The organism is Chloracidobacterium validum (genome assembly GCF_018304825.1).
GTDB classification, from domain to species: domain Bacteria; phylum Acidobacteriota; class Blastocatellia; order Chloracidobacteriales; family Chloracidobacteriaceae; genus Chloracidobacterium; species Chloracidobacterium validum.
The window spans coordinates 1-57,671 of sequence record NZ_CP072649.1; the positions used below are offsets into that span (position 1 = coordinate 1).

The window sequence follows — 57,671 nt, forward strand, 5'->3', positions numbered from 1 at the left end:
ATGACGACACCTGAAAAGATATTGCAGCGTAGTTTGAAACAGTGGGCCGTCCGACTCTTGGCTTGTGCGTCGGTCGCCTTTGCCTTCCTGCTAGCCGTCCGGCCTCCACTTTCGCGGCAGGCCGTCCACGCGGCCAAAACGCCCCTCAATGCTCAGATGATTACCGTGCGCGACAGTGGCGCCCCGATCGGCAACGGCGACTTTGTCGGTTGCTCAACTTCACCCGGACTCAACACCTACTACGCTGTATTTATTGAAGTTCCTGACGGAACTTCACGCCTGACCATTGATCTCTTTGATGCCGACTACGGCTTGGCCACCAATGCTTTCGACAATCGGGTTGGGGGAAGCTCGGACACCCAGTTTTCACTCCGCGACCCCGCCGGCACATCCATACCACTCAATACCGTCCTGTCCGGCACAGGTCTCAACTTTGACCGGGGGACCAATACAGGCACTGGAACCAACGGACCCGACACGCGGGTAGCGAACGATCAGTGGAAAAACTTCTACACGGTTGCCAGCCCGGCGGCCGGACATTGGGAACTGCGGATCGTTCAGCCCGGTGGTGGCGACAGTGGCGTGAATCCATTTGGGGTGGCGGCTCACACCCTCGATCCGGGGGCCAACCGCGACCAGAACCTTGGCGGCCCGACCACCGGGCGCGGACTGAACATGTATTTCGATCCCGGTATTCACCTGGGACCACAAACCCCCGGCCGGACACCACCGATTACCTGGAATTACTATCCCTATATCACCAGTGGCTGTGATTGTCGGGCGAATGAGTTTGACTGGGATGCCACCGGAGGCACCGGCACGATTGCCTTCACCAGTCGCACCGGGGGCTACACCTTCAGCACGTCAACTGTTTCACCGAACAATGAGTGGCGGAGTAACCTCGTTGGTTCCTGGACGACAAGCACAAGCGCCATAGATTACGGCATTTGGCAGAACAACATTACCATCAACACAGGTAGCAACAATCATATTACTTACTACATTGGTGACTACAGCGCAGTTGTCCCCAACACGTCGGGAAGTAATATCCTCCCCGCCGACTGGCGCCGCGGCGATAAGTTCCGGGTGTATTTCCCTGGTGACGCCGGCGCGACAACGGCGCCACTGAAGCCCTACATGACGCAGCGGTTGTTCTACATTGGAGCCACTGGCAACGGTCCCAATCCACCCTGCGCCCCACAGACCTCGTTTTACCGCGTGCGGGTGGACATCGTGAATCCGACCGATTATGACATCGTTTTGGATGGCACAACCATCGGAACACGGGTCAGACGTGTTCAGGCTAACATTCCCAACGTGCCGGGCATTTCTTATGCCAACGAAACCACCTATGGCGGGGCACAAGTGACGCAGGGCACGTTTACCCAGCCGGCGGATGGGGCAACGTCAGGCAGTGTGCTCTGGACGCCGGGCACCATTGCGGCAAACGGTGGCGCGTCATTGTTCTACGTCATTCGGGTGGCACCGACGGTCAGCTCCCCCTGCAATATGGCTGTCACCGGCTCACCTGGCGGAGCTGTGGAAGGGACGACCGCGGTGTGGCTTGATGAAACCGGTAACACTTCCCAGGAACGCGCGACCTACACGTTTGGGCCGCTGTGTGCCCTGAGCGTCAATCGGGCCGGCGCCTGCACCGGCTGCGGTGGCAGCGCACCGCCGACACCAACCAAGGTTGACCTGCGTGACGCTTCAGCCACTCGCTATCCAACGGGGACGAACATCATCACGTGGTCAACCGGGTACGAAACCAACCACCTCGGCTTCCACCTCTGGCGCGACACGGGCGGCAAGCGCGAACGGGTCACCCCAGAACTCATCGCTGGCAGCGCCCTCATCACCACCGACACATTGACGGCCGGACAGCACTACGTCTGGCGCGATGACGACCGGCGACTGGCGCGCACACCGGTCAACTACTGGCTGGAAGCCTACGACCTCGACGGCTCGCGGCAGTGGTACGGTCCGCTTTCGCTGCGGGAGGTGCGTGAGCCGCTGCCGCTGCACCTGCGCAACTCACCGCTGCTCGGACACGGAACGGCATCTGCCGGACGACAGTTCGAGGCGTTGCCCACCACCCAACCAGCACTAACCAATACGGTCTCCTCCAAACAGGCACTCAAGGCGAGTGCCTACCTGGCAACGCAGCAGTGGTTGGCCGGGCGTCCGGCGGCGAAGCTGCACGTGGCGCAGACGGGCTGGCAGCGGGTGACGCGGGCCGCCCTACAGGCGGCCGGATTCTCACCGCTGGGCAATGAAGCCAACTGGCAGTTGTACGTTCAGGGGCAGGAAGTGCCACTGCGCGTTACGCCCGAAGGGATTGAGTTCTACGGCGTCGCGGCCGACACGCTCGACAGCGGTGAGCAGGCCTACTGGTTGACCGAAGGCGACCGGCCGGGCCGACGAGTCAGGACGGAGGCGGCGTCTCCAGCCCTGCGTCCGACGGTGTCCCATTTCACTTCGGCAGTAACGCGCGCTGACAAGAGCGTGTACTTTGCGGCGCTGCTCAACGGGGATGAAGATAACTTCTTCGGCAGCATTGTCACGACAACACCCGTCGCGCAAACGCTCCTGGTACGCGATCCCCTGCCGACCAGCGGCGAACCGATCCAAGTCACGGTGGAGCTTCAGGGGGTGTCGCTGGATGCGCACGTCGTATCTGTGACGTGGAACGGGCAGCCCCTGGGGGTCATCAGCTACACGGGACGCACCGTCGGACGTGGCGTCTGGCAGCTTCCGGCCGACCAAGTGCTCGATGGGACGAATACGCTTACGCTTCAGGCCCAAACGTCCGGCGATGTCAATCTGGTCAAATCCATGACGGTGAGCTATGCGCGGCGGCTGCGGGCGGCGGATGACCGGCTGGCCATTCAGGTTCCGCAAGCGGGTGCTGGGCGCGGGTGGCATGTGCTTTCCGTCGAGGGCTTCACCACGGCCGCGCGGGCCTTTGATGTCACGGATGCCGGCGCGCCACTTGAACTGCCCGTGCGGATGTCCGGTGGCGTGGCGCAGTTGGCGGTGCGTCCTGGACGCCAAGTCATCGTCACGACGCCGGCTGCAATGTGGATGCCGCGCGTCGAGGTCAACCAGCCGTCGCACTGGTACCGGCGCGATCAAGGAGCCGAGTTTGTCATCCTCACCCACGCGACGTTCCGGCCGGCGGCGGAGCGATTGGCGGTGGCGCGGCGGGCCGAGGGTTTGGGGACAGTGGTGGTGGACATCACCGATGTGTATGACGAATGGAGCTACGGCGTGAAGTCGGCCGCGGCGGTGCGTGATTTTCTGCGCCATGCGGCAACGGACTGGGCGCGGCCGGTTCGGTATGCGCTGCTGGTGGGGAATGCGACGTTCGACCCGCGTGACTACCTGGGCTTTGGCGGGAATGTCATTCCCACCAAGCTCATCGGCGTTGGTTCGTTGGAAACGGCCGTTGATGACTGGCTGGGGGATATGAATGACAGCGGCATCGCCCGTGTGTCCGTGGGGCGGCTGCCGGTCAAGACACCAGCCGAAGCTGAACTACTGGTGGCAAAGAGCTTGGCTTATGAGCAGGCCGGTCCGGCTGACTGGAAGCGGCGGGCGCTGGTGGTGGCCGATAACCCGGATGAGGGTGGCGATTTTGACGCGGCGGCAAGCGACGTGCTTGGACTGCTCCCCGATCCGACGCAGGTCACCCCGATTCGGGTGAGTACCCTGGGAGCTGGGGGCGCACGGGCGGCGTTGTTGGCCGGACTCAACACGGGTGCTGGCTTGGTCAACTACATCGGTCATGGTTCGACGCAGAACTGGGCGGCAGAAAACCTGCTGACCAGTGGGGATGCGGCGGGACTTGGGAATGTGGGACGCGCCGGGCTGGTGGTGAGCATGACCTGTTTGACGGGTTTTCATCACGATGTGTACACGACGGCGCTGGGCAAGGCTCTGGTGTTGGCGTCGGGCGGAGCGACGGCCGTCTGGTCATCGTCGGCGCTGACCCCGTCCGACGGGCAACACTGGGCGAACGTGGCGCTCTTGGAAGCGATGTACGGTCCAGCGCCGACGCAACGGCTGGGGGATGCCATTCGGCAGGCGAAGCAGGCATCGGGGGATGTGGACGTACGGCGGTCGTGGACGCTGCTGGGCGACCCAACGCTGCGTCTGCGTTGAGCGACAAGCGGATTGGCGTTGCTTGGCGGCTAGCCTTTGTGAAACATGACACCGTGCGTTACCGCACGGTGTCACTTCTTACGGCTTAGTCTTCGTTGATTGAGGGCAACACCTATGGCTTCCCTTCCGCTTCCTCTGATTTCGATAGCCAATGGCCTGGCACTCATTGCCCTGAGCATCATTGGCTATGTGCTCAAAGACCCATCCAACAGTGGCATGACAGCCTTTATTCCGGGTGGGTTTGGACTGCTATTTTTGGTTTTTGGGGCGCTGGCGCTGAAAGAAAACCTCCGCAAGCACGCCATGCACGCGGTGTCGGCCGTCGCCTTGCTCGGTGTGCTGGGCGGACTCGTTCCGATTCTGATGAGCTTGGCCAAGGGGAACTTTGGCGCGCGCCCACTGGCGCTGGGGCTGCAAATTGGTATGGTGCTTCTGTGCGGTGAGATGCTGGCGTTGTGCGTCAACTCGTTCATTCAGGCGCGCCGGCGACGTGAACGAGAAGCGGCGGGATGATGCGCGACACGACACTTGACGCCTGCCGCCACCTGTTTCTTGCCGGACTGGCCTCAGAGACGACCCGCCGTGTCTATCGCGCGGCACTCGATCAGTTTGAGCGTTGGCTGCGCCCGCAAGGCAAAAACTGGCTGGAGGTCACACCGGACGACATCCAAGCCTTCCGTGATCGGTTGCTGGCGCAGGTGGCGCCGCCGACCGTTGGCGTCCGGCTGGTGGCGCTCCGGCGCTTCTATGCGCAACTCGTCGCCGACCGACTGACGACAAGCAATCCGGCACGGATTGTTGGGCCTTCGACGAGCGGGCGTCGCCGGGCCGTGGACGCCAAGCTGCCGCTGACGGTTCTGCTGACACTCCCGGATGTCCGCACGCTGGTCGGGGCGCGGGACGCACTGGTGCTGCGTCTGTTGGGCGAGGCCGGGCTGCGGGTGTCGGAAATCTGCGCCTTGCGGCAGCGCGACGTAACGCGCCGGCCGGACGTAGCGGCGACCGGGCTGGGACTCGTCGTGGGCCGTGGCACACGCCGGGCGCGGGTCGTTCCCCTCTCCCCGTCACTCAAGGCAGCGTTGGATGCGTACCTGCGACTCGATCTTCCGCTGCGTCAGATGGCCCAGGGCAGCGAACCGGATGCGGCGCTGATTCAGGCAACGGCCGCCAACCGCCCCATCGGTGGACGGCCGCTGACGCCGCGCTGTATGTTCAACCTAGTCCGGCGGTATGGCAGCTTGCTTGATCGCCCGGACCTCAACCCACAAATGATGCGCCGTGCTGCGGCGCGAGCCTCTGTCTGACCATGAATGACCGAGCGCCGTTGACATCTTCTTTGGCTGCCGATGCACGCCTGCGCCGTTTTGCGTGGGGTGTGGTCGGGTGGAACGTCCTGGTGATTGTGTGGGGCGCGTATGTCCGCGCCTCCAAATCGGGCGATGGTTGTGGCAGCCACTGGCCGCTGTGCAACGGCGAGGTCGTCCCACCGGCTGGCCAGTTTGCTACCTTTGTCGAGTTTATGCACCGGGCAACGAGCGGGATTGCCCTGCTCGGCGTTCTGGGCTTGGTGGTCTGGTCGTTTCGGCGTTTTGCCCCTGGGCATATTGTCCGCAAGGCGGCCGTCTGGTCACTTGTATTCATCCTCATCGAAGCGCTCATCGGCGCGTTGCTGGTCAAGTTGGAACTCGTTGCCGACAATCGCTCGGTGGCGCGGGCGGTGTACATGTCGGTGCATCTGGTCAACACCTTCCTGCTGCTCGGCGCATTGACGTTGACCGCCTACTGGATCAGTGGTTTCCGCCCGCCGCGGTTGATAGGATTAGGCAGGACGGGATGGTGGCTGCTGGCGGCCTTTGCCTCAGCCCTGGTGGTGGGCGTCACCGGCGCGATAGCTGCCCTGGGCGATACGCTGTTTCCGGCCAGCTCACTCGCCCAGGGGATAGCTGAGGAGTTTTCAGGGCTGGCTCACTTCACGGTCAAGTTGCGGTGGCTGCATCCCGTGGCAGCCATTCTGTCAAGCGCGGTGATTGTGAGCGTAGCCGCAAAGCTGCGGTCGTCGCCGGCGACGGCTCCGGCCGCCCTGGTTGTTATCGCCATTGTTGCCGTGCAATTCGTGCTTGGACTTATCAATGTTTGGCTGCTCGCGCCCATCTGGATGCAGCTCATTCACCTGTTTTTCGCCGATGCTCTCTGGGTGGCGCTCGTCCTGCTGGCCGCAAGCGCGCTTGGCAGTGACGCTACCGCGTCGGACCCGCTGACGGCACCCACCGCTTATGCAACCACCTGAGGCTATCCTATGCATCCATTTCACCTGGCTTTTCCCGTTACCGACCTGACAACAACCCGGCGTTTTTACGTTGATTTATTAGGCTGCCGTGTTGGACGCGAAAGTGACACTTGGATTGATTTTGACTTCTGGGGACACCAAATCACGGCGCACCGGGTGAACGGTGCAGTTCACGTTGCCGGACACAATCCGGTAGATGGGAAAGCCATCCCGGTTCCGCACTTCGGGGTTGTGCTGCCGTGGGAGGACTTTCACGCCCTGGCGGCGCGACTGACGCAAGCTCAGGTCACATTCATTGTGCCGCCCTACATTCGCTTTGCCGGGGAGGTCGGCGAGCAGGCAACTATGTTTCTTCAGGACCCGGCCGGCAATCACCTGGAGTTCAAGGCGTTTCGTAACCCAATGAATTTATTTGCCCGGTCATGACCGCGATGAAACTTTCGGGTTGGCGCGCGCGTACCGGACGACAAGCCAGTTTCGCAACGCTCACCAAACATTAAGGAGCACCTTGCATGCTGCGTCGTTCCCCGTTGTTGGCCTATGGCCTTGCGGTAATCGTCTTGTCTTTTGCGTCCGTGTTGTCTTTTGCGTCCGTGGGCGCGCGCGCCGTGGACGAACCCACCGTAGAATCGGTAGTCGCGCAGATGATCTCGGCACACGGCTGGGACAAACTCAAAAACACCAAATCCATCAAAACGACTGGCAAGTTTATCTTCGGTGGGGGTCAAGCTGAAGGATCGGTTGTCGCTCTAGTTGCTCGTCCAAGCCGGGCTTATCAGGAAGTCAACTTGGGCGGCACCAAGCTTGTGCAGTCATACGATGGAACGACCGCCTGGCAAATCAATCCCTTTGCCGGTTCCTCGACGCCGGAAAAAATGGCGGCGGATGAAGCGGATGACTTCATTGATTTCGCCGACCTCGATGGCCCGTTTGTGGACTCCGCCAAGAAAGGCTACAAGCTGGAACTGGCGGCGGATGAAGAACTGGATGGCACGCCGGTTCACGTCATCAAGGTGACGAACAAGCGGGGCAAGGTCAAAACCTACTACGTGGATGCCGAAAGTGGTCTCATTCTCAAAGTGCGCGGCAAGGAAAAGATGCAGGGCAATGAAGTGGAAATTGAGACAGTGCTTTCCAACTACAAAGAAGTCAACGGGGTTAAGACGCCCTATGCGATTGATCGGCTCATCGGCGGCCGGCCCTTCATCCAGATTGTCTGGGAGCGCATCGAACACAACGTCGAAGTGGACGACAGCATGTTCACGATGCCGGAAAAATAGACGTCTCACCAACGTTGAGCTGTACGCCTGACGGCCGGTCCGGCCGAGTGGAGTGCCCTTGCTAGGGCACTCCGGCACAGCGACGACCGGTCGTCGTCCCCAAAAACCGCTACACCGTTTCTCCGAACGAGCCTATGTCCAACTTGAAGCTGTTTCTAACGGCAGCCTTCGCCCTTGGCTGTCTTGCATCCACCTTCACCCTGGCGCAGGAGCGCCCGGCGCCGGCAACCCAATCGCGGCCCACCGCGCCACCCAAGCTCGATGCCTCCATGCTGGGAGCGGTGACGGCCCGCTCGATTGGCCCGGCGACGATGAGCGGGCGCATTGCGGCACTGGATGTCGTCAATGCCAATCCCAAGGTCATCTACGTTGGCGCGGCGAGCGGCGGCATATGGAAATCAGTAGATGGGGGCCTCGTCTTTCGCCCGATATTTGACAAACACACCCAATCCATCGGGGCCATTGCGATTGACCAAGCGCAGCCGGAAACGGTCTGGGTTGGCACGGGCGAGGGCTGGACACGCAACTCCGTTTCCATCGGCAACGGCGTCTATAAAACCACCGATGGCGGTGAAACCTGGACGCGCGTCGGGCTTGAAAAAACCGAGCGCATTGCCCGGATTGTGGTTGATCCCCGCAAATCTGACACGGTGTATGTCGCAGCGCTGGGTTCCCTGTGGTCAGCGGGCGAAGACCGTGGTCTGTATAAAACGACTGACGGAGGGAAAACCTGGACAAAGATTCTCTATGTCAACGCCGATACCGGCTGCGCGGATGTGGCACTCGACCCGCAGGAGCCGGACATCCTCTATGCGTCCACTTGGCAGTTTCGCCGCCAGCCCTGGACGTTCACGTCGGGCGGGCCGGGCAGCGGTTTGCATAAATCCACCGACGGGGGCAAGACCTGGAAAAAGCTGACGAACGGCTTGCCCGACGGCGAGCTAGGGCGCATCGCCGTGGCAGTTGCGCCGTCGCGCCCGAACGTGGTCTATGCCAACGTCGAAAGCCGCAAAACGGCGCTCTATGTGTCGCAGGACCTGGGCGAAAGCTGGACGAAGGTCAACGACACGAACGCCAGTGTCAAATCGCGACCGTTTTATTTCAGCTTGGTCGTGGTGGACCCAAAAGATTACCGGCGCGTCTATAAGCCGGCGACAACCCTGGCCCGCAGCCAGGATGGCGGCAAAACCTTTGAAACCATCGCCGGCAGCACGCACAGCGATCATCACGCCCTCTGGATCAATCCCGCCAATCCCGACCACCTGCGGCTTGGAACGGATGGGGGCGTGTATGAATCCATGAACGGCGGCCGTACCTTTCGCCTGCTGCGTTCGCTGCCGGTATCGCAGTTCTACCACGTCACGGCGGACAACGAGCGCCCCTACAACGTGTATGGTGGTCTCCAGGACAACGGCACATGGATGGCCCCGTCGCACAAGTCCGGCGGCATTGCCAATGCCGATTGGCGGGACATCGGCTTTGGCGACGGCTTCTGGGCAATTCCCGACCCCACGGACGCCAATCTGGTGTACCTCGAATCGCAGGGCGGCAACCTTGCGCGCTGGCATCGGCGCACGAACGAAACCAAGTTCATTGCCCCGCCGGAGCGTCCCGGTGAGAAGCTCCGCTTCAACTGGAATTCACCGATTGCCGTCGGGCGCAAAAATCCGGCGAACCTCTATTTCGGCGCGCAGTACTTGTTTTTGTCGCGGGACAAAGGCGAGTCGTGGACGCGCATTTCCCCTGATCTGACAACCAATGACCCGGCCAAGCAGAAGCAGGAAGAATCGGGCGGGCTGACGATTGACAACTCCACAGCCGAAAATCACTGCACGATCTTTACCATTAGTGAATCTCCGCTGGACGAAAAAATCATCTGGGTCGGCACAGACGACGGCAACCTGCAAGTGACGCGCGACGGCGGGAAAACCTGGACGAATGTTGCGCGCAACCTGCCGGGGCTGCCGGCCCAGACGTGGTGTAGCTGCGTCGAAGCCTCGCGTTTTGCGGTGGGAACGGCCTATGCCACGTTCGACGGCCACCGCACCGGCGACATGGCAACCTATGCCTATCGGACGGATGACTTCGGGCAGACGTGGCGGCGCATCACGGATGGGGATGCCACAGGCTACGCCCATGTCATCCGGGAAGACACCCTGGCGCGTGACCTGCTCTTTCTGGGGACAGAAATGGGCTTCTTTGTCTCGCTTGACCGGGGCGAACGGTGGGTGAAGTTCACCGGCGGGCTGCCCAGCGGACTGCCCATTTACGATGTGTTTGTTCATCCCCGCGAAGGTGATGTGATATTGGCAACCCATGGGCGCGGCATCTACATTGTGGATGATATTTCGCCGCTGCGGCAGTTGACGCCGGAAGTCATCGCGCGCGAGGTTGCCTTTCTGGAAACCCGCCCGTCAGTGCTCAGAACACCAACGCTTGGCCAGAGTTTTCCAGGGGATGATGAGTTTCGTGGCGCGCCGCTCCCCGATGCCGCCATCATTACGTACTACTTGAAAGAACGGCACGTCATTGGTGATTTTCGCGTCGAGATTTACAATCCGGCTGGAGACTTGATCTCAACCCTGCCGGGCGGCAAGCGAAAAGGCATCAATCGGGTGGAGTGGCCGACACGGCTCAAGCCGCCGCGGGTGCCGCGTTCGGAAGCCGCGCCATTTCCGTTGCCTGGGCCAACCGTGCTGGAGGGAACCTATACGGTCAAGCTCATCAAGGACAAACAGGTTTACACCGGGGCCGTAACGTTGGTTGCCGACCCGACGTCGCCCCATCGTCCGGCCGACCGGCAGTTGCGGCAGCGGACGCAACTGGAACTCTATGCCTTGCTGGAACAGTTAGCCTATGTGGATGCGGCGTTGATTGACATGCGTGATACGGCGCGCGCCCGCCTCACGGGATTGCCGGCAGGAGATGCGCTGGCCAAGCAACTTACGGCGCTGGCCGAGCGGTGCCAGACGCTGCGGGCGGCACTGGTCGCCACCCGCGAGGGCGGCATCACTGGCGAGGAACAGTTGCGCGAAAAGCTGGCCGACCTGTACGGCAAGATTAGTTACTACGGCGGGCGGCCGTCGGCGTCGCAGTTGGCACTGGTTGGACCGTACCGCCAGGCGGTGGAGCAGGCCGAGGCGCAGCTCAAGGCGCTAGCGGCTGGAGAGCTGGCGGCGGTCAATGCCGCCTTGAAGGGACGCAACTTGGCGGCCATCGAGCTGCTGACGCGCGAAGCGTATGACCGCCGCCCGTGACCAGACGGCGCGTTCCCGGCCGGAAGTTCAACGCGGGGGCGCGGACGTGGACTGCCTCACGGGTCACGGCCGGCCTGGCGCGCCCCAGACGGAAACGAGGCTTGCCGCTCATCGGCCTGCTTTCTACCATAGAATCGAAGACATCCGGCTTTCTGCCCCACGAAGCCGGAGTTAGCCCACGGCGGCGTGACCAAGGTGGGACAACAAATAGAAAGTGGAGACTTTACATGGAAGCCATATCTGGCAACGCGGCGCGTGACAACCTGCTGCCCTTGACGGTCGAGCGCGTCGCGGAAGCCAACCTCCCCACGGAATTCGGACTGTTTCGCATCATCGGATACCGCAGCCTGACCAGTGACGAAGAGTTTGTCGTGCTCCTCAAGGGCGTACCCAACCCACAGGTTCCAACGCTCGTCCGAATTCATTCCCAGTGCCTGACCGGAGACGTGTTTCACTCCATCAAGTGCGATTGCGGCCCACAGTTGCAACGCGCCATGGAAAAAATCGCGGCTACCGGGCTGGGTGTCATCGTCTATCAGCATCAGGAAGGCCGCGGCATCGGCATTTTGAACAAGATTCGGGCGTATGCGCTCCAGGACCAAGGCGCGGACACCATCGAGGCGAATGTTCGACTGGGCTTCGACGTGGACGCCCGCGACTATACGCAATGCGTCGAAATCCTGCAGGAACTGGGACTGAAGAAAATTCGCCTGATGTCCAACAACCCGCTCAAGCTGGAGGCGCTCCAGAACGCCGGACTGGAAGTTGTCGAGCGCGTGCCGATTGAACTCGCCCCACGGGCCCCGTCAGTCGGCTACCTCCGCACGAAAAAGGAAAAAATGGGACACCTACTGAGCGTCGTCTAGCGACGCCGGTTGGTGTGGGCGGGACGGGCCGACCCCCGGCGGCCCTGTACCGTTTCCACCGCAACCACATCACGTTCTTCCGTGCCGCACCCAAGACCGCGATGAATGCTCGCGCGGCTCTAGGGTGTGGCTTTATTCCCGCCAGCTCAAGCGCGAGATACCACTCGAACGCCTGGCTTTGGAAAGTCGCGTTTTGCCTAGCTTGGCGGTGCCCAGCGCGGGTTGAAGTCTTTGTCCACCAGCCGCGCCCGTACGCCTTCGGCATAATCGGGATGCCGAATGGCCTGGCGAGCTAGCTCGCCTTCCCGAGCAAAGGCGGCTTCGAGCGACGCCGGCGGCGAGCTACAGAGCAGTTCCCAGGTGAGCGCCACACTGAAGGGCGATGCCGCCCGCAAGCTCTGCGCCGCTTGCGTTGAGCGTTCGTCGGTGGCGGTCTCCAGCGAGGACAGTATCTCGGCCGGCGAGCCGTGGGCAAAATGGGTTTCAATCCACTCGTCGCGCGCGATGCTCGGCGGTGGCACCTGCGCCAGGGCATCGAGCGCCACGGCAGCCGGTGCGGCTTGCAGGCGGTCAACCAAGTCGGCCACCGGCGGCGCGTCAAGGTAGTGGGTTGCCAATCCAAGCGCCCGCGCCGTCGCCCCGTCAATGCTCGCGCCGGTCAGCGCCAGATACCGTCCCCATGCGCCCGGAAGCTGCCGCAAAAACCAACTTGCGCCGACATCTGGGAAAAAGCCGATGTGAACTTCCGGCATTGCCAAGCGGGTCGTTGGCGTGGCAACGCGATGGCGCGCACCAATCGCCAGCCCCAAGCCACCACCCATGGTGACGCCTTCCATCAGCGCGACAATCGGCTTCGGAAAGGTGTGCAACCGCAAATCAAGCGCATACTCGACAGCAAAAAACTCGTCACCCAGTTCTGGTTGACCGTCGAGTACACACTGGCGCAGCCACTTCACATCCGCGCCGGCGCAGAAGCCACGCGCGCCGGCGCCGCGCAGGACGACCGACTGGATGGTTTCATCCGCGGCAATGTCGTCGAGCGCGCGGTCCAGCGCCCGGAGCATGGCCGTCGTCAAAACGTTGATGACCTGGGGGCGGTTGAGCGTGAGCAAGGCGACCTTGCCGGTTTTCTCGAAACGTAGGTGTTCTTCGTGCATAGCGAATCGTGTCAAGGCAGCGACGCCGCGGATGGTGGCTCACAGCGCCTGGTTCGTCTAGTCCCGGTTCCACGAGGTGGCGCACGCTTGGCGCGCAAGCTACGTATGCCAACGCACAAAGCGCGTGAAACCACCGGCAAGTTGGGCTACGCTCGCCGCGCGGTGGGCACAACGCGCCTACCAACTTCATCCGTGCAATGCACCGAGGAACATCATCTATGGGACGCAAAAAAATTACGGTGGTCGGCGCTGGGAACGTCGGCGCGACCGTGGCTGAACTCCTTGTCCTCAAGGAACTGGGCGATGTCGTGCTAGTTGACATCGTCGAAGGTCTGCCCCAGGGCAAGGGACTCGATTTGAATGAAATGGCCCCGGTCGAAAGGTATGATGCGCTCGTCACCGGGGTCAACGACTATGACGCCACGCAAGCTTCGGATGTCGTGGTGATTACGTCCGGTGCGCCCCGCAAGCCGGGCATGAGCCGCGACGATTTGGTGGAAATCAACCAAAAGATCGTGTCGAGTGTGACCGAGCAGGTCGCGCCACGGTCACCCAACGCGATCCTGGTCATCGTCGCCAATCCGCTCGATGCCATGTGTACCGTCGCGCACCGGGTGTCGGGTTTTCCACGTGAGCGGGTCGTCGGTATGGCGGGCGTGCTGGACTCGGCCCGGATGCGCTACTTTCTGGCCGACGCCCTCAAGGTGTCGGTGGAAAACATCACGGCGTTCGTTCTGGGCGGGCATGGCGATACCATGGTGCCGCTGCCGCGCTACTCGACCTGCGCCGGTATTCCCATTCCTGAGCTTCTGCCGGCCGAGACCATCGCGGCCATCGTCGAACGGACGCGCAATGGCGGGGCCGAGATAGTCAAGCTGCTCGGCACATCGGCCTGGTACGCGCCGGCCGCGGCAACCGTCGAAATGGTCGAGGCCATCCTCAAGGACAAGAAGAAGATTCTTCCGTGCGCGGCTTTGCTTCAGGGTGAGTATGGGCTGGAGGGCTTGTTTATCGGCGTGCCCGTCAAGCTGGGTGCGGGTGGCGTCGAGCAAATCATCGAAATCAAGCTCACCGAAGACGAGTCGGCGGCCCTGAAAAAGTCGGCGGCGGCCGTGCAGGAGCTCGTCAATCTGCTGAAGTGAGCGCACTTGATGTTGACGGGTCCGGGCCTTGGCGGTCAGTCATCGGAAGCCAGCAGCGCGCCCGTGCGACTGGCCGCCATCACCTGACATACGGCGCCAAAGACCTCGTCCACCGTCACCGGGCGCGACGGGAGCGCGTACAGCAGTCGGTCGCGCCTCCCACGCGGCGCGAGATAGCTTGAATCGAAGTCACCGTTCATGACGACGACGCTAGGGGTGCGCACCGCGACGGCCAGGTGAACCGGGGCGCAATTGCTGCCGACCACGACCGATGCCTGCGCCAGCGCAGCCGCCAGCGTGGCGACGCCAGGACGCCGGAGCACCACGGGCTTGAGGTTGTGGCGCTTCCACTCAGGCCGCAGCCGCTCGGTGAGGCCCGGTTCTTCTTCAGTCTCAATAACCAGCAACTGGACGCCATATTCCATTACCAGTCGTGTTCCTAGCTCGGCAAAATATTCGCTTGGCCAGACCTGGGGGGCAAAACCAACGGTCGGATGCAGGGCAATCGTCAGGCGGTCATCGCGCCAGCCAAGTTTGGCAAGCTTTTGGGTTTCGGCCAGCCGCGCGTCCGGCGGCAGCGTCAACTGCGGCGTTGGCAGCGGCGGCGGGACGCCAAGCTCGGCGATGAGCATCGCTACGGCGTCGGTGAGGTGTGGTCTGGTTCGGCCGGCCGCGGGACGGCGAACGAGACGCTTCCGCGCCCGGATGAGGAACGTTCCGGCTTGTTCGACAGCATCTTCGGTCAGCGTCACGACCGCGTCGAAGGACGTCTGCCGCAGTGCCGTCAGCGCGCGCAGGGCTTTGACGAGTGATGGATGCGAGACGGTCGAACGATGGGCACCCAGTGCCAACGTCGTATCCACGCAACCGGCCAGGCGCGCCACCTGGCAGGCAAAGTCCGGCGCGGCAAGCCAGATGCGCGTTTGCCCAAGGTGTTTGCGCGCGGCCTGGAGGGCAGGCAGGCTCAGGAGAAACTCGACCCGGCTGCCGCTATGGGTGAAAAGAAGCTGCTGCACGTTCTGGAGGCGGCGCGGTTCGCGCTCAGTGGGGTCGGACTAGGTGTAGCTCTTGCGCGCCCGCCACGTCACATTCGGGCGACGCACGAGAACGCGAATCTCATGCGTCAACCCATCGTACCCCTGCGGCGGGTAGAAGCCAATCGTATATTGGGCGCGTAATTCCTCGACGATTGCCCCAAAGTGGGTCTCCAAGTGCGTGCCGCCGGGCGAGCGGATGTAGCGTCCGCCGGTGGTCGTTGCCAGCTCGGCCAGCCAGGCAGCGTGGCGGACTTCAGCCGGGGAGCGACTTGGAAACTGCGGGTCATGCAAGTCAATGGCATAGACCAAAACATCGGCCTGCGCTGCCTCGTGGATAACTGCTGGCGGGTGCGTATCGCTCGCTGTATCCGCTCCGTCGGAGATGAGCACGATGGCTCGGCGCTGTTCCGGGCGCGCATCGAGCGCCTCGATGACGACGCGCAGTCCATCATACAGGCGCGTTCTTCCACGCGCCCGCAGTTCCCACAACCGGGGGTTGACCATCCGAGCTGAGGAGAAGTCCTGAACTCGCTCAACCTCATTGCCAAACGTGTAAACCGCAACGGCATCGTCCGCACGAATCAACGACTGGAAGTGCGCGGCCGCGGCGCGCGCGGCGCGCAACTTGGTGCGCATGCTATCGCTCGCGTCAATCATGATTGCCGCACAGAATGGGGCGTTTTCGGCGCTGAAGTGTTCGATGCGCTGGGCCACGCCGTCCTGAAAGATTCTGAAGTCCTCCTGGCGCAACCCGCGCACGTAGTTGCCCTGCCCATCCATCACAGTCACGTTGACGAGCACCAACTCTGTCGTCAGCCGCAGCACGTCGTCTTCGCCGGACTTGGGATTCTGGGCCAACAGTCGTGGCGCGACCAGGCTACCCATGCATGCCCCTAACCAAGTCTGTAACCAGCGCCGTCGCGCCGACGAGTACGGAGATGAATGTTTCGACATTGGGAACACCCTTCCTCGTGGGTCGCCGGAGGTGGTTTGCTAGCGCCGAACCCAGGCTTAGTTACCCCGGAGACTACGGGACAAACGCAGGATGCGCGCCGTCCGCGACAGGATGCCAACGGACACCGTATGGCGAGAGACCCGCTCCGACTGCTGGCGCACTTCCACGCCCAACTGAACGAGCAAGCCAACCTGCGCGGCAAAGTCATCGGGCAAGGGGTGGGCATCCTCCCCGTCGCCCCGGCCACCCTGTAGCTCACGAATCCGCCGGGCAAGTTTTTCGACCTGCTTGAAGTCATCCAAGTCTTGATTTGATAGCTGCGGCCGCGTGCCCGCAGGGACGGCATCAAATCGCTTCGCAAGGCGGCGGGTCAGGGTTTCAAGCGCCTGACTGGCCTGGCGCAAATCCCGCAGGGTGCGTTCCTCGCGGTCACGTTGTCGGCTGGCTTCCAGGTTGCGCTCAAACTCGCTCGGTGATTGCGCCAGCGCGCGGCCACTTGGCATGCCAACTCCTGCCAACAAGGCCAGTAACAGCAGCCGTGTCGCCCACCCGCGATTTGTTTCACCCGTACAGAACACGCACCCACACTCCACGCCCCAAGCTTGGCACTTGAGATACTACGGAGCAGATAAAAGTCCGCAAGTGAGTCACGGCACGGTGTTGGTTTCCTTGCCTGTCAAGCTCCCGAATCAAAATAAAGCACATTTTGTCTTTGTGATTTTTGGAAAAACCATTGACAAGCTCTCATGCCATCTTTATACACCAAATGTTGTGGTGTAGGTTTTCTTGAACACAAGCAAATTCACACCACAGAATATTGTGGTTCAGTCCATCCAAACACCGCAAAGGAGATTCCCCATGGCGACCAAACGCAAAACGACGGCAAGTACCGACGAACCCAAAAACTCACCCAAGAAAGCGCCCGCCGCCAAGAAAACTGCCACGGTTGAGGCTGCCGTGACGGCAACGGCTAAAAAAGCGACTCCCAAAAAGGCGGCGGACCCGAAAGAACCCGCCAAGCCTGTAGCGGCAGCCACGAAGCCAGAAGCTGAAAAGCCACAGGCCAAAAAGTCAGCCGCCGCCAAGCCAGAACCTGCCAAGAAAGAACCCGCGCAGAAGGCAACGCCTCAGAAAGAAACCAAGTCGAAGGCGGCAGCCAAGGTGGCTCCAGCGGAGAAGCCAGATGTGAAAGCGGTCAAGTCAGCGACGAAACCCACAGCAGACAAGAAGGCTGAAAAGAAACCAGCCGCAAAACCCGCTGAAGCCGCGCCGGAGCCGGTCAAGAAGTCAACGAAGAAAACGGCCAAAGCTGAAGCGCCAGCCGCGCCAACCAAGAAGCCAACGACGAAGAAAGCGAAGTAGCCGGCTTTTCCAACAGTTCAGAAGCATGTCCGGACGCTGGCTGGCGACTGGTCGGGTCTGAGTGTCGGTTTGGATCTAGGTTTTCTTTGAGCCGACATGATAGGCCGCAATGGCGAATGAGAAGCTGTGTCGGTTGGCACATCTGTCAAACCCACTCGCCAAAGCGAGCCATAAGAGACTGCCATGAAGTTATGTCCGGTTTGCCACGCCTGCTATGAGGATGTCGCGCGCTTCTGCGTTCGGGACGGGTCTCCGTTATTGGACTCGCTCCCCGTTTCAACGACCTTGCAGGGGCGTTTTCGCTTTCTGCGCCTGTTGACGACCGGGCGCATGGGTGATGCCTATCTCGCGTCGGACGCGGTAGCGAATCACCAAGTGCTCATCAAAGCGCTGCCGGCTTACTTGTTTATCGATCCGGAGATTCGCCAGCGGTTCATGTCAAACTTGGCGCGGCTGACCACGGTTCGGTCGCCGAGCCTGGTGGATTACCATGCGCTCATTGAAATGGACCGGGGGTATGTGGCGCTCGTGACCGAGTATGTCGTCGGTCATGACCTGCGGGAGGAACTTCGCTCCCATCAGCCATTATCGCCACGGCGTGCCGCCACCATCGCGCGTGAAGCCGCACAAGGGTTGGCAGCCGCCCATGCCGTGGGCATCCCGCACTTCGATCTCAAACCCGAAAACATCCTACTGTTTGCCGATGCCGAGACCCAAGCGCTCAGGGTGAAGGTGGCAGACGTCGGATTATCCTGCCTCAAGGAAAGCATGACCGGGTCGGTGACAGACGACACCGGGTCAGAAATCGCTCGCCTGCCATATTACACATCGCCGGAAACGTGTTTGGGGGAGGCACTTGACGCGCGAACCGACATTTACGGTCTGGGGATTATCCTCTACGAAATGTTGGCAGGTGTGCCGCCATTCCAAGCCAAATCACCGGGCAGGATTTTGAGCATGCAGGCTACGGAGACTCCCAAGCAGCTTTCAGCGTCGCTTCCAGAGCCACTCGTCGCGTTGACGATGCGGATGCTGGCCAAGCAGCCCGGCAACCGTCCGCAAACGATGACCGAAGTCTGGACTGCGTGCCACGACTGGTTGCAGTCCGTGGGCGATACAGAACGCTTCACGGTGAATCAGAACATGCCGCCGGCGAGCAAGATCGAGTCACCAAACGGAGCTGAATCACCATCTGCCCAGGCGACGCTCGCGCCATCCCACGATCTCCCGCTGCGGTTGACCATCATTGACGCCGATGACGAAGGCAATCGTTCCCGAACGATTCCGGGACGGGTTCAGGAAGCTTCGCCCCAGGGCATGCGCATTCTGACCGGCACGATTGAAACCGGTCAGCTCAACATCATCCGCGACCACACAGTGGCTTTCAAAAACCGGCTGGACATTGAAGTTGACCTGCCCGATGGGACGGTCCACATGAGTGGCTTTGCCGTGCGCTACAACCGCGCGCCGGACGGCCGCAACTGGGTCGTGTATATCTACATCAAGGAAATGCCCCGCGGCGACCGCCGCCGCTACGAAGCCTTTCTCAGACAATCAGCAGACTGAGCTGAGCGCAAAGGGACAGGGCCGCGCACTAACGCGGCCCAACAATTTGCCAGCGCGGATCGGGGACGGTAGGGAGTGCCACGCTTTGCACCAGCGCCAGATCGCGCAGGAGCCAGATAACGTTTTGTCCCGTGGTCAGGTTGCGCCACACGAGATCAGTGCTTCCATCCTGGTTGTAATCGCCAAGCGCTGCCAGTTGCCAAGCCGGCCCGGGCGACGGGAGCGGACGACTATCCACTGCCGTATCTTCAATCACCGTGACAACCCGCGCCGCCCCGGTAGCTCGGTCATACAGGAAGAGTTCAGGGGTCTGACTGCTTTCAACCTGTCCACTCCCGCCAGGTGGGATTTCCACATTACCAACCTCGCCACTTCCGACAATCGTTTCGGTCGGCAGTAGGCCGGGAATGGACAAGGGGACGACTTGCGCACGTGTCACGCGGTTCATCAGCCAAAGCTCAACGGCATTCGTCACCGTGTTGCGGCGGATGATGTCCGGCCGGCCGTCCAGATTGAAATCACCCGTCCCTGAAAGCGTCCAGTTGAGATCGGTTTGCTCCGGCGTTATTGGCAGCGACGCCGTTGGGATCACCCCCGCAAAGGCCCACAAGGCATCAAAACCCGTAATGGTTTGGTTACGCCACAGAAGGTCGGTGTTCCCATCACCGGTGAAGTCCGCTGTGCCACCAATGACCCAGCAATCTTCAGCAAAGGGCAGGAACTCGCTCCGCACGAAGCTCGTCCCGTCCATGACCCAGATGGCGCTCTGCCCGGTCGTCTGGTTACGCCAGACCACCGTGGAGTTGCCGGTGCCAAAATCACCCGGAGGAATGAGTGGCGCGTCTCTCCATCGTCCGGCCAGTGGAATGTCGCCAGCTTGCCCAAAGCTTACGACGAAGTCGGCAAAACCAGTCGTATTGGTGTTTCGGAAGAAGAAGACTCCAGACCGGAAAACCCCAAGGGTCGTGACGCCATCTCCATCCCAGTCTCCCGCCACAGGGAAGTCGGTTGCTATCCCATAAAAGAAGCTTATGTCAGCGTCGCCAGAAATATTCTCATTGCGCAGGAAAACGAGACCAGCCGAGGCACGGTACACACCAACCGTTGTCCGACCATCACCATCCCAGTCACCCACAATGGGAAGATCGGTTGGCAGTCCATAGTTGACGATAATGTCTGGACTCCCGGCGGTGTTGGCGTTACGGAGCAGAAACAGGCCCCGTCGAAAGACACCGATACTGTCGAAGCCCTTTCCAGTCCAGTCGCCAGCCAGAGGAGCATCACCGGTCTGACCAAACGGCACCGTTATGACCGGTGCTGCCACGGCATTTGCATTCCGAATGAGAAACTGTCCGTTACGGAAAAGCGCCACGGTGGATTTTCCGTCACCGTCCCAATCACCGACGACCGGCCGATCGCCCGGTTCTCCCAGGGGTACAGCAATGTCCGGTGGGCCAGGCGTATTGGATTGCCGGAGCAGGAAAGTCGAGTTAGGTCGAAACACGCCAATGGTCTGCGGGGGAACACGCGGTATGACGGTAAAACTGGCGCTGCTCGTCGCCGTTCCGGCGGGCGTCGTGACGCTAATCGGCCCGGTCGTTGCCCCAACTGGAACGGTCGCTGTGATTTGGGTTGGACTAACGATACTGAATGACGCAAGCAAATCACCAAACGTGACGGTCACGGCTTCCTCGAAGTTCATCCCTATTATGGTAACGGACGTGCCGACCGTCCCTGAATTCGGTGAAAAACTCAGAATGCTCGGCGGTTGGAGAACGACAAATGGCGTGCTGCCGGCCGCTGTCCCAGCAAGCGTTGTCACGCTAATCGGCCCGGTCGTTGCCCCAACCGGAACGGTCGCCGTGATCTGAGTCGGGCTGACAACGGTGAAGCTCGCCGCAACCCCGTTGAAGCGCACATTGGCTACATCCACAAAGTTTGCACCGACAATGGTGACGACCGTCCCCACCAGACCCGACAGCGGCGTGAAGCTGCTGATGACCGGTGGCGGTATGACAATGAAGTTGGGCGTGCCCGTCGCCGTGCCGCCGGCCGTCGTCACGGTAATCGGCCCGGTCGTTGCCCCAACCGGAACGGTCGCCGTGATCTGAGTCGGGCTGACAACGGTGAAGCTCGCCGCAACCCCGTTGAAGCGCACGTCGATCACACCCACAAAGTTTGAACCGAAAATGGTGACGACCGTCCCCACCGGACCCGACGGCGGCGTGAAGCTGCTGATAACCGGTGGTGATGCTATGACGATGAAGTTGGGCGTGGCCGTCGCCGCCCCAGCAGTCGTCGTGACGCTAATCGGCCCGGTCGTTGCCCCAACCGGAACGGTCGCCGTGATCTGAGTCGGGCTGACAACGGTGAAGCTCGCCGCAACCCCATTGAAGCGCACGTCGATCACACCCACAAAGTTTGAACCGAAAATGGTGACGACCGTCCCCACCGGACCCGACGGCGGCGTGAAGCTGCTAATGACCGGCGGTAGTATAACGACGAAGTCTGTCGCACTCGTCGCTACATCTCCATCTCGTTCCACGGTAATGCGTCCAGTTGTAGCACCGGGAGGAACGGTTGCGTCGATCTGCGAGTCACTCACGACCGTGAAGGTCGCAGCCACGCCGTTGAAAAAGACGGCTAGCCCACTGCTCTCCTTGCTGCGTCCATACCCACCTGTAATAGGATGGTCGAAGCCCGTACCGGTGATAGTGACCAGTGTGCCGACCGGGCCGGAAGTCGGCGTGAAACCTGTGATAGTCAGTGATGAAAATGTAACCGCGCGTGAGGCCAGGCTCGACGTGGGATCAATTCCGTTTATGGCCCAACTGGATCCGCTTGTTGCGTCGAGCGGCACGGGGTCTGATAGGTACGCATAGTTGTTCACCGCGAAGGATGCTGGTGTGTTGTTGGAGGTGACGAACGCCGTCCCGGCAAAACCAATCCGTGTCGTGTTGTCCACCCCTTCCCCTGGGACAGAGAAGCTAGAAATCGCAGGCAGTGAAGCTGCCATTACTTGGTGACCAGAGCCAGGCTCCGATACGACGGATTGGTTGAACCGAACGCGGGCCGCCCGGACTGTTCCACCAGTGTGACGCTTGTGCCAAGCAGCGTCATGGCGCTGTCCATCTTCCATCCTCATTGGCTGCCCGGGCCAAGACATGGCAGAAACGGCGTGAGTCGCAAGGGGAGGCATGGGACAACACACCAGGCATACCACTCCACACACCAGCAGAAAGATGGCGTTTTTGAACGAAGCAGTGCCCATGGTCAAATCTCCGCTACGTTATCTGGGCAATGTGGCCGGCGTGCTTCGTTGGTCAACCGGTCGCTTGGTGCTGAAGACAGGTCGGGAAAGCACGCGCGGTTTTGGCAGAAGTCTGTTAGACAGCGAACATACCAACTAAAAAAACGGGTAAAACGTACCGGGAGTGTAGCCAAGCCAAGGTACGTTTGCCAACCAAAGCGCTTGAGCGCGAGGGAAGCCAGCCCAAGTTTGTTTGGATGTAGGTTCAATGCTGACCCCGAACCTCAAGCAGCCTGTCGCCTAGGCTCGGTCACGGCATTCCGGTTCGACTGAGGGGGCCGGTCGGCGTACATTCCAGTCGCACTCGATACTTTTGGAGGCAGACCATGCCCGACGTACGCATCGTTTCGCTGCTGCCCAGCGCGACCGAAATCATCTGCGCCCTCGGACTCGAGCCACAGCTCGTGGGCGTCACGCACGAATGCGACTACCCACCCGTTGTCCGCGACTTGCCCAAAGTCACGCATACGCTCATCCCAACCGACGCCTCCAGCCTCGACATCGACCGGCTGGTCCGTGAACGGCTCCAGTCGGCGCGAGCGCTCTACACGCTTGACCTACCGACCCTCGAAGCGCTCCGACCGGACGTCATCGTGACGCAGGCGCTGTGTGATGTCTGCGCCGTCGCCGAAGAAGAAGTCAAAGCCGCAGCTTGTGTCCTCCCGGGAACGCCGCGGGTCGTCAACCTCGAACCCCAGTCACTTGCCGAAGTGTTCGCCAGTCTGCATCAGGTGGCCGAGGCCGTTGGCTGCCAAAGCGTTGCCAGCCAGGTGGTCGCCAGGCTCGAAGCGCGGGTGGCCGCCGTCGCCGAACGCGCGGCCGGCGTCCCGTACCGGCCGCGGGTCGCCCTGCTGGAGTGGCTGCACCCACCGTTTTCATGTGGACACTGGAGCCCCGAACTGGTTGCCCTCGCCGGCGGAGAAGAGGTTCTGGGACGCGCCGGCGTTCCGTCACGGACGCTTTCTTGGGAAGAGGTCGTGGCTGCCCAGCCGGAAGTGGTCTTCGTCGCGTGCTGTGGCTTTTCAGTTGAGCGCACACTTGCAGACCTGGACCAGCTTGCCGACCACCCCGCCTGGCAGGCGTTGCCGGCCGTCCGGCAGGGACGGGTCTATGTCACGGACGGTTCGCATTACTTCAGCCGGCCTGGCCCGCGCCTCGTCGAAAGCCTCGAGATTCTGGCTCATGCGCTGCAGCCAGCCAGCCAGCCACAGCCGGTTGTTGGCCCGGCAGTGGTTTATGTTCCGCAGCAACAGCGCACGGCCGCCAACGCCTGACCGCCACGCCAGCCCCCCGGCCGCTTACGGTTCGGCCGGGGGGTCATCGGTGGCTTCTTCGCTCTCGGTAGAAAACTTCCGGTAGTCACCATAGCGGTTCTCGACGCTGATATTGAGACCGGCGAGCAGTAAGACCTTGATGCCGGCGTTGAACTCTTCGCGCAGTGGCAGCCAGACGCCTTCCGCGTTGCGCGTCTGCTCAAACACAAACGCGGCCCCGCGCTTGAGCGAGGCCAGCAGGCCGCCGCCGACCTTGAAATCGCTGGCAAACCGTCCTTCGAGCCGCGCCACTTCTTCATCTTCAGCATCCAGCCAAACGGTTCCGACAAGTTTTTGGATGATTTTTTCCGCGTCGTTGGTCGGTTTGTAGTCGGCGCGTGGGCGGAAGTCACACACGATGACCGGCCGCTCGCGCAACGTCTCGCGCCGCGGATTGTAGAACTCGCAGACCCGCAAAAACTGCGCGATGGTCAGCCGCCGGCGCTGGGCTTCATCGTCGTCATCCGCTTTGCTGGCCTTGCGTTTTTCCTGGCGCGCCTCGTTTTCTTCAATGAACTTGGCCACCCGGCGCTGCTCCTTTTCGGCTTCCGATGCCGAAAGCGGTTTCCCATCCACGGCCACCAGTTTTCGGGCGCGCACGCCGCCCTTGAGTGGATAGACCTCATAGGTCTTGACTTCCGTTTCCTTCACCCGCCCATCGCCATCGAGGCGGCGGATGGTTTCCAGTAAGGTGTAGGTGTACTGCGTCACCCGCTCGTCCAGGGCGCGCTGGTTGCTCACAATCCGCGTCAGTAAGGCGGAAACATCCAGCGCCGGCTCGCGGCTGGGTATCCCAAAGTGATTCGTGGCAAAAGCGCCAACGCGGATGACCTCCGTCACTGTCAGCGTCAGGGCCGGCTCGTCCGGTGCTTCGAGCGTGATTTGAAAGGGTTCGCGGATGCCATTGACCAGGCGGTAATCCGCAAACTGAAACGTCCGGCGGTTGGCTCCTTCCCCGCTTTCCAAGCGTGTCAGCAAGCCGGTGTCGGCAGCAAAATAGCCGGTCGCCTCGGCGCGTTCCCGTGATGTAAAGACCACCCGGTAGTAGGGCTTCCCATCGCGTTCAACCACCGGCAGCGAGCGCGTCGCAAGCCCCTGCCCTTTGGCGTCAATCAGTCGCCCGGCCAGAATCCATCCCTCTAGCGCACGCTGCCGTCCGGCTTCGTCCACCAGCGTCCGCGCGCCCTCGCGGGTGGTCTGCGCCCAAGCCGAAGTACCGCTGACGCCAAGACACCAGCGGTCGGCGTCAAACGCCAGTTCGAGCCGCAACTGATCGGGAACACTTCGGTCGAGCGTAAAACTCCCGGCCTCACCGGCGTCCGTTTGGACAACACCGCGCGTGGTTGTGCTGCCGGCTGCCCGCAGGGCTTTTTCTCCACCAACCGCCGTGAGGTGGCGACTCAAGATTTTGGGCGCGGCCAGCGGCTTGACCGCGCGGGACGACTGGGCCGCGGCCGGAGCGCCGAGGCTCAACCAGCCACCCGCCACGCCGACCAACCACAGCAACCAAGCCTGGCGCGCGCGCGCCGGAACTGAAAACGCCGGAGCAAAAGGTAGAGTAGAAGGTAAAGACATCGGGCATTGGTTGACGAAGACCAAGGTTGCCAACCACTTCCAACCGGTTGGCGAAAATGCATTTTGCATCAGCCGGGTGATTTCATAAGTTGGAAATAGCCCAATTGGGCGCGGAGGAGGCGTGTGGCTTGTGAAAGAGGGCGTCGTACCGTCATCGTCGTTTCGGCTGTCCAAAACGGCGTCTCCGGCCTCCACGCCGATGCGCCGCAAGGTTTCAGCCTGGATCGAACTCCTCAAGCCAGTCACCTGGATTCCCATCATGTGCGCTTACGTGGCCGGGGCGCTGTGTAGCGCCAAGTTCACGACGGCCAGTCTCGCCGACTGGCGGCTGTGGCTCGGCCTGGTCATGAGCGGTCCACTCATTTCGGGAACCTGCCAGGCAATGAACGACTACTTCGACCGCGACGTGGACGCCATCAATGAACCCTACCGCCCTATTCCTTCCGGGCGCATCAGCCTGCGCGAAGCCACGCTCGGCATCAGTCTGCTCTGTGGCTTGACACTCGTCGCGGCCTATCTCATTCACCCGTGGATCGTGGCCCTGGCCGTGATCGGGATTGTCAACGCGCATCTCTACAGCGCCAAACCCATCAAGCTGAAACGAATTGTCTGGGTAGGCAATGCCACCGTTGCGGCATCCTACATCTTGCTTCCATGGATGTCGGGCGAGTTGGCCTTCAAGGGCCAGATCAGTTGGACGGCAACCGCCGTTGCCGTCTGCTACGTCATCGCCAGCATCGGCAGCATGACGACCAATGATTTCAAGTCGCTCGAAGGCGACGCGCGCATGGCAATTCACACCTTGCCCCAGGTCTTCGGGGTCCGACGGGGAGCCTGGCTCGGCGTGTTCGTGCTCAATGCCGGACAACTCGCGGCAGCCGGCTTACTGGCCACGCTCGGCGAGTGGGGCTGGGCCGGTCTCGTCGGCGCGACGGTGCTGCCGCAAATGTGGTTTCAGCGAACGTTTCTGGCTGACCCGATCGGTAAGGCAGTTTGGTACAACGCCCATGCCCAGGGCTTCCTGGTGCTGGGCATGTTTTTGGCTGCCTGGGCCGTCCGCGCTTGACTCTGGCCTCACTTGGACCAGAACGGCTCGATCCGATGGAACTCCCGCCAGAGCCGCTCCAGCTCGGCCAGCCGGTGGGCCTGTTCACCGGCCAGAAAGCCACTTACCAGGCCCAGGGCTTCCCCAACCGTCACGTCACTCACCTGCCTGATGTCATCAAGCAGACGAGCCGTCACGGCAGCGTCGTTCAGCCCGCCCAGCACATCCTGCAACGCTGCCAGGTGCCGAATGAAGCGGTTGGACGCCTTTAGACGCTGTCCGGCAAAGAACTCCGCTCCGTAACGCAACTTCTTGGCGGCAATCCGCAAGGCGTGTCGCCCGGCCGCGTCGAGTTCCTGTAACCGTTGTCCGAGGCGCGTCAGCCGACGGTGGCGACGGTGCAGGGCCGTCCGCAGCCAGGCGGTGGTCGTTAGGGATGTCAGGGGCAGTGTCATGAGCGTGCGCTCTATCCGCAGCCAGAGCTGAACCGGCCGGGGTGAGTCGAGGGCCCTGCGCGCACGGTCATGAGCAACCCGGCGCAACTGCTGGGCAAGGGGCTGCAGGACAGCAAGGCGTTCTGGTTGCGCTAGATGACGTTGGATGCGCGGCAGTGTTTCAGTGACGAACACATCCCAATCCCGCGCCTGGGACAACTCGCCCATCAACCACTTCAGGTCCGGCACCCAGTCCGGCGGGGCATAGTCCGTGAAGCGCAACAGTCCGACGGCTGCCCGCAGGCGGCGCAGGGCGACCCGCATCTGATGGATGTACTCAGGATCGGGGTCGGCCGCCAGCCGGAATCCCGGCAGGTTCGCCTCAAACTGGCGCAGGCAGTTCCGCGCAATGTCGGCAAAAGACTTCAGCGCCGGAGCGCCGCCGTCCAGCTCCGGCAACATCGCTTTGGTCGGCGTCAGTGGCAGCGCGCCGATGAGTTGGTAGCCCCGCTGCGCCTTGCTGCGTGGCTCCAGACCCAACGGAAGGGCGGTTACCAAGGCTTCGGCCACGTCAAACAGCGCCTCGGCAGAGCCGTGTTTCAGTTCGAGTTCGAGTTCCGAAATCGGCCAAGCAAGGTCACCGGCCCGCACTTCCCCCCGGTCAAGCGCGATCTCGACGCGCGCGGCCTCCTGAACCATGTCCCAGGTCTCGCGCCGGATGACGGTCTCAAAGCAGGGGGACAGCGCTGCGCCGGTGTCCGGCGGCAGGCAAGCCTGGGCTTCCGGCGGTAGCCGGTCGAGCTGAAGACGGGCGGCGGTCACCGGGGTTTCCCACTCGGCGCGCTGCGCCAGTACCCCGCTTGCGCCTGGGCAGGCCTTGAGTGTCTGTAACCAGCGCCGCCGGGCGTGGCGCAAACGGAGGGTAACCCCATGCCGCAGGAGCACCGCGTCAGGCGTGTCAAAGTAAACGGTGTGCAGTTTGGCGCGCGTCGGACAGATGGCGTGCAGCAGCGGGTGGCGCCGGAGCCGTCGGACGTGCTCCGGGGACAGAGCCAGCTTGATCTCGGTTTCAACCGGCAACGCCGGCGTGTTTACGGCTAGCCTACCCATGCCAAGACCCTCCTCACTTCATCATTCGACCAATGACCGGCCGGTGGCAACGTACTTCGGCGGTCGGACATACACACGATTTCGCCGCCCTGGTACTCATGTGACGTTGGCTAAAAGCCAGCTCCAGAGAAAACGCGCCTTGGTGTCGTCGGGCGATCAGGGCGCAGGCAGCGCGCAGAGGGTATGGGGAACGCCAACCTGGGCGCTTGGGTCTGCGGCGCGGCACGCCCGACGGCCCGGCCGACGCTTCTGCCGGTCGGTTGGTAGTCGGCGTGCTGCCCGGTCCTGGCGCACGGGGCCGGCTTACATCGCCGTTGGCGCGGCCGGCGCGAAGAACTTCCGCCAGGTTGCGCGCAGCGACGGTGAAACTTCGGCTTCCGCCAGCGCCCCGGCGGCGCGCAGCGCGGCATGACAGGCCGGCAGCCGGTAATGCGGCACGCTGGGGTAAAGATGGTGTTCGATGTGGTAGTGCATCTGATGGGGAAAGAGCCACCAGCGGACGTACCACGGCACCAGATTTGTCCGCGCCGCGCGCAACGGCGTCGAGGTGTCCGGCACAGCCCCATGCTCGCAGAGCGCCCGAAGCCGCAGCACGAACTGAAGCAACGTGACCAGCGGAAGCAGCCACAGGACAACGTACGAGCGCCACCATCCGGTTGCAATGGCCAAGCCAAGCCACAGCACATGGCAGGCGATCACCAAGCGCTGGTCCAGCCGGGCGGCACGGCGCAGCGCAGGCGAAGTGTCGTCAATGATGGACATGTGCGCGGCCGGCTTTTCGGGCGCGGCTCTGCGGAGCGGCCTGCCGAAGAAATACAGGTAATTTTTGACCGCCGTCACGCCGAGCAAGTCCTTGATGAATTTCTTGAGCAGATGCCAGCGCCCTCGCGGATAACCCGCCATGAGCGCCATGTCGGGGTCAACCGGCGTGTAGAGATGGTTGTGATGAATGCGGTGAATGATGCGGTAGGTGTGCATCGAGACGCCCAGCGGCGCGGCGCAGAGGACGCCGACGGCATCGTTGAGCCACCGGGTTTCATACATCCGGTAGTGCGCCGCCTGGTGGGCGAGAATGGCCAGGCCATGCTGGGCAGCGGCAATGCCTAACGGGGCAAGGCACCACAGAACCGGATGATCAAGCCAGATGGTCGCGGCGACTAGCCCGCCAATCATGCCCCAATCGAATACCAGCGACGCCGTCGCCCGCCACGGCGACAGCGCCGAAAGCTGCTTGACGACCGCCGGCGCCAGCAGTGGCCGTTTGGTCGTCTGCCGAAACTCTTCTCCGCGTTGCCCAACATCGGTCAGCATGGCGGCGCCTCACTGAATAGTCCAAACTCAGGCCGCGCCGGCCAGCGCCGCAATGCGCTCGATACAGTCGCCGACGACCTTGTTGGGCGTCGAAGCTCCCGCCGTGATGCCAATCGTGATGTTACCCGCCGGAAGCCAGTTCTGGGTGGTGGCTTCCTCTTTGCTGAATGCCGGCTTGTGGCGAATTTCCGTCGCCGACACCAGGCACTCCGGCGCGTTGATGTGATAGGTTGGCAGGCGCTCCGAGGCAATCTCGCACAGGTGCTCGGTGTTGCTGCTATTGTAGCCACCCACCACGATGACCAGATCGAGCGGCTCCTCGATCAGTTGCAGAATGGCGTCCTGGCGCTCCTGCGTCGCGCTGCAAATTGTGTCGAATGACCGGAAGCGCGCCTTGAGTTCATCCGGGCCGTACCGCCGCTCCATCGCGCGCCGCACCATGTCGGCAATTTCCAAGGACTCGCTGGAAAGCATGGTCGTCTGGTTGGCCAGCCCGACGCGCTCCAGATCGCGGTCTGGGTCAAAACCCGGCGTGGCCACGGCGGCGTACTTGGCCAGAAACCGCTCCCGGTCGCCACGCCCCTCGATGTAATCGCAGACGTCCTGTGCCTGGGCGCGATCACGCACGACCAGGAACTTTCCCCCCTCGTACAGCGTCGTCCGCGAGCGGGTGGCCTCGGTTTCCTCGTGGTCGTACTTGCCATGAATGATGGCCGTAAAACCTTCGCGGGCATACTTCTCAACCCGCTTCCACACGTGGACGACCGATCCGCAAGTGGTATCCACCAGCAGGCAGCCAACGTTTTTGAGGCGCTCCAGCTCATGGGTCGGTGCGCCAAAGGCTGGGATGAGCACGATGTCATCGGCGGTCACGTCATCCCCCGGACGCAGGAAGGAGTAGCCCATTTTCGCCAACTGTTCGTTGACCGTTGGGTTGTGAATGATTTCACCAGTGAGATAGACCCGCCGATCAGGAAACCGGACGTGGGTTTCATAAGCCAAGTCGAGCGCATGATCGACGCCATAGCAAAACCCAAACTCCTGGGCGAGCCGAAAGGTCAGCCGTCCGACCTGATGCGTCCCGCCGGCGGCCTTGATGAGTTGAACCAAGACACTGTCAAAGTCATTCTTGATTTCGTCGTGAACTTCAGCGCGCAGTCCAAAGCCGCTGCGGGAAGGATGGTGGCGGACGGCAGGCGCGGCCGCTTCATTCACAATTGCCATGAGGAAATACCTAAGCTCCGGGAAGAGTAAAAAAGCTGACTAAAGTTTACACCGCGCCGTTCTTCCGCGCCAAGCCATGCCGTCGCGGCCGGGCGCTCCGCAGTAGGCACAAGCCCCACTTTTGATATAGATTTGCCGACTTTGCGCTGCCGCCGCGCGCGGATAGCGGAGACTATCTGACCTGTTTGACGGGAGGAAACGTTTGCCTATGACCGGATTTGCGCCCCGTGTCGTGCAGCCTGTTGTGGAATCACCTCTTGCGCTCGCCACGCGGACGGTTCGCCCGGCGCCGGCATCGGCCGCGTCTGTCCAGGCGGCGATTGGTCGCGCCCAGGACTACTTGCTGGCAAAGCAGTATCCCGAAGGCTACTGGTGGGCCGAACTCGAAGCGAATGTGACCCTGACGGCTGAATACGTGTTTCTTCACAAAGTCCTCGGCACGGACGGCGCGCGCGCGCGGCAGTTCGAGAAGATTCGCACCTACCTCCGCCGCCAACAGCGGGCGCATGGCGGGTGGGAGTTGTATTACGGTGATGGCGGCGAACTGTCCACGACCATTGAAGCCTACTTTGCGCTCAAGTTGCTGGGCGACGCGCCTGAGGCGCCCCACATGGCGCAGGCGCGTGACTTCATCCTGGCGCGCGGCGGCGTCACCAAGGCGCGGGTCTTCACCAAGATTCACCTGGCGTTGTTCGGCGCGTTCCCCTGGGAAGGCTGCCCGACGCTGCCGGCCTGGATCATGCTTCTGCCCGACTGGTTTCCCTTCACCATTTACGAACTCGCCAGTTGGGCGCGCAGCTCGACCGTGCCACTCCTGCTGGTCAGCGACAAGAAGCCGGTCGTCAAAGTGCCGGGCGGGAACGTGGACGAGTTGTACGCCGAAGGCCGCGCCAACGCCAACCTTGCCCTCCCGAATCCCGACGGCCTGTTTTCACTGGGTGGCGCATTTATCGGTCTGGACAACCTGCTCAAGCTCATGGAGCGGTTGAACGTCTCGCCCCGCAAGGCCGAAGCTCTCGCCCGCGCCGAACGCTGGACACTCGAACACCAGGATGACAGCGGCGACTGGGGCGGCATCATTCCGGCGATGCTCAACTCGCTGCTGGGCCTGCACTGCCGCGGCTATGCGCCCGACCACCCGGTGATGCAGAAGGGCATTGAAGCGGTTGAGCGGTTTTGCATCGAAACCGACGACGAGTTTCATACCCAACCCTGCGTGTCGCCGGTCTGGGATACCGGCCTGACCATCCTGGCGCTGCTTGATTCGGGACTCCCGCCCGACCATCCGGCGCTGGTCAAAGCCGGTGAGTGGCTTCTGTCAAAGCAAATCCGGCGGGATGGTGACTGGCGGTTCAAAAACAAAACCGGACCGGCCGGCGGCTGGGCATTTGAGTTCTGGAATGACTTCTTCCCCGATGTGGACGACACGGCCGTCGTCATCATGGCGCTCCACCGCTTGAAGCTGACAGACGAAGCCGAAAAGCAGCGCCGGTTGAAGCTGGCGACCGAATGGACGCTGTCCATGCAGAGCAAAAACGGAGGCTGGGGCGCGTTCGACGTAGATAACGACTTTGAAATCCTCAATGAGATTCCCTATGGCGACCTCAAAGCCATGATTGACCCGCCAACGGCCGACCTCACCGGTCACATTCTGGAGATGTTGGGCGTGACCGGCTATCCGGCTTCACCTGAAAAGGTCGAACGCGCCATCGCTTTCATCAAGAGCAAGCAGGAACCGGAGGGCTGCTGGTGGGGACGGTGGGGTGTCAACTACATCTACGGCACGCACATGGTGATCTGCGGGCTGGTGGCGCTCGGCCTCGACCCGCGCGAGGCTTTTATCATGCGCGGCACGCAGTGGCTCAACTCCTGCCAAAATGAAGACGGTGGCTGGGGCGAAACCTGCGCCAGTTATGGCGACCGGAAGCTGATGGGGGTTGGGAAAAGCACGCCGTCGCAAACGGCCTGGGCGGTCCTGGGCTTGATGGCCGGGGGTGAAGGCAAATCTGATTGTGCGCGGCGCGGCGTCGAGTACCTCGTGACCCACCAGAACGACGACGGCAGTTGGACGGAAGCCGAATTTACCGGCACCGGCTTTCCCAACCATTTCTACATGAACTATCACTTTTACCGGAACTATTTCCCGCTCATGGCGCTTGGGCGCTACCGGGCGGTTGCCAAATAATGCGCCAACGCCCACACCCACGGCCAACGCGCAATCAGCAAACCAGAAAATTCACCTGGATTCTTTGACGCAGAAAAATCTTGCCCCGCTAGCTGGAATAGAGTAACGTCCCTCCCGTCATTAGATTTTTCCAGCCTAGTGATAACCAGGCGGCGCTATTCAAAAACGCTAGCCTTGAAACGGTTTGCGAAGCCTGTTGCAGCGCTTGTCGCGCGCGCGTCACAAGGAGGATGTGATGGGTAACTACACGAACGGTCACGTTCCGGCTTACCAAGTGGCTGTGATTGACGAGCTGGACCATGCCGCCAAAGCAGTTGAGAAGTTTGGGCTTCCGGTGACGGCCACGTACACCTTGGCAGAAGCTGGAACGCGGCTCTCCGAACTCAGCAAGTATCAAATCATTATTGTTGGCGTTTCACTGTTTCCGATTCGGCGCCGGATCGTCAACGAGCTGCGCCGGGTCGCGCCGGATGCCTGTCTGGTCTTCTTGCGGCGGTCACATGAGTTTTCAAATGGGCAAGCGCCGCTGGAAGTCAAGAATACGGTTTCGGCCGACTTCATGCTGAGCGCCTCATCATCGGACGAAGTGTGGTTGGCGGCGCAGTCGCTCAAGAGCATGTTTCCGCTGCCCACGACTGCCGATTTGGAGCCACCGGCCGAAGCCTTCCTGATGGACCGGGTGATGAAAGTCGTGGCGGCGCACTATCAAGACCCAAGCCTCAACCTGCGGGCGGTCGCCACACGGCTCAACCTGTCGTCGGGGCAACTGTCCCGGCTGCTCAATCGGCATGCTGGCATGCGCTTCCGGCAACTGCTGCAACAGACGCGCCTCGAAGCCGCCAAGCAGTTGCTGATGACGGCCAACTGCACCACCATCAAGGAAGTGGCTTTCAAGGTTGGGTTTGCCGATAGCGACTACTTTTCGCGGGCTTTCAAGCGCTACACAGGCTGCTGCGCCACCGATTACCGCGAAAACAGCGCCCTTCAGTAGGCGGTGGAAACGACGCCGGCGCGAATACCAGCGCCGGGTCGAGGTCTTCAGGCAAGGCCTGGAGCAAGTTAGCGGGTCCGCGCGCCGGCATAGCGGTTGAACACGACCTGGGGACACTCCACGACGCGCCGCTGCTCAAGGCACATTACCAGCCGCACAAACTGCGCCATGCTCCAGGCCAGGGGCGTGGCGCTTCCGGTGCCCTGCCCGATGCGATAACGAGCGTCGGCCGGATAGGTCCGATCCCAGACCTGCTCCGGCAGCATGCCCGCCGGACCGGCAAAGGCCAGCATGGTTCTGGCATAGGGGGTCGCATCCTCGCCGAGCGCAACGGCATACTCGCCACGCTCACCAGTCAGCAGCGGCCACAACCGCCCGATGCCTTTGTCCTGCCAACCGCTGCCGTCGGGGCGTTCGCCGTAGCCATCGTGGTTATACCGATACCAGCCCGGCCCGAGCGGTGTCTCGACCCGGATGACCCGGTCAACGATGCGCAGTGAGCGCATGATTTTGGGATCACTGGCCGGAACAATGCCCAACCGAACGAGTTCGAGGAAGCCAGCATCCACGATGTGGCGTTCGTCATGCAGTCCGCCGCCGTTGTTGATGTCGAGCTTGAAGCCGTCATTCGGATCGCGGTTGTTGTTGATTCGGAAGTAGTAACCGCGCTCGGCTTCGCCTTCGTCCCACGGCCCCGTCGTCGTGTAGCACCACTGCTGGACGCCTTCCGCCCACCGGTCGGCGGTCTGCTCGTAACGGTCGGCATCTTCCATCCGTCCCAGGCGTCGGGCAACGTCGGCAGCGCAAACCAGACCGGCTATTTCGGCGGCAATGGTGGCGGGGGAGTAACCTTCTTCTTCCTCCCAGCGCTCCTGTGGTGTAGCGGGGCCGTGGCGCAACAGGTACTCGGCCGCCGGACGGATGTGCCGGGCGTAGGTGCGTGGGTCGAACCGTCCAAGCTGCCAGGCGAGGATGAGCGGGTACGCCACTTCATCCAACTGGACACTCGGCCAGTAGGGACGCCCATCCAGCCAGCTATTTTGGGGAAAGCTGCCGTCGGCGGATTGCTGCACGAGGAACAGGTAATCAAGCGCGCGCGCGGCGGCTTCCTTGTCGCCGATGGCCAGCCACGCGGTTGCGACATGGTAGAGGTCGCGTGACCAGACGAGATGGTAGCCCCCGGATGTCGGGCGGTCGGCGTCGGCCGCTTCGCCCCACGGAATGCTGAGGCTGGCCACGCCTGCGCCGGGGTAGGTCTTGTCTTCATGCGCCAACAAGGTCATGGCGGCCACGGCAAACTGGGCGCGAAATTCCGGCGCCACGGTGGGCAACCGCGCGGTGAAGCGCTGCCATTCGGCTTCGTAGCGGTCCGTGACGGCGGCAAAGCCGTCCGCCAGCGCGGCCGCGGCGACCTGCGCGGCCGTTTCCGAACGTTCGGCAAAGGCCAGCGCCAGCGTGGTCTGCGGGGCGGCGAGTTGTCCGATCTGGACGACGTTGCCGTTCGCGGCCCGTTGTTCACGGTTATCGAGGCGACCGTCGAGCATGAGGTCGGTCCACCCGTCACTGACGCCGGCGAAGCCGCTGGACACGGCGCTGAACGCGGGTTGCGCCGCCAACGCGACGGCAATGGTTCGGTTGGTCGCGGCATCCCGGTCAAAGGCCACGAGCGTTTTCTCCAGATGCTCCCCGGTGTCACCCAGCCCGCTATTGGCCACGGCCGGGTCGAACAGGGCGAACACGTCATAGGTTCCGCCGTCGAGCGCGATGACCTTGACCTCAATGAGCAAGGCGTCGCGGGTCGGGTCGCAGGCGTAGCGTTTTTCGATGCGCCAGCGCCGGCCGTCACTCGTCGTCTGGGCAAAGGCCAGGGCGTCGTCACGGGTCCGCACGGTGCGGCGCTCGACGGCATCCCGCGATTCACACCCGACATAGCCCGGCCCAACCACGATGAAGTCCAGGGACCGCACGTTGGGCATATCCACCGTTGGGTAATAGACTTCGGTGAGGCCCGTATCCCCTAACGTGAACCAGACGCGCGACCGGCGGCTGACGGCCGTGCCAACGCCGAGTTTGCCGCCGGAAGTCCAGGTGGCTTTCACGCCGGGACGGCCGGGCGCGTCGCCGGGCGCGGCCGCCGGGGGCATCGCCCCAATCGGCGGCATCAGGGAAGCCAGCAGCCATACCACGAGCGCCAAGCTTGCGGCCTTCATTCGTTGTGCTCCTTCATTGGACGTGGTACACGCGATAGCCAAAGGGTTCGACCCGAACCGAAATCGTTTGCGGCTCCAGTTGCCACTCGGTCATCGGCGAGGAACCATGCAGCGCCTTCAAAACCACCGGCCGCCGGATGCGGGCCGGACGAACCAGCGCCAACGGGATGCGCACCTCGGCGGCTTCCCCATCCGCTCCGTTGACGACGACCAAGAGTTTTTCCCGTCCATCGTCACGCAGAAACGCCCACTGTTTGCCCGTCGCAACCAAGTCGGTGTGCTTGCCTTGGCGGAGGGCCCGATGCGCCCGGCGGAGCGCAATCAGGCGTTGCGTTTCCGACCAGATGCGCTGTTCATCGGGCGCGCGCCCGCTCGCAGTAAAAGCATTCGGCGCGGCGTCAAAGCCGCCGGGAAAATCACGCCGGTTGTCTGGGTCTTCGCCGCCATCCATGCCGATTTCATCGCCGGCATAAAGCTGCGGAATGCCCCGCAGCGTCATCAGGAGCGCCGTTGCCAACTGGGCGCGGCGGAGGTCGCCGCCCATGGCGCGCATCAGGCGCGGCACATCGTGATTGCCGACGAAGGTCACATTCATCCGGGCATCGCCGTACAGGGCGTCCTGCCGCAGCACATCGATCAGCGCCGTCACCGGTGCGTCTCCGCCGGCGAAGTTCCGAATGGCGTAAAACAGCGGGAAGTCGAACTGCGACCGGAGTCCGGTATCAATCCCGTCCCAGCCGGTCCTGCCGCCCCGAAAGAAGCTGATGACCTTTGGATCGCCGTGCCAGATTTCGCCGACGGCCGTCAACTTTGGAAAGGCTTCATCAATGGCGCGCTGCCAGTCGCGCCAGAACGACCGGACAACGTAGGGATAGGTATCCACCCGCATCCCGTCGAGGCCGACCTTTTCCGCCCACCAGAGCGCGTTTTGGATGGCATAGCGTTTGTATCGCTCATCTGCGCCGTTGAGGTCAGGCAGGATGCCGGCAAACCAGCCTTCCAGCACGAGGGCGCGCGCTGCCGGGGTGGCTTCCGGGCGAGTCAGCGTCGGGATGTCGAAGTTGCACGTCAGGTGCTGCTCCGGCGTGCCGTTGAACCAAGTCGGCGTCGGCGGTTGGCGTACCCACGGGTGACGCGGCCCGGTGTGGTTTGGGATGACATCCTGAAGCAGCTTCATGCCGCGTCGCCGAACTTCCGCCGCCAGCGTTTGGTAATCTTCGAGTGTCCCAAACCGTTGCTCGATGGCGTAAAAATCCGTCGCGCCGTAGCCGTGGTAATCCTCGCTGGCATCGTCGTTGTCATAGACCGGCGTGAGCCAGATGGCCGTGACACCAAGCTGCTGCAAGTAGTCGAGTTTTTCGATGACGCCGCGCAGATCGCCGCCGTGGTAGGCCCTGGGATTGGCGCGGTCGGCAGCGGGCATGCCTGGCGGCGAGTCATTGCCCGCATCGCCATTGGCGAAGCGGTCAATCATGGCCAAGTAGAGCACGTCATCCGGCGACAATCCGCGAAACGCTGTTGTCCGGGGCAGAGGCGCAAACACCGCCCACGGCACGCCGACTTGTCCATTTGGCGTTGCCAAGCTGAGGCTGACCGGGCCGGGTCGGGCTGCTGGCGTCACGGTCAGTTCGCAGAAGGCGTACCGTCCATCCGGCGATACGTCCACCTTGCCGGGCGTGACGCCAGGCGTGGCGCTGCGCAACCGCGCCTGGGCCAGGCCGTCGCCGGTGATGAGCAACTGGAGGGTCGTCGGGCGGCGCACCGTCGGCCAGTCCGGCGGCTCGACCTTGGTGATGGACTGTCCCCAGATCGGCACGGTCCAGGCTAGCCAAAGGCCCCAGAAGACGGGCAGACGACCCAACCATCCTGTTTGTTTCATGTGCGGTAGAGGCAGCGGCGCGTGGGCGCTCGAGCCACCCACGCGCCTGAAAAGGCTTGCGATTAGAAGGACAGTCGCAAGCCGAGTTGCACCGAGCGGTTCGAGCGGTTGCGCACCGAAAAGATGCGCCCAAAATCACCGCCGAGAAACAAGTTTGGAATACCAAGCTGCGGCTTGTTGAACAGGTTGAAGGCCTCAGCCCGAAACTCCAGATTGACGCGCTCGGTGATAGCGAAACGCCGGAAGATCGAGCCGTCCACGGTTGAGATACCCGGCGACCGCAGAAAAGCGTTGCGTGGGTACTGCTGGGAGGGATTATCCGATGGGGCAAAGGCCGCCGTGTTGAACCACCGGGCCGCGCTGCGCGGTCCGGCGGTCGGGTCTTGCCCTGGCACCAGGCGCGCGCGTCCACCATCCCCACCAAAGACCGAGAAAGGCGTCCCACCTTGCAGGGTCAGGATACCGTTGAACTGGTAGCCATACAGCAGGGCCCGAACTACCCGATTGCTGGCATCCTTGAAAAAGGGAAGGTCATAGTTGAAAGCCAGGGTGAACCGATGGCGCACATCGTAGTCGGCCAGCCCCGGCGCCAGCCCATCCGGGTCCGACGGGGTCGAGCGTCCAGCCCCGCCCGTTCCGGGGAACGGACCCGGCGAGTTGTTGGTGGCTTTCCCAAACGTGTAGGCCGCCAAGTAGCTCAACCCCTTCCACGCCCGCTGATTGACCTTGATCTGGAGCGAGTCGTAGCGCGACTCACCGACATTGGCAATGGTCGTCAGCCGCCGCGTGATTTCGGCATCACCAAAGCCACCGACGGTCGTGACGGCTGTCACGTTGTCGCCGCGCGTGCCGACGTAGGCGACGTGAGCCGCCAGAAAATTCGTCAACTGATACTCAAACGTCACATTGAACTGCTGCACCCGCGTGTTGCGCGTATTGCGCGGCGTGAAGCGAATCTGCGTACCGGGTGGCAAGTTTGGCGAGGCCACATTGATCGGATCAGGCGGCGGGATTGGCTCGCTCAGGCGAACATTCGACCCAGGGCCGTCGAAGCGGAACTGCGTCACGATGAACGGGGGGTTTTGCGTCAACTGGTTGGCGATCCCGCCTCGGTCGAGTGAATAGAAGATACCCCATCCACCGCGCAGCACTGCCCGCCCACTGCCGAACAAATCAAAAGCCGCGCCGATGCGCGGGGCAAAGTTGTTGCGGTCGGTATCCACCAGCGACCGGGAATTCCCATCGCGTCCGGCAAGCAAAATCCGCCCGCTGAACGGGTCGAAGTTCGCCATCCGGTTCCGCAGTTCATAGTACGGCGTAAACAGCTCGTAACGCAGCCCGGCGTTGAGCGTCAGCCGCCGGGTAACGCGCCAGTCGTCCTGGGCAAAGAAACCCATCTCGTAACTGCGCGTGGTCGCGGCGGGAATTTCCGGGTTGGCCGTCGTGGTAAAAGCCGTGCGTCCAAGCAGCATTTGCGCAACTTGATAGCCGGTTTGGCCAAGGCCTGGACTGGCCGGTGGCGGTCCGCCCGGCTGGAACGTGACCACCTGGTCAGAGAAGAAGTAAAAGCCTTTGCTGAAATCGGCCTGCACCGAGCGGATGTTGCGCTGGATGATCGATGCGCCAAACTTGGCCGAGTGATTACCGGCCACCCAAGTTACGGCGTCGGTGAACTGGATCGTTCGCTGGTTCAGGATGAACTCGCCAAAGTCCCCCAGGTATTCCAGAAAGTCGCCATTGCCCCCGCCGATGAGGGAAATGCCGTTGGCGCGCGTCACGCCGTTGATACCGGGGATGCCGAGCTGGCGGTTGAGGTCGGTGCCGAAACCGAGTGGCAGAAACTCGATGTTTTGCTTGACGTAGCCGAAGCGCAGTTCGTTGACGACGTTTGGCGTGAACACGCGCGTATAGTTGCCCATGACGCTGTGGTTGAACTGCCGGTTCGTGCCCGAACCAAAGCCGGTTTGGGCGTTGATGCCGAGGCGGCCCGGGTCGAACTGCGGGTCGTCGGCAATACTGAAGCGCACGAAGACGCTATCGCGCTCGGTGAAGCGATGGTCCAGCCGCGCATCACCACTCTTGAAGTTTTGCCGCTGGAGTTGCCGGTTGAAAAAGTTGAAGCGCGCGCGGTCGGTCAGATCAGGCAGCGGGAAAAAGTTCAGGTATCGCACGGCGGCCGGGTCGAGCCGATTTTGAGGAATGATGTTTCCGGCGAACGGCAACCCGGTCACAGGGTCAAAAATTTGCACGGCCGCGCCAAGACCGGTGAAGTTTGGATTCAACAACTCGCTGAAATCACCCTGGCGCATCCGCGCCGTCGGCACAGTAAAGGTGCGCCCTTCTTCACGTGGCAACCGCTGCCGCAACTGCTGGTAATCCACAAAGAAAAACGTCTTGTCGCGGCGAATGGGGCCGCCAAACGTGCCGCCAAACTGATTCCGAATGAACACCGGCTTGGGCGGGACGAACCCAACGAGGTCGGTCGCGCGCGCGTCCATGGCCGAGTTGCGGAAGAACTCAAAGGCCGACCCGTGAAAGTCGTTTGAGCCAGAACGAATCGTGGCGCTGACGATGGCGCCGCCACCGCGTCCGAACTCGGCCGGGGCGACGCTGGTGATGACGCGAAACTCCTCGATAGCCTCGATGGGTGGGAAAAAGACGATGCTGTTGACAATGGATTCGTTGTTATCAATGCCGTCCAACGTGAAGTTGTTGTTTTGTTCCCGCAAACCGTTAGCCGAAAGCGCGGCGGAGCCAGTGTCACCCTGCCGGAACGTCTCGGCGTTGCCGCCAGAGCCGTCCGCGTTGCTGCCGGGTGTGCCGCGCGTCACGCCGGGAACGAGCGTGGCAAGCTGCGTGAAGTTGCGTCCGTTGATGGGAAGGTCAACAATTTGGCGACCCGTGATCGTTTGTCCGACGGACGAACTCGCCGTTTCAATGAGTGGCGCGCCGGCTGTGACTTCGACCACATCGGTGATGTTGCCGGGTTCGACTTCAACGTTGAGGCTCACCACTTGATTGACGCGCAACACGACATCCGGGCGCGCAAGCTTCTTGAAGTTAGGGGCTGAAAACTCGACGAGGTACGTTCCCGCTTTGAGCACTGGGAACACATAGACGCCATCGGCATTGGTGGTCGTTTCAAGTTTGGCGTTCGTGGCGGTGTCGGTCGCCGTGACGGTTGCGCCGGCGATGACGCCGCCGCTGTTGTCGGTGACGACGCCGGTCAAACGTGCCGTGTCACTCTGCGCCCAGACCGGGCTGGTGAGCGCCACAAGCAGGGACAGAAAAGCGATGCGCCGGCAGGCACGACAGGACATTGCCAGCCAGCCGTTGTCAAGCAACCGGCCGCGGCGCGTGCGTCGTCCGACCCGCGCCAAGTGAGCGGTGGACATAGTGAGACTTCCTCCAAGGAAACAAAGCTCTTGTAACCCGGACAATCCATCCGGTTCAGGGACTAGACATGACCATCCTTTTTCTTACGTATCTTTGTAGAGCGGCCATATCACGCACATCTCTTGGGGCTTGGGGAACCCAGAGCGCGCGTCATAACCATTGACGCTGCGTTACAAGAATGTTAGAGCGTGTGAAAACTTACGAACTATCATGCGCCGTGTCAACCCACCCCCTTGGTTGTTCACAGGAAAAATTTTTATTGTGGACGCTGAGATGCCACTTGGCTTACCGCACCAATGTGCCAACTCAGTTGCGTCCCGACCCGGAGCGTCATGGCATTGTCTAGTGTCCCTTCGCGCCGCCGCTCACTGAGCGACATCTTCACCATGAACTTTGGCTTTCTGGGCATCCAGTTTGGTTGGGGGCTTCAGATGGCCAATATGAGCGCCATTTACGAAAAGCTCGGCGCGCAGCCTGACGAGATCCCACTGCTGTGGCTTGCCGCGCCCATGACCGGTCTTATCGTGCAACCCATCATCGGGGCGCTCAGTGACCGTACCTGGACGCGCCTGGGTCGCCGCCGCCCCTACTTTTTGACTGGGGCCATTCTGGCCAGCCTGGCGCTCTTGGCCATGCCACACTCCCCGGCGCTCTGGGCGGCGGCAACCCTGCTGTGGATACTCGATAGCAGCATCAACATCAGCATGGAACCGTTTCGGGCCTTTGTCGCCGACCGCCTCGATGACGAACAGCGCCCGCTCGGATTCGTCATGCAGAGTTTCTTCATCGGCGTGGGCGCGACCCTGGCCAACGTCCTGCCCTATGTGTTGCGGGAGTGGCTGGCCGTTACCGGGCGCGCGGCCAATGGCGTCCCACTGGCTACGCTCTACGCCTTTCAGCTTGGCGCGGCCGTCTTTCTTGGCGCGGTGCTCGTCACGGTGCTGACCACCCCCGAAGACCCTCCGGCCGACCTGGAAGCCTTCCGGCGCGAGCAGGCCAAAGCCGGATTTTTCGACTGGATAAAAGACATCGGCACCGCGCTAACCAGTATGCCTACCGTCATGACGCGCCTGGCCGTCGTGCAGGTTTTGACTTGGCTAGGGCTGTTTTGCATGTGGCTCTTTTTTGGCCCGGCCATTGCGCGGTCGGTCTTCGGCGCAACCGACCCTGCCGCTCCGGCTTACGACGAAGGCATCAACTGGGGTGGCATCTGCTTTGCAACCTATTCCGTGGTCTGTTTCATTGTCGCCTTTGCGCTGCCACGGCTGGCAGCGCGGTATGGTTGCGGCATGGTTCATGCCGCGTCCCTGACGTGTGGCGGATTGGGATTGCTCTCGACCGGACTCGCCACCAATCGCTACTGGCTATTGGTCGCCATGGTGGGGGTCGGGATTGCCTGGGCCTCGATTCTGGCGATGCCCTACGCCATGCTGGCGCGGGCGCTCCCCGCCCATCGGATGGGCGTCTTCATGGGCGTGTTCAACTTCTTCATCGTGCTGCCTGAAATTGCCGCGGCGCTGACCTTCCAACCCCTGGTCAAGTATGTGTTGGGTGGCAATCCGCTCTACGTCGTGCTGCTCGGTGGGACGAGCTTGTTGGCCGCTGCCGCCGCGACACTGTTGGTCGAACGCCCAACCGTCGCGGCCTCCTACCACCCGGCCTGACCGATGATGGCGGCAAGTTCCGGCTCACACCTGGCCAACCCAGGACGCATCGGCGACCGCTTGCCAGCGGTCACGAATCGCGGCAATGTCGGCGTCCGGCAGCGCCCCGGCCAGGACGTGGCGCGCGTTGGCTTCCCAGCGACCGGGTTGGGTCGTTCCCACGATGGCCGTATGCACGCCCGGCTGCGACAACGTGAAGCGCAGCGCGTGTCCAACCGCCGCGTCCAGGTCCCAGGTGAGAAACGGGTAGTCGAGCTTTTGCAGCCGCTCCCAGTAGGCGTGGTGATAAGGGTCTTTTGGTTTCTGGCCGGTTCGCCAGGCAGCATTCGCCACCGGACGCTTGGCAATGACACCCAGGTGGCGTTCACGGGCCAGCGGCAGCGTCAAGTCGAGAGCTTCCTGGTCGGCAATGCTGATGGAAGTTTGCAGCGTGTCAAAGACGTCCAGCTCAATGGCGAATCTCGCCGCCGCGCCATCTCCGCTGTAGCCGATGTAGCGCGTCCAGCCTTTCTCTTGCGCGCGCTGCAATCCCACGATGGCGTCCCCCTGACGCAGGGTTTCGACGTCGCAGGAATGCAACTGCACGAGATCGAGGTAATCCGTCCGCAGCCGCCGGAGACTTTCGGCAATGTGGCTCAGAACGCCTTCGGTGGACCAGTCATAGTGGGTAAAACCGTCCACGGCGCCGCACTTCGTCAACAAAAAAACATTCTGCCGGCGTCCCTCCAGCGCGATGCCGAGCATGGCTTCGCTTGATTGGTAAGCGGCGGCCGTATCAACCACGTTGAGGCCGGCATCTATGGCGGCCGCCAGTAACGTGGTTACTTGACCCTGCGTCACGCCCGGCGTGAAGCCGATTTCCGCGCCACCAAAGCCCAGGACACTGACGCGCATGTCCGTCCGGCCCAGTTGTCGGTATTCCATCGTTCGTCCACCTCCAATGCGGTTCTACACGGGCTCCGGTCTGGTGAGTTCGACTTCCGTCCATCGTGAAATGCGCACGTCCTCGGCCAACCAGGGCGGGATACGCGCCAGGGCCGCTTGGGTATGCGGCTGCGCAAAGTGGGCTTTGAGGGCCTCGGGGCTGGCCCACCGCTCGATCATCACAAAGGCGGTCGGGTCGTCTTGGGCAACATGCAACACATACGATAGACAGCCCGCCTCCTGCCGGGTTGCGGCAATTAACTCGGCCAGCGCCGTTTGAACGTCCGCGAGGTGCTCTGGTTTGGCGCGGAAGTGCGCCAGCACGGTAACGGGAACTGACATTGCGGGTGGATTCCTTCCTGAAAAAGCTACGACGTGATGTTCGCCGGCTCGTCAGAGCGGTCATCGGCTGCGTTTGGGGTCGCCGGCTGCGGCAGTGGCAGCAAGATGGTAAACGTCGTGCCAACGCCAACTTGGCTCCGCACGGTGACGTTTCCGCCATGCGCGGCAATAATACTCCGCACAATCGAAAGTCCAAGGCCAACCCCTGCCGAGCGATGCTGGAGGGCCTGGCGATAGGGATCGAAAATATAAGGCAACTCGGTTTCGGGAATGCCAACGCCGGTATCGCTGACCTGAATGAGGGCAAACTTGCGCCCCTGCTCGACGCCGCTTCCATGAATGACTTTCGCCGCAAGCACGATACTTCCGCCCTCAGGGGTGTACTTGACCGCATTGGACAGGAGGTTTGTCACGGCCCTCTCAAGCTTTTGACCGTCCACGCGCACGATTGGCAGGTCAGGGGGCAATTCGCTCGTCAGCGTTTGGCGCTTGGCCAGCGCCAGCGGCCTGGCCGTCTGAAGTGCCGTTTCCAGCAGGGTGTGGAGGCTCATTTCAGCAAGTTGCAACTTGAGTTCGTTCGACTCAGCCCGCATCACCTCCAGCATTTCATTGATCATGTGGAGCGTCCGCTCGGCGCTCAGGGATGTGTTGTCCATGATCCCACGGACTTCCTGATCTATCTTGTCTTCCAGCAGCGTCTTGAGCAGCTCCAGCAGCATGGAGATCGAAGCCAGCGGCGCTTTGAGGTCATGCACCAGCATGGCGGTGAAGCGCTGCTTGATTTCGTCCAACTGGCGCAATCGGTCGTTTGCCCCGGCCAGTTCGCGGTTCTTGTGCGCCAGCAGCCTGGAAACTTTCGCCCGCTGGCGGCTCGTGCGCGTCTCGGCTGCCAGTCGGGCCTGCGCGATGCGCGCGCGCATCATCAGCCGCGCGCGGTACGTCCAAGCGCGATAGCCACCCCACAGAAGCAATGTCACGCTCAGGGCGTACCCGGTGTAAGCCCAGGTCGTGCGCCACCACGGCGGCTGAATGTAGAGGTTCACCCGAAGGCCGGCTTCATTCCACACTCCGTCGTTGTTAGACGCTTTGACGTGAATCACCCAGTTGCCCGACGCGAGATCGGCCAGCGTCAGCTCTGGTTGGCCGCCGAGCAGGCGCCATTCCCCATCACGGACTCCAATTCGGTAGGCGTACTGGTTGGCCTCCGGCGCATTGAAATCCAGCGCCGCAAACCGGAGCGTCACGGTGCGTTCGTCTGGCGCCAGTTGCAGCGGCGGACCATCGGGCAGGACGAACCGCGTGCCACGCGCGGTTTGGACGAAAGTGACCACTGGTGGCGGGTAGGGATTATCTTCCAGTTCGTCCGGGGGGAAGGCCGTCACGCCCTGCGTACCGCCAAAAAAGATGATGCCGTCGCGCGTTTTGAGGTAAGCGTAGCGGTTGAATTCTTGGCCTTGCAAACCCTCTTCGGTGCGGTAATGGCGAATGTTGCCGGTTGCCGGATCATACCGGGCCAGGCCGTTGTCGGTGCTCATCCACAAGCGCCCGCGTCGGTCTTCCAAGACGGCATACACGTTGTGATGCGGCAGACCCTGCCGCTCGGTCAGGGCATGAAACCGATCCTGGGCAGCGTCGTACCGAAGCAAGCCCATCCCCTTCGTGGCCAGCCAGAGTTGACCGGCGTGATCGGTGAGAAACGCACAGACCGTCGGGATGCCTGACAGCGGCTTGCCGAGTTCATCTTTCCAGTACCGAAGTTGTCCGTCCGGGCCGAGACGCAACCCCCCCTTGGTCAACCCGATCCACATCGCTCCGTGGGCATCCCGATGGATGGCTTGGATTTCGCCCAGGCCGGTGCGCAAGGGTTCGGGGAGGTCACGCCCGGCGAGCGGCTCGGAAACGGCGCGCCGGTCGGGTGAGATGGTAAACAAGTGGCCACCGGAGCCGACCCAAAGGGAGTGGTCTGTGTCCTCGAAGAGCACAGACACCATCGCCGGCCTGCCATCGCCACCGGGTGGCAGCGGAAAGGAGGTGAATCGTCCGCTGTTCCGATCGAGGCTTTGTAAGCCACCCTGTGATCCCACCCAGAGCTGTCCGCGCCAATCTTCCAGGACGGCCCGAGTGTTGTCGCTCGCCAGCGCGGTTGGATCGCCCGGACGATGTCGGAAATGGCGGATGGTACGGCTTTGACGGTCAAGAACGTTGAGGCCGCCGTACTGGGTACAAACCCACACATTGCCCGCGCGGTCCTCGCACATCCCCCGAATATAGTCGTCGCTGAGGCTCAGTGCCTCCTGGCGGTTGGGATCACTGCGGTATGTTTTGAAGTACCCCGCATAGGGCGTGAGCTTTGAAAGTCCGCGGCGATTGTCGCCCACCCAGAGCACGCCGGAGCGATCGCGCAGCGCCACCTGCGGATCATCGCCCACGAGACTGCGCGGGTTGGCCCGGTTGTAACGGGCGTAATCTATGCTCTTTGATTTGACGTGAAACCGCCCAATCCCCAGGCCAGCAAGACTCATCCATAAAAAGTCTCCGTCTGAGGCGAAATGCACTAGCGCAGAACGTATGGCGTCGTTAGCGCTGCCCTCCACCCGGTACTGCCCGACCAGCCGTCCGGATTGGGCGTCAAACTCGAGCAAGTGCGGTTTTCCTTCCAGAGGAGCCGCGGCGTACACATAACCGCTGGGATGTGCCATCACCGGTAGATCGATCGGGCTAGGAGCATCCGGCACGACGCCAAACACTTCCGTTGCCAGATCAAAAAGCAACAGCCGCCGGCCGGCAGACAGCCAGACCCGCCCGCGCGGATCAACGGTCAGATCGTTGATGAAGGGATTGTTTTCCGTGAACTGGGTGAGGTTCTGCGGCAGGTTGAAGGACTGCGCCGTTTTGGTCCGGGGATCGTATCGCACCAGTGTCGTCCAGCCACCCAACCACAGCCGACCTTGCCGGTCTTCCTCCAGCGTTTCGGGACGCCAGGCGGGTTGGCCGGACAGGATGATTGGCTCTGGAGTGAAGCAATCAGTGGCGTGGTCGTAGCGGCACAGGTGTCCGTCAGTCAACAGTATCCACAGGTCGCCGCCGCTTGCCGCCAGAAGGCGCCGGACAGAATTTGATGGCAGACTGTTCGGGTCGGCTGGGTCATGGCGGTACACCTTGACTTGGCGTCCGTCATAGCGGTTGAGTCCGTCATCCGTGCCGACCCAGAGTAGCCCAAACCGATCCTGGGCCAACGTCCGTATGGCCAGATTCGAGAGCGACGGATTTTGCGCAAAGTGCTGAAAGCGGAGCGCATGCGACCAAGTCGTTGCCTGGCCGGGGGCCAGCCCGCCGGACATCAACCACCAGGCAAGAACAACCAGCCAGAATCCACACTGCCGCCACATAAGGGATAAGCCTGAGACTTCAGATCAATGCCTGACACGAGCCGTCTGGGGGTTGAAACGCAGCCCGATGGTAGCGAGAAAAGCGCTCATCTGTCTATTGACGGATGTCGGCCGGCATTCCAAAGTCTAGCATCCGGTGGTTCCAAGCGCGGGCGCGGCGGACGTGCCGAACGAGCTATGCCAGACCGAGACCACGCGCCGGATAGCACCCGATAGTTCATCGTCCGCGGAACAACTGCCATGCCCACCACGTCTCCTCTCCCGTTGCCTGCGCACTACCACCCATCCCAGACCTTGGATGTGACGTACGCAGGTCAATCGCCGGAGGCGCTCTTCCGCGCGGCAACGGACTGGCGGCAGGCCCACGACCTGTCACCGGCCAGCGCGGATGCCCGCCGCGCTCACCTGCTTGTGATCGACATGCAGGTGGACTTTTGCTTTCCGTCGGGCGCGCTCTATGTCGCGGGACGGTCGGGCACCGGCGGCATGGATGCCCTGCGGCAGACGGTAGCGTTCATCTACCGCCGTTTGGGCGTGCTCTCAGACATTACGTGCACGCTCGATAGCCATCTGCCGTATCAGGTCTTTTTCCCCGGCGCACACCTCACCGAAGACGGCGCGCCGGTCGCGGCGCACACCGTCATCACGGCCGCGGACTACCGCGCCGGTCGCTACCGCCCCAACCCGGCCCTGGCAGCGCAGTTGGGGGTCAGCCTGGAGTGGCTTGCGCGGCAGTTTACGGACTACTGTACCCGGCTGGAAGCGACCGGCAAGCATGCGCTCTACATCTGGCCTTATCACTGCTTGACGGGCACCGCCGGGCACCGCCTGGCCGGGGCCTTGGATGACGCGCGTCTTTTTCACGCCTTCGCCCGCGGCGCGGCCAATGCGCCGGTTCTGAAGGGTGACAGCCCGTTGACCGAACACTACTCGGTGTTTGCCCCGGAAGTGACGACCTGCTGGGATGGGACGCCAATGCCGCGCGCAGAGCGCAACACCGCGCTGCTGGAACGGCTGCTCACGGCCGATGTCATCCTGGTGGCCGGGCTGGCTTCGAGCCACTGCGTGGCAGCCAGCGTCGCGGATTTGTTGGCCGCGATTCGACAGCGCAACCCCTACTTGGCGCACCGGGTGGTGCTGCTGCGGGACGCCATGGCGCCGGTGGTCGCGCCGGGAGCGGATTTTACCGCGGCCGCCGAGCAAGCCCTGGCCGACTTTCAGGCGGCCGGCGCCCGTCTCCTCACCACAACCGATCCCGTGGAGGCATGGTGGAGCTGATGCGGGTTGCCATTTTCAACCAATCCGGTGGTGTTGGAAAAACCTCGCTCACGCGCGACCTAGGCTATGAGCTGGCGACGCGCGGGCAGCGCGTCCTGGTGGTGGACGCCGACCCGCAGGGGACGCTGGGCAGCTTTCTCGGTCTGGAGCCGGCTACCCGGCCGCGCGCCGAGACGTTCTGGGCAACCGTCTGCGACGGCGCGGATGCGCCCCCAGTCGTCCAGCCAACAGCATTTGCGTTGATGCTGGGGCTGGCCAATCGCTTTCTGATCGGGGACGAACTGGCGCTCATGCAGCAAAGCGATCCGGCCCGGCTGCTGGCTGTGAGTGAGGCGCATATCACCGATTATGACTGGGTGCTCTTTGACTGCCCGCCCAAGATTTCTGAAATCACGCTCCAGATTCTGCTGGCGGCGGATGCCCTCCTGGCCCCGGTCCAGACCGAGGCCAAATCGGTTGAAAGCTTTGCCGAGGTCCAGTTGGAAATCGTCAAGGCGCAGCGCCGGCGCAAAAACATGCGCCTCGCGCCGCTGCGCGTGCTGGGGGTCGTGCCAACGCTTTACAACCCACGGTTGGTGCTGCACCGTCACCACTACGCCGAACTGACCGAGCGCATTTGCCCGTCGTTTGGCTACCATGTCTTCGATCCGGTTCGAGACTATGTGGCGGTGTCGGAAGCCGGCACCCGCCGCCAGCCACTGAAGCAATACGCGCCCAAGTGCCCGGCCACGGCCGACGTCGCGGCCTTGGCGACAGCCATACTTTCCACCCTTTCCGAAGGCAGGTGAAGGGATGTCCAAGACCAAGCAATTTGCCACGAGTTCCACGCTGTCGCCGGCGCGGTTATCGGCGCTGGCCGATCACGTTGCGGCCGAACTGGGGACGGAAGGAACAGCCGGCAGCGTCGAGCTGCCCCTGACGCTGCTCCGGGAAAACCCCTACCAACCCCGCCGGACGTTTGACGCCGAGGCGCTGCGCGACCTGACCGCCTCGGTGCGACAACATGGTGTCTTGCAGCCGCTGGTCGGGCGGCGCGAAGCGGACGGGCGCGTGACGGTGATTGCCGGGCATCGCCGGTGGCGCGCGGCCGAGGCGGCCGGACTGGCGACCGTGCCGGTTGTTCTGCGCCGGGGAGTGACGGACACCGAGCTGCGGCTGCTGGCGCTGGTTGAAAATCTCCAGCGGGAAGACCTCCAGGCGGTGGAAAAAGCCCGTGCGCTGGGCGAGGCGGCGCGGCATTTCTCAACCCAGACGCAAGCGGCGCAGGCGCTGGGGATGAAGCGGTCAGCGCTGGCGATGTGGCTGCGCGCGCTGGAGCTGGAGGACGAAGTCCTGGATGTCTGCGCCGGGCTGCCGACCTGCTCGCTGCGGATGCTGCTGGACTTGCTGGCGCTGGCGCCGGCGCGCCGCTTGGCGGCGGCCAAGCGGCTAGCGGCGGCGGTTGCCGATGACCCCGCCCGGCCAGGCGGGTCGGCGGCCGGGGAGCGGACGGCGTCACCGACCGGGCGCGTTTTTCAGTTTACCTACCGCCTGCCAGGAAAATCGGCGACGCTGCGGGTGACGGTGACGAGCACGGCCCGCCGCGCCGCCACCTCGAACGCTGACCTTCGAGCCGCGCTTCAGGCGGCGCTCGAACGCCTGGCAGCCGACTAGTCCCGTACGGGCCGGCCCGGATTGTCAACACGTTGACAATCCGGCAAACGATTGTAAGTAAAGCAGTTGAGATATGTTAGGTAGCGTCGGCGAAAGCCGGTCGGGCCTTTGGCAGGGGATGTTCCGATAATGCCCGACCAGCCGGCGTCGCCAGGTTGAACCGCACGCCCTCAAGCGCGCTAGAAGTTGAACCGCACGCTGAGAATCAGGCGCCGGTTGCCCGCGTCCACGGCTTCCCCGCCGCCGAAACGGCCGCCAAAGAACCCGGCCGTGTTGGTGGATTGCCCGAAGAACGGCGAGGCCAGATTGCCGACTGGCGGACCCGGATTGACCCGATTGAGGATGTTTTGCGCCTGGATGCTGAAGGTCAGGCTGAAGCGTTGGTCAGAACCGCCGCCACCGAACCCACCAAAGCCGCCAAACCCACCAAAACCGCCGCCGCGTCCACCGCCACCACGTCCACCGCGGCGGCCGCCCGCGCCGCCACCCTCCGGGGCGCCACCCTCGCGCTTGGGCCCAAACCCGAAGGTTTTGGCCATCCGCAGGTTGATGGTGAAAAAGGCTGGACCCTGGGCAAAGTTGCGCGGAATGATGCGCTGGCCCGGGAGCGGATCGGTGTCAAACGCGCCAAACTGCGTCACGACGACGCTAGGGCGCGTCAAATCGGTGGCAAAGGCCGGACGGTCGTTGAAGACCGTATCGCCGTTGAGATCGCGTCCGACGGTGATGTTGAACGGCGCGCCACTGCGCGCAATGACAAAGGGTGAGAGCGAGATGCCAAACGGCAGGTTGAAGTTGGTAAACATAAACAGGTTGTGCCGAATGTCGAGGGACGACCGTCCAAACTCGGCGCGGAGGTCATAGGGGTCGGCCGGCTGATTGAAGACCCCGTCGGTGTCACTCTCCGCTTTCGACAGCCGGTAGAACGCGCCCAGCGAAAACCGACTGCCAAAACCGGTCCGCACGCCGACCACGAGCTGGTGCTGGGTGAACTGGCCCGTGGACTCCGCCTCGAACACATTGCCAATCGGCCCCAGCGGAAAGACGCCGCTGCCGGGAAGGCGCGGATCGGCCGTGCCGGGCAGCGGCGCGTTGACGTTGCGCGTCCGCAGGGCGTGCAGCGTCCGGTTGAACACATAGTTGACCGAAGCCGTTATCCCCTTCGGCAACTGCCGCTCGATGCCGATGTTGGCTTGAATCGAATAGGGCGCGCGGATGTCCCCATTCAGGCGCCGGATGTTTTGCGCCCGGCGAAATGGGGCGAGCAGCGCGGGCGACGGAATCGCCGGGAACACATCCAGAATCGTCGGGTCGGTCACGATGAACTGCTGCTGCGTCTGGCCGTCGAAGCGCCGCGCCTGCAAGGTCAGTGACTCATCAATCCGGTTGTAGAACAACCCGGCCCCGAAGCGCAGGACGGTTTTGGTCTGCCCGCCGTTGCGTCCATCAATGCCCCAGGCCAGCCCGACGCGCGGCGCGAAATTGGCATTGCTCGAAATGTTGGTCTGGTTTTCGTAGCGCAGCCCATAGCTCAGGGTGAGGTTCGGACGCACCTTCCAATCATCCTGGGCGAACAGGCCGACGTCGTGCTGCCCGACGGTGGCGCGTGGATTACCCGCCGCCAGCGTCAACTGGTTGGCGCCGCCGCCGATGGCGCGAATCTGGGCCGGCGTCAGCCCAAGTCGCTGGCCGAGCAACGTCCGACGGTAGCGCTCAAGGCTGGTGATTTGCGTGAATGAGCCGGGGATCGGCTGGTTGTTGGCATCGAGTTCCGGCGCCACCCCACCGGCAAAAATGTACGTGCCGCCGAAGTTGTTGGGCGAAATGTCTTCCGTGCTGATGTAACGATACCGTCCACCAAACTTGACGCTGTGATCGCCGACCGTCCAGGTCGTGAAGTTGTTCAGCTCAAAGCGGTTTGAACTGGAGCGGGCGTTGCCGGTCTGCGCGCCACCGCCGGTGAACGCGCCCTGCACGTTGAGGGCCGGCGCGTCGAGGTCAGGGGTCGTGGCAACCGTCGTCCTGACAAACTGGAAGCGCGTCTCATTGACGATGGAGGGCGAGAGGATGGCCGTTTCGGTGAGCTGGAGGCGATGGTCGCGCAGCTCGTTGGCCAGGGCTTGTTCGGGCAAGGTGAAGGACGACAACCCCCCGTTGCTGATCCGGCTCTGGTTGAAGCTGTAGCGCCCAACCAGGGTGTGCTTTTCACTCAACTGCACGTCAAAGCGCGGGGTAATATCCCATTGGCGGCGGGGCACCACGACCGCGCGCGCAAAGCTCGTCGGGTTGAGGTTAGCATCGAGAATGGTCGCGTTGAGGTTGGCGTTGTCGTCGGTTTCACGGCGCTCGAAATCCAGGGCAAATGAAGCCTTGCCCTTCTTGATTGGACCGCTGAGGTTGAAGCCGTACTGCCGCTGCTGAAACGAAGCGCGGCGCGGCGTGAAGGGGTTGCGGCTGTTGAAAATTGCGTCCCCAGCATTGAGAAACGCCGAACCCCGGAAGGTATCGCTGCCCGGCTTGGTCAGAATTTCGATCCGCCCGAAGCCGATTTGGTCGAACTCAGCGGCAAAGGGGTTCGAGTTGATCCGAATTTCGCGGATGGCATTTTTGGAGGGCAGTCGCCCGCCGGAAAAACCATCCACGAAAATTTGCCCACCGTTTGGCCCGGCCGAGGGACCGGCCAGTGCCTGAAGCGCACTCTGGAGGTCGTCGGGGTCGTCCGGGAGGGCCTCGAGGTCCTTGCCGCGGAGCACAATCGCACCGGCGTTGTTGTCCGGCGCGGTTGAGACCGGGGCCTCGGAATTCACCTGGACCTGTTCAGCAACTTCGATGGCCAGTTTGACGGCAACGGTTTCACGGCGACCGGGGGCGATGGTTACCGTGATGTCTTCATAGGCCTTGAAGCCTTCCATCTCGACGTGCAGGGTGTAGATTCCCGGCGGCAAGTTGGGCAGATTGAAGTTTCCCAGATCATCGCTACTGGTGGTGAAGGTCTTGCCGGCGGCGTCGGTGAGCGTGATGCTCGCGCCCCCGATCACGGCGCCGGTCTCATCGGCAACTTGCCCGCGCAGCGAGCCGTTGGCTTGCGCCATGCCAGGCGTGACGTAGGTATCCTGGGCGCGGCCGGTCATATTGGTCGCCGCTACCCATCCGGCGCCGAGCGCCAGGAAACATCCTATGGTTGGCCAGGTCTTTCGCATGTTCATCGTAAGGTACTTTCTTGGTTGTTCATCGTCTTGGGTTCGGGATTCTTGCGTTCGGGATCGTCACCGATCCGGTTGAGGGGCAGACCTAGGGCAGGCCAATGCCAAGTTCCAGTCCGCCAAAACCGCCGCCGGCCGCCGCCCCGGCACCGGTGGCTTGCCGGGCAAAGCGGGCAAAGATGGTATCCAGGCCCTTGACGACCGTAATGGCGGTCATCCGATTCGGCGTCGCGCCCTCGGTGGTGAGCACTAGGAGTTTGGTGTCGGGCTTGAGCTCGGCGAGGGGGAGCGGCGGCAAAAACTCGATGAGCGCGGCCGGGTCGAAGCCACCGCCCATGAAACGCCCCGGCCCGCCGCCGCCTGGCCCGCCACCACTTGGCGGCCCACCGGCCGGCGGTCCACCGGGCCGCGGACCATCACCCGGCGGAGGGCCACCCGGACGCGGCCCCCCACCGGGACCACCGAACATCGTGCCTTGCTCTGGAACTTGCTTGAGATTGGAATCCGGGGTAACGAGCAGGGTCAGCGTCGTGCCGCCGTCATCCTTGGCGACGATTTCCTTTTTGTCAGCGTCAACGGCGACGACCGTCACCGCCATGGTTTTGAACGTGCCGAATACAACCTGTTCTGCTTCGTACGTCGTGCCGTCTTCGCTCCGTTTGCCGAGCGCGCGCACTTGGTCGCCCACCCGCACGGCGCCAAAGTCGCTCGGCTTGGCGTCGCTGAACTTGACGGAATCCGGCGCGTAGCGGCGGAAGGTGGTTTTGTCGCCGGTGACGATGGCCAGCTCCCTGAGACCTTCGCGGGTGCGCTGGCTGACCGTGATGGTGCGTTTTTCCGCATCCACGGCCGTGACCTTGCCAAACGTGCCACGTTCGCGCCACGCGGCCCGCTCGATTTCCTGCTTTTTGGCGACATCGCCCTTGCTCATCACAATCATGAGCGTGATGGGCGATACCTTGCCGTCTGCCGTCAGCCGTTTCTTGGCCGTGACGCGGTCGCCGATTTCAATCTCGACGAGCGTGACCGGCACGGCATCGGCCAGGGCCGTTTTGCCGAGCGGCAGCCGCTTGAACTGCGATTTGTCGTCGTACGGAAAGACAACGGTTTCGCCCGTGTCACTTTTGACCGTGATGGTCGAGGTTTCGATGTCGAGGTCGGTCACCACCCCGACAATGGTCACGCTGGTCGGCGCTTGCGGCGCGCTTTCCTGTCCGAGCGTGACAACCCCAGATGCGCCGAGGCATCCGACGAGCAATTCTGAAATGATCAATCCTGAAATGATGAGTGATCGCATGGCGTCCTTCACTTGCAACGGTTTCAGCCAACGTGGCGATGGTCAGTCGCGTTCGTGCGACTCATACGCCACTTGTGCCGTGAAGTTCCGCGCAGGTATGTGCCATGGACGACGTTTGACGATTCTTTACGGTGGGGAACGCCTCACTCGGATGACGGCCCGTGGCCAGGCGCCGGGCGCTGAGTCAGCGCAAGCGTGAAAACGACTGCCCAAATTGGTCGCCGGCATGCTAGAGTCGCGTTCGTTTGAAATCGTACACTTCTCTGGATTGATACCTGACATGACCACTGCAACCTACACGTCCGTAACCGAAGCTGCCGTCAAACGCGCCATCCCCATGAACGTCTTTCGGCAAAGCGCCCCCTTGACGGCCATCTGCCTGGAGAACCGTGAACTGGTTGGGCCGGGCGGCATCGGGACGGTCCGCCACCTGGTGTTTGACACCTCGGCCGGCCCCTATCCGTTCCTGGAAGGTCAGAGCGCCGGGATCATTCCGCCCGGACAGGACGCCAATGGCAAGCCGTACAAGCTCCGGTTGTACTCGATTGCCTCGACCCGCCATGGCGATACCGGCGACGGCAAGACGTTTTCGCTCTGCGTCCGCCAGTTGGAGTACGCCCACCCGGAGACCGGTGAGACGGTCTATGGCGTTTGTTCCACCTACCTGTGCGGATTGGAGGTCGGCGCGGAAGTCAAGGTGACGGGGCCAACCGGCAAGGCGATGCTCCTGCCGGACGACCCAACCGCGACCATCATCATGATGGCGACCGGCACCGGCATCGCTCCCTTTCGCGCGCATCTCTGGCGCATGTTTCGAGAAAACAATCCCGACTATCAGTTTCGCGGTTCAGCCTGGTTGATTTTCGGCATCCCCACCACGCCGAACATTCTTTATCGTGAGGAATTGGAAGACTTTCAGCAGCACGCCAACTTCCGGCTGACCTATGCCATCAGCCGCGAGCAGAAGAACGCCAAGGGCGGGCGCATGTACATCCAGGATCGGGTGGCGGAGCACGTCGCCGAGTTGTGGGACCTGCTTCAGCGCGACAACACCCATGTGTTCATCTGCGGGCTGCGTGGGATGGAAGACGGCATTGACGCGGCCTTTGCCGGACACGTGGCGCAGTTTGGCGTGGACTGGCCCGAGTACCGGACGGCGCTGGAGAAAGCCCACCGGTGGCACGTCGAAACCTATTGAGGCCGGGGACTAACTCCCACCGGCGGCCTGTCCGACCACCCCGGCCCGTTCGCTGCCGGTCGTCAGCAGCGCCACCGGATGCTTGCCGGTCGTGGTCTGTTGTTTCACTTCGCTTTCAACCCGATAGCGTCGCGCAGCCGCGACAAAGGAAACGAACAGCGGATGCGGCGTGTGCGGGCGCGACTTGTATTCCGGGTGAAACTGACAGCCGATGAACCAGGGGTGATCGCGGCGCTCAACCATTTCGACGAACCGCCCGTCCGGCGAGCGGCCGACGACATGCAACCCCAGGCGCGCCAACGGTGCCTCGTATTCGGTGTTGAACTCGTACCGATGGCGGTGCCGCTCGAAAATTTCCGTCGCCTGGTAAATTTCCGCCGACTGGCTGCCGCGCTCCAACCGGCAGGGATAAGCGCCCAGCCGCATCGTTCCGCCCAAGTCCTCGACCCCGATGAGATCGCGCAGCAGAAAGAAGAGCGGATGGGCAGTGTCCGGCGTAAATTCGGTGCTGTCGGCGTCGGCCAGTTCCGGGGTGGTGCGCGCCAGCTCGATGCAGGCGCACTGCATCCCCAGACAGATGCCCAAAAAGGGTAACTGATACCGGCGCGCGTAACCGATTGCCCGCAGCATGCCGTCAATGCCGCGCTTGCCGAAGCCACCCGGCACCAGAATGGCATCCACATTGTGCAGGCGGCTCTCCCACCGGTCGTCAAGCGTGAGGTCCTCGGCTTCAATCCAGCGGATGTTGACGCGCAGCCGGTTGGCAATGCCGCCGTGCAGCAGCGCCTCGGTCAGGCTTTTGTAGGACTCACGCGAGCCGACATACTTGCCCACAATCCCAATCGCCACTTCGTCATCGGGATGCCGAATGATTTCCACCATGCGCCGCCAGGCGCGCAGGTCGGCCTCGCCGGCCGTGAGACCGAGACGGGCGAGGATGAGTTCGTCGAGGTGCTGTTCGGCAAACTTGAGCGGCACTTCATACACCGTGGAGACATCTTCGGCGGTAATGACCGCTTCTTCGGCGACGTTGCAAAAGAGCGCGATTTTTTCCTTGATGCCGCGCGGAATCTCCCGGTCGGTCCGGCAAACGAGCACATCGGGCTGAATACCGATGCCGAGCAGGTCCTTGACCGAGTGCTGGGTCGGCTTGCTTTTGAGTTCGCCGGCCGCCTGGATGAAGGGCACCAGCGTGACATGGACAAACATCACGTTGGCGCGTCCGACCTCGTGCCGCAACTGGCGGATGGCTTCCAGAAAGGGCAAGGATTCGATGTCGCCGACCGTGCCGCCAATTTCGACGATCACCACATCCACGCCGTCCGCCACCGAACGAATCGCGTCCTTGATTTCCGTGGTGATGTGCGGAATGACCTGGACGGTCTGCCCCAGGTAGTCGCCCCGCCGCTCCTTCTCGATGACCGACAGGTAGATGCGTCCGGTCGTGAAGTTGTTGGCGCGCGTCATGGTGGCGCGGGTGAACCGCTCGTAGTGACCCAGGTCCATGTCGGTTTCCGCGCCGTCATCGGTGACGAACACCTCGCCGTGCTGGAAGGGCGACATCGTCCCCGGATCGACATTGATGTAGGGATCGAACTTCTGCTGGGTGACGCGCAGGCCGCGGGCTTCCAGCAAGCAGCCGATGGAAGCCGCGGCAATGCCTTTGC

The 57,671-nt window shown here is 62.4% G+C and carries 38 protein-coding genes (1 of these 38 running past the window's edge); 20 read left to right on the top strand and 18 right to left on the bottom strand.

The annotated features are described in order from the left end of the window. The 8 genes from J8C06_RS11180 to ribA all read left to right on the top strand — a co-directional run bounded on the left by J8C06_RS11180 (window position 1) and on the right by ribA (window position 11,854). Window positions 1-4,164, top strand: a complete 4,164-nt coding sequence (locus tag J8C06_RS11180) for a C25 family cysteine peptidase (protein ID WP_211430246.1) — start codon at window positions 1-3, stop codon at window positions 4,162-4,164. Between the two features lie 114 nt (window positions 4,165-4,278). Continuing rightward, the gene (locus J8C06_RS11185) at window positions 4,279-4,677 is read left to right on the top strand and encodes a hypothetical protein (protein WP_211430247.1); all 399 of its coding nucleotides are present in this window, start codon (window positions 4,279-4,281) and stop codon (window positions 4,675-4,677) included. Continuing rightward, on the top strand, window positions 4,674-5,468 hold the full coding sequence (locus J8C06_RS11190; protein ID WP_211430248.1) for a tyrosine-type recombinase/integrase: 795 nt from the start codon (window positions 4,674-4,676) through the stop codon (window positions 5,466-5,468). The genes J8C06_RS11185 and J8C06_RS11190 overlap by 4 nt, the downstream gene beginning before the upstream one ends. Before the next feature lie 2 nt (window positions 5,469-5,470). Then, window positions 5,471-6,451, top strand: coding sequence for a COX15/CtaA family protein (locus J8C06_RS11195; protein WP_211430249.1), 981 nt, complete (start codon window positions 5,471-5,473; stop codon window positions 6,449-6,451). A gap of 9 nt (window positions 6,452-6,460) precedes the next feature. Further along, on the top strand, window positions 6,461-6,877 hold the full coding sequence (locus tag J8C06_RS11200) for a VOC family protein (RefSeq protein WP_211430250.1): 417 nt from the start codon (window positions 6,461-6,463) through the stop codon (window positions 6,875-6,877). A gap of 86 nt (window positions 6,878-6,963) precedes the next feature. Then, the gene (locus J8C06_RS11205) at window positions 6,964-7,731 is read left to right on the top strand and encodes a LolA-like protein (protein ID WP_211430251.1); all 768 of its coding nucleotides are present in this window, start codon (window positions 6,964-6,966) and stop codon (window positions 7,729-7,731) included. A gap of 134 nt (window positions 7,732-7,865) precedes the next feature. After that, window positions 7,866-10,988: a WD40/YVTN/BNR-like repeat-containing protein gene (locus tag J8C06_RS11210; RefSeq protein WP_211430252.1), complete on the top strand. Its 3,123-nt coding sequence runs from the start codon at window positions 7,866-7,868 to the stop codon at window positions 10,986-10,988. Window positions 10,989-11,215: 227 nt separating this feature from the next. Continuing rightward, window positions 11,216-11,854 (top strand): GTP cyclohydrolase II, encoded by a 639-nt coding sequence (gene ribA / locus J8C06_RS11215; protein ID WP_211430253.1) that lies wholly within the window; start codon window positions 11,216-11,218, stop codon window positions 11,852-11,854. A 197-nt stretch (window positions 11,855-12,051) separates the two neighbouring features. On the opposite strand, the gene J8C06_RS11220 is transcribed toward ribA, so the two are convergent. Then, window positions 12,052-13,011 (bottom strand): enoyl-CoA hydratase/isomerase family protein, encoded by a 960-nt coding sequence (locus tag J8C06_RS11220; RefSeq protein WP_211430254.1) that lies wholly within the window; start codon window positions 13,009-13,011, stop codon window positions 12,052-12,054. Window positions 13,012-13,229: 218 nt separating this feature from the next. Here J8C06_RS11220 and mdh point away from each other — a divergent pair, with 218 nt between their 5' ends. Next, window positions 13,230-14,153, top strand: coding sequence for a malate dehydrogenase (gene mdh / locus J8C06_RS11225; protein ID WP_211430255.1), 924 nt, complete (start codon window positions 13,230-13,232; stop codon window positions 14,151-14,153). A 35-nt stretch (window positions 14,154-14,188) separates the two neighbouring features. On the opposite strand, the gene J8C06_RS11230 is transcribed toward mdh, so the two are convergent. Genes J8C06_RS11230 through J8C06_RS11240 form a run of 3 tightly spaced genes read right to left on the bottom strand, consistent with a single transcriptional unit; the run spans window position 14,189 to window position 16,648 of the window. After that, window positions 14,189-15,169: a glycosyltransferase family 9 protein gene (locus J8C06_RS11230; RefSeq protein ID WP_211430256.1), complete on the bottom strand. Its 981-nt coding sequence runs from the start codon at window positions 15,167-15,169 to the stop codon at window positions 14,189-14,191. A 39-nt stretch (window positions 15,170-15,208) separates the two neighbouring features. Beyond that, on the bottom strand, window positions 15,209-16,144 hold the full coding sequence (locus J8C06_RS11235) for a VWA domain-containing protein (RefSeq protein ID WP_211430257.1): 936 nt from the start codon (window positions 16,142-16,144) through the stop codon (window positions 15,209-15,211). A gap of 57 nt (window positions 16,145-16,201) precedes the next feature. After that, on the bottom strand, window positions 16,202-16,648 hold the full coding sequence (locus J8C06_RS11240; RefSeq protein WP_211430258.1) for a hypothetical protein: 447 nt from the start codon (window positions 16,646-16,648) through the stop codon (window positions 16,202-16,204). Window positions 16,649-17,003: 355 nt separating this feature from the next. Between J8C06_RS11240 and J8C06_RS15325 the strand changes: the two genes are divergently transcribed. Continuing rightward, on the top strand, window positions 17,004-17,507 hold the full coding sequence (locus J8C06_RS15325; RefSeq protein ID WP_211430259.1) for a histone: 504 nt from the start codon (window positions 17,004-17,006) through the stop codon (window positions 17,505-17,507). Window positions 17,508-17,690: 183 nt separating this feature from the next. Beyond that, window positions 17,691-19,073, top strand: a complete 1,383-nt coding sequence (locus tag J8C06_RS11250) for a serine/threonine protein kinase (RefSeq protein WP_211430260.1) — start codon at window positions 17,691-17,693, stop codon at window positions 19,071-19,073. A 28-nt stretch (window positions 19,074-19,101) separates the two neighbouring features. On the opposite strand, the gene J8C06_RS11255 is transcribed toward J8C06_RS11250, so the two are convergent. Continuing rightward, window positions 19,102-22,089: an IPT/TIG domain-containing protein gene (locus J8C06_RS11255; RefSeq protein ID WP_211430261.1), complete on the bottom strand. Its 2,988-nt coding sequence runs from the start codon at window positions 22,087-22,089 to the stop codon at window positions 19,102-19,104. 620 nt (window positions 22,090-22,709) lie between these two features. On the opposite strand from J8C06_RS11255, the gene J8C06_RS11260 reads away from it, so the two are divergent. Then, window positions 22,710-23,657: a cobalamin-binding protein gene (locus J8C06_RS11260; protein ID WP_211430262.1), complete on the top strand. Its 948-nt coding sequence runs from the start codon at window positions 22,710-22,712 to the stop codon at window positions 23,655-23,657. A 24-nt stretch (window positions 23,658-23,681) separates the two neighbouring features. On the opposite strand, the gene J8C06_RS11265 is transcribed toward J8C06_RS11260, so the two are convergent. After that, complete coding sequence (locus tag J8C06_RS11265; RefSeq protein WP_211430263.1) at window positions 23,682-25,271, bottom strand: hypothetical protein; 1,590 nt, start codon at window positions 25,269-25,271, stop codon at window positions 23,682-23,684. Between the two features lie 121 nt (window positions 25,272-25,392). On the opposite strand from J8C06_RS11265, the gene chlG reads away from it, so the two are divergent. Next, complete coding sequence (chlG, locus tag J8C06_RS11270) at window positions 25,393-26,337, top strand: chlorophyll synthase ChlG (RefSeq protein WP_246602134.1); 945 nt, start codon at window positions 25,393-25,395, stop codon at window positions 26,335-26,337. Between the two features lie 8 nt (window positions 26,338-26,345). Here chlG and J8C06_RS11275 read toward each other — a convergent pair whose 3' ends face one another. The 3 genes from J8C06_RS11275 to J8C06_RS11285 form a co-directional block, all read right to left on the bottom strand. Then, window positions 26,346-27,860, bottom strand: a complete 1,515-nt coding sequence (locus tag J8C06_RS11275) for a CYTH and CHAD domain-containing protein (protein ID WP_211430264.1) — start codon at window positions 27,858-27,860, stop codon at window positions 26,346-26,348. 303 nt (window positions 27,861-28,163) lie between these two features. After that, window positions 28,164-29,171 (bottom strand): fatty acid desaturase family protein, encoded by a 1,008-nt coding sequence (locus tag J8C06_RS11280; protein WP_211430265.1) that lies wholly within the window; start codon window positions 29,169-29,171, stop codon window positions 28,164-28,166. Between the two features lie 27 nt (window positions 29,172-29,198). Then, window positions 29,199-30,395 carry a 4-hydroxy-3-methylbut-2-enyl diphosphate reductase gene (locus tag J8C06_RS11285; RefSeq protein WP_211430266.1) on the bottom strand — a complete coding sequence of 399 codons (1,197 nt, stop codon included), beginning with the start codon at window positions 30,393-30,395 and terminating at the stop codon, window positions 29,199-29,201. Between the two features lie 208 nt (window positions 30,396-30,603). Here J8C06_RS11285 and shc point away from each other — a divergent pair, with 208 nt between their 5' ends. Together shc and J8C06_RS11295 are read left to right on the top strand one after the other, a co-directional pair. Then, on the top strand, window positions 30,604-32,580 hold the full coding sequence (shc, locus tag J8C06_RS11290; protein ID WP_211430267.1) for a squalene--hopene cyclase: 1,977 nt from the start codon (window positions 30,604-30,606) through the stop codon (window positions 32,578-32,580). 235 nt (window positions 32,581-32,815) lie between these two features. After that, window positions 32,816-33,571, top strand: a complete 756-nt coding sequence (locus tag J8C06_RS11295) for a helix-turn-helix domain-containing protein (RefSeq protein ID WP_211430268.1) — start codon at window positions 32,816-32,818, stop codon at window positions 33,569-33,571. A 68-nt stretch (window positions 33,572-33,639) separates the two neighbouring features. Here J8C06_RS11295 and J8C06_RS11300 read toward each other — a convergent pair whose 3' ends face one another. From J8C06_RS11300 to J8C06_RS11310, 3 genes are all read right to left on the bottom strand, one after another. Continuing rightward, the gene (locus J8C06_RS11300; protein ID WP_211430269.1) at window positions 33,640-35,781 is read right to left on the bottom strand and encodes a glycoside hydrolase family 15 protein; all 2,142 of its coding nucleotides are present in this window, start codon (window positions 35,779-35,781) and stop codon (window positions 33,640-33,642) included. A gap of 13 nt (window positions 35,782-35,794) precedes the next feature. Beyond that, window positions 35,795-37,597, bottom strand: a complete 1,803-nt coding sequence (locus J8C06_RS11305; protein WP_211430270.1) for an alpha-amylase family glycosyl hydrolase — start codon at window positions 37,595-37,597, stop codon at window positions 35,795-35,797. 125 nt (window positions 37,598-37,722) lie between these two features. Continuing rightward, the gene (locus J8C06_RS11310; protein ID WP_211430271.1) at window positions 37,723-41,055 is read right to left on the bottom strand and encodes a TonB-dependent receptor; all 3,333 of its coding nucleotides are present in this window, start codon (window positions 41,053-41,055) and stop codon (window positions 37,723-37,725) included. Window positions 41,056-41,388: 333 nt separating this feature from the next. Between J8C06_RS11310 and J8C06_RS11315 the strand changes: the two genes are divergently transcribed. Next, window positions 41,389-42,720: an MFS transporter gene (locus tag J8C06_RS11315; RefSeq protein WP_246602135.1), complete on the top strand. Its 1,332-nt coding sequence runs from the start codon at window positions 41,389-41,391 to the stop codon at window positions 42,718-42,720. Between the two features lie 24 nt (window positions 42,721-42,744). On the opposite strand, the gene J8C06_RS11320 is transcribed toward J8C06_RS11315, so the two are convergent. The 3 genes from J8C06_RS11320 to J8C06_RS11330 are packed head-to-tail and all read right to left on the bottom strand — an operon-like array spanning window position 42,745 to window position 47,375. Next, window positions 42,745-43,644 (bottom strand): aldo/keto reductase, encoded by a 900-nt coding sequence (locus J8C06_RS11320; protein WP_211430272.1) that lies wholly within the window; start codon window positions 43,642-43,644, stop codon window positions 42,745-42,747. A gap of 24 nt (window positions 43,645-43,668) precedes the next feature. Further along, on the bottom strand, window positions 43,669-43,986 hold the full coding sequence (locus tag J8C06_RS11325; RefSeq protein ID WP_211430273.1) for a putative quinol monooxygenase: 318 nt from the start codon (window positions 43,984-43,986) through the stop codon (window positions 43,669-43,671). Between the two features lie 26 nt (window positions 43,987-44,012). After that, window positions 44,013-47,375, bottom strand: a complete 3,363-nt coding sequence (locus tag J8C06_RS11330) for a ligand-binding sensor domain-containing protein (RefSeq protein ID WP_211430274.1) — start codon at window positions 47,373-47,375, stop codon at window positions 44,013-44,015. Between the two features lie 240 nt (window positions 47,376-47,615). On the opposite strand from J8C06_RS11330, the gene J8C06_RS11335 reads away from it, so the two are divergent. Genes J8C06_RS11335 through J8C06_RS11345 form a run of 3 tightly spaced genes read left to right on the top strand, consistent with a single transcriptional unit; the run spans window position 47,616 to window position 50,306 of the window. Then, window positions 47,616-48,653, top strand: coding sequence for a cysteine hydrolase family protein (locus tag J8C06_RS11335; protein WP_211430275.1), 1,038 nt, complete (start codon window positions 47,616-47,618; stop codon window positions 48,651-48,653). Next, the gene (locus J8C06_RS11340; RefSeq protein WP_211430276.1) at window positions 48,653-49,441 is read left to right on the top strand and encodes a ParA family protein; all 789 of its coding nucleotides are present in this window, start codon (window positions 48,653-48,655) and stop codon (window positions 49,439-49,441) included. The genes J8C06_RS11335 and J8C06_RS11340 overlap by 1 nt, the downstream gene beginning before the upstream one ends. Window positions 49,442-49,445: 4 nt before the next feature. Then, complete coding sequence (locus J8C06_RS11345; protein WP_211430277.1) at window positions 49,446-50,306, top strand: ParB/RepB/Spo0J family partition protein; 861 nt, start codon at window positions 49,446-49,448, stop codon at window positions 50,304-50,306. 179 nt (window positions 50,307-50,485) lie between these two features. Here the strand turns inward: J8C06_RS11345 and J8C06_RS11350 are convergent, their stop codons facing one another. Together J8C06_RS11350 and J8C06_RS11355 are read right to left on the bottom strand one after the other, a co-directional pair. Continuing rightward, window positions 50,486-53,506, bottom strand: coding sequence for a TonB-dependent receptor (locus J8C06_RS11350; protein ID WP_211430278.1), 3,021 nt, complete (start codon window positions 53,504-53,506; stop codon window positions 50,486-50,488). 91 nt (window positions 53,507-53,597) lie between these two features. Next, window positions 53,598-54,806, bottom strand: a complete 1,209-nt coding sequence (locus J8C06_RS11355; protein ID WP_211430279.1) for a hypothetical protein — start codon at window positions 54,804-54,806, stop codon at window positions 53,598-53,600. A 280-nt stretch (window positions 54,807-55,086) separates the two neighbouring features. On the opposite strand from J8C06_RS11355, the gene J8C06_RS11360 reads away from it, so the two are divergent. Further along, window positions 55,087-56,004 (top strand): ferredoxin reductase domain-containing protein, encoded by a 918-nt coding sequence (locus tag J8C06_RS11360; RefSeq protein WP_211430280.1) that lies wholly within the window; start codon window positions 55,087-55,089, stop codon window positions 56,002-56,004. Between the two features lie 9 nt (window positions 56,005-56,013). Here the strand turns inward: J8C06_RS11360 and J8C06_RS11365 are convergent, their stop codons facing one another. Then, window positions 56,014-57,671, bottom strand: partial view of a CTP synthase gene (locus tag J8C06_RS11365; protein ID WP_211430281.1) — the 3' portion only. The gene runs 46 nt beyond the window's last position; 1,658 of the gene's 1,704 nt are visible here — the last part of the coding sequence; its start codon lies beyond the right edge, outside the window; the stop codon is at window positions 56,014-56,016.

Coding starts and splice junctions, on each gene's coding strand:
- J8C06_RS11180 (WP_211430246.1), top strand. CDS start 1: ATGACGACACCTGAAAAGATATTGCAGCGTAGTTTGAAACAGTGGGCC.
- J8C06_RS11185 (WP_211430247.1), top strand. CDS start 4,279: ATGGCTTCCCTTCCGCTTCCTCTGATTTCGATAGCCAATGGCCTGGCA.
- J8C06_RS11190 (WP_211430248.1), top strand. CDS start 4,674: ATGATGCGCGACACGACACTTGACGCCTGCCGCCACCTGTTTCTTGCC.
- J8C06_RS11195 (WP_211430249.1), top strand. CDS start 5,471: ATGAATGACCGAGCGCCGTTGACATCTTCTTTGGCTGCCGATGCACGC.
- J8C06_RS11200 (WP_211430250.1), top strand. CDS start 6,461: ATGCATCCATTTCACCTGGCTTTTCCCGTTACCGACCTGACAACAACC.
- J8C06_RS11205 (WP_211430251.1), top strand. CDS start 6,964: ATGCTGCGTCGTTCCCCGTTGTTGGCCTATGGCCTTGCGGTAATCGTC.
- J8C06_RS11210 (WP_211430252.1), top strand. CDS start 7,866: ATGTCCAACTTGAAGCTGTTTCTAACGGCAGCCTTCGCCCTTGGCTGT.
- ribA (WP_211430253.1), top strand. CDS start 11,216: ATGGAAGCCATATCTGGCAACGCGGCGCGTGACAACCTGCTGCCCTTG.
- J8C06_RS11220 (WP_211430254.1), bottom strand. CDS start 13,011: ATGCACGAAGAACACCTACGTTTCGAGAAAACCGGCAAGGTCGCCTTG.
- mdh (WP_211430255.1), top strand. CDS start 13,230: ATGGGACGCAAAAAAATTACGGTGGTCGGCGCTGGGAACGTCGGCGCG.
- J8C06_RS11235 (WP_211430257.1), bottom strand. CDS start 16,144: ATGTCGAAACATTCATCTCCGTACTCGTCGGCGCGACGGCGCTGGTTA.
- J8C06_RS11240 (WP_211430258.1), bottom strand. CDS start 16,648: ATGCCAAGTGGCCGCGCGCTGGCGCAATCACCGAGCGAGTTTGAGCGC.
- J8C06_RS15325 (WP_211430259.1), top strand. CDS start 17,004: ATGGCGACCAAACGCAAAACGACGGCAAGTACCGACGAACCCAAAAAC.
- J8C06_RS11250 (WP_211430260.1), top strand. CDS start 17,691: ATGAAGTTATGTCCGGTTTGCCACGCCTGCTATGAGGATGTCGCGCGC.
- J8C06_RS11255 (WP_211430261.1), bottom strand. CDS start 22,089: ATGGCAGCTTCACTGCCTGCGATTTCTAGCTTCTCTGTCCCAGGGGAA.
- J8C06_RS11260 (WP_211430262.1), top strand. CDS start 22,710: ATGCCCGACGTACGCATCGTTTCGCTGCTGCCCAGCGCGACCGAAATC.
- J8C06_RS11265 (WP_211430263.1), bottom strand. CDS start 25,271: ATGTCTTTACCTTCTACTCTACCTTTTGCTCCGGCGTTTTCAGTTCCG.
- J8C06_RS11275 (WP_211430264.1), bottom strand. CDS start 27,860: ATGGGTAGGCTAGCCGTAAACACGCCGGCGTTGCCGGTTGAAACCGAG.
- J8C06_RS11280 (WP_211430265.1), bottom strand. CDS start 29,171: ATGCTGACCGATGTTGGGCAACGCGGAGAAGAGTTTCGGCAGACGACC.
- J8C06_RS11285 (WP_211430266.1), bottom strand. CDS start 30,395: ATGGCAATTGTGAATGAAGCGGCCGCGCCTGCCGTCCGCCACCATCCT.
- shc (WP_211430267.1), top strand. CDS start 30,604: ATGACCGGATTTGCGCCCCGTGTCGTGCAGCCTGTTGTGGAATCACCT.
- J8C06_RS11295 (WP_211430268.1), top strand. CDS start 32,816: ATGGGTAACTACACGAACGGTCACGTTCCGGCTTACCAAGTGGCTGTG.
- J8C06_RS11300 (WP_211430269.1), bottom strand. CDS start 35,781: ATGAAGGCCGCAAGCTTGGCGCTCGTGGTATGGCTGCTGGCTTCCCTG.
- J8C06_RS11310 (WP_211430271.1), bottom strand. CDS start 41,055: ATGTCCACCGCTCACTTGGCGCGGGTCGGACGACGCACGCGCCGCGGC.
- J8C06_RS11315 (WP_246602135.1), top strand. CDS start 41,389: ATGGCATTGTCTAGTGTCCCTTCGCGCCGCCGCTCACTGAGCGACATC.
- J8C06_RS11320 (WP_211430272.1), bottom strand. CDS start 43,644: ATGGAATACCGACAACTGGGCCGGACGGACATGCGCGTCAGTGTCCTG.
- J8C06_RS11325 (WP_211430273.1), bottom strand. CDS start 43,986: ATGTCAGTTCCCGTTACCGTGCTGGCGCACTTCCGCGCCAAACCAGAG.
- J8C06_RS11330 (WP_211430274.1), bottom strand. CDS start 47,375: ATGTGGCGGCAGTGTGGATTCTGGCTGGTTGTTCTTGCCTGGTGGTTG.
- J8C06_RS11335 (WP_211430275.1), top strand. CDS start 47,616: ATGCCCACCACGTCTCCTCTCCCGTTGCCTGCGCACTACCACCCATCC.
- J8C06_RS11340 (WP_211430276.1), top strand. CDS start 48,653: ATGCGGGTTGCCATTTTCAACCAATCCGGTGGTGTTGGAAAAACCTCG.
- J8C06_RS11345 (WP_211430277.1), top strand. CDS start 49,446: ATGTCCAAGACCAAGCAATTTGCCACGAGTTCCACGCTGTCGCCGGCG.
- J8C06_RS11350 (WP_211430278.1), bottom strand. CDS start 53,506: ATGCGAAAGACCTGGCCAACCATAGGATGTTTCCTGGCGCTCGGCGCC.
- J8C06_RS11355 (WP_211430279.1), bottom strand. CDS start 54,806: ATGCGATCACTCATCATTTCAGGATTGATCATTTCAGAATTGCTCGTC.
- J8C06_RS11360 (WP_211430280.1), top strand. CDS start 55,087: ATGACCACTGCAACCTACACGTCCGTAACCGAAGCTGCCGTCAAACGC.